Genomic DNA, 57,671 nt, shown 5'->3' with positions numbered 1-57,671 from the left:
GTATCTGGGAAACCTACTAATTTGTCCAATTCGCCCAGACTTTCTAGGGCCGGAATGTGAGTAGTAGAAGTTACTACCATTTTTTTAATCGGTGTAGTAATGACGGCATCATAGGCGTCTGCAGGATAGGTTGTTTTAGGTAAAAGCGAATCTGGAATTATAGCATAGGTAAATACTTGTTCCGCGCCTGGCCAAGGCTTGTTAACTTTTATAATGGGGTAATTGCCATTGGTGTCTATTGAAAACCCATCAGCATACTCAACTTTTAAAAATGAATTTTGCGCTATTGAGCTGGTTGGTAGCTGACCTTCTTTTTCTTCGCTTTTACAAGCATTAAAAATTAATAGTACCGCTAGTGCGTAAAGCAAAGAAAAATAGGTCTGTTTCATGCATCAAAAGTAAATGAATTTAATTTTTATGAAATAACCTTAAACAAAATATGTAGTTTTGCCCGGATTTTTTGGTTCAGTTGTTTAAGACAATTGATTAAAAGGGAATCTGGTGCAATTCCAGAACTGTTCCCGCAACTGTAAGTTACTACCAAACTAAAGTTTGGTTCCCATAAGGGATGCTGTTTTCTACAAAACCACTGTCTGGCTATAAGATGGGAAGGTGAAATAGCATAAAACAAGTCAGGAGACCTGCCAAAGAACAACAACTAATGTTAAACTTTCGGGATAAAAGTTTACATAGGGGTTTCCTATGGCTGTTCCGAGCAACTTAAAGTAAATGAACAAAAAATGTTATGGGCTTTTGTCCTTATTGTTGAGCACGGGCGTATTTGCACAACAAAAAGATTCACTACAACTACAACAATTAGAAGAAGTGGTGGTTTCTGATTCAAAGTTTGAATTGAAACGAGAAAATTCTGGTAAAACTGTAATCAAAATTAGTGCAGAAGAGTTAGAAAAAAATCAAGGCCGGTCTGTTGCCGAAATTATCAACACCAAAAGTGGAATAGAAATAAACGGAACTAGAAGTTATGCGGGCCAGAACATTTCCGTTTTTAGTAGAGGAGGTAATAACAGACAAGTTTTAGTGTTAATAGACGGCATACAGGTGTCTGACCCTTCTAATGTTAGTGCAGAATACGATTTACGCTTGCTAAATACTAACCAAATTGAAAGTATTGAAATTTTAAAAGGTGCGGCAAGTACGTTATATGGAAATTCGGCAGCTACTACGGTAATTAATATTACTACTAAGAATGCTGTTAATGATGGTGTCACTTTCACTGTAAATAGTAGTATGGGAACTAACCAATCTCAAGAAGAACAAGATTATGATTTTTCAGATTTTTCTAATACGGTTACCATATCTGCCAAGCATAACAAACTTAAAGTTTTGGCCTCTGGCGGACATCAAAATACCGATGGACTTTCTGCGGCCATTGGTACGGAAAAAGACGCATATTCCCGTTTGGATGGAAATTTCAAGCTAGGTTATCAATTTAGTAAACGTTTTAATCTTACAGCATCGGCTTTCTATACTAAAATGAAAGGTGATTTTGATAACGGTTCTCCTATAGAAGACGCGGACTTTACCTTTACCAGTGAGCAATCGCGTTTTGGTTTGGCTTCAACGTATGATTACAATCAAGGAAGCATTCATTTTAATTTTGCATTTAATCAAATAGATAGGGCAATAGCGTCTAATTTTCCGACTACATACGATTCTGAGTCAATTGTTTTAGATGTGTACAACAAATACAATTTTAATGATACCTTTTATACCATAGTTGGTTTAAATGCAATTGATAATGCTACATTTTTTACTGAAGATGAATCCACTTCTACCATAGATCCTTATGTAAATGCAGTTTGTGTTAGCGACTTTGGATTGAATTTAAATGTAGGCGCAAGGCTTAATAACCATAGTAAATATGGTTCCAATTTTATTTATAATCTAAACCCTTCTTATGTTATTAGTACCCAAAATGGATACATTAAGTTTCTTGGGTCTTACTCTACTTCTTTTATAGCACCAAACCTTTTCCAGTTGTTTGGTCCTTTTGGGGCAAATCCAGATTTAGATCCAGAAGAGGATACAACTATAGAAGGTGGCTTTGAATATAAAGTATCTAATGTTTTTAGGCTTAGCGCACTGTATTTTAATAGAACAGAAGCAAAATTTATTGATTATGTGACCATAAATCCAGATACTTTTGAAAGTCAATATAGAAACTTAGAAGGTGATACCAATTTTAATGGGCTTGAGGTAGAAGTTGCAGCTACTCTTTTGCCAGCTTTAGATTTAACTGCTAACTATACCTACACTAACAGTGAAAGTGGATTAGGATCGCGTATTCCAAAAAGTAAGGTAAATGGAACTTTAGGGTATGCTTTAAAAGAAGACACATTTATTAGTCTCTCTTATCAATATGTATCTGACAGAACAGATACTGATTATTCTGCCTCTATGCCGGTAAATCTTGAAGCATTTAGTGTATTGAATTTTTATGCCAAGCATAACTTAAACAAAAAAGTAAGTTTCTTTGCTTCTTTAGATAATCTATTCAATACAGATTATACGGAGTTGTTTGGTTATGCCACTAGAGGTAGAAATTTAAAAATAGGGATGAACTTAAGGTTCTAATAGTACTCCTATAAGATAAAAAAGCAGCCAAGTGGCTGCTTTTTTTATTTTAATTGTGGAGGATTATCTAACCACATATTGTTTTTAACAGCGGTAAACATTTCCGAACCAATGAGTTCTTTTTTGTCATAAACCATAGGAGTAAATCCTTTAGCTGTAGCTCCTGTTATTTCTTCCAAACAGCGTGCTAAAAGTGGTTCTGTTTCTTCGCCCAATACACCAAGATTGCCATAGTCTTCCCTCTGGTAAATATTGGGTGCTATACCAGCAGTATAATCTGAAAAGCCTACCGAATTCTCATTACGGCCCACCAAAGGTTGTATGGCCCAACTATTATTCGGATTAATGTTATTTTCTCTAGAAGACCTATACACATAGCTATTATCCGGATCGTCTACCATAGTAATAGAAAATTCGTTTTTGCCGGTGGTAGTATCACCAACCTTTATCATATTTACATAAGGGTCTAATCCATTTATTAATAGTTCGCTTGCAGAAGCAGTTCTGGCAGAGGTTATTACGTATGCTTTTGAAAGGTTCAAGGTGTTCAAGGGTTTACCGTCTACTGTGTTGGTAAAATAATCTTCTAAATCAGATGGATCAAATTGTTCTTGTATTTTATTGTTCCAGCGCTGCTTTATATAAAGGTCATTTGTATTGGTACCATAAACCATACTTGCTAAAAGCCTAGAGGAATTTACATTGCCACCCGGGTTATATCTAAAATCTAAAACCAATTCCGTAGCGCCATTGGCTTTAAATTCTCCAAAAGCATTATTCAATTCTTCATCGTACTCATTGGTGAAACCATTGTACATTAAATAGGCAATTTTTGTTCCTTGTACATCAAATGTTTTGGCTAATAGGATAGGATTTTCTGTTAGGCCTTCAAATTTGGTAAGGGTTACTTCCTCTTCAAGTTCCGTAATTTCACCTTCATTAAATGTGGCCAAACCTAAAGTGTAGGTGTCATTACTGCCAAAAAGTAATTCCGTATAATTAGAATCTGTGAGCTGTTGCCCATCTACACGATTAAAAATATTACCACGAACAATATTTTTATTAGAAGCATCTGAGTTTGGTATTATATACCGTACATAACCAAAAATATTTGAACCTTCGGGGTAGCGTACCAAACCAAATTCTAACCCATTACTTTTTGAAATACCACTAAGGTTGTTAACCAAAGTTTTATAATCAGGATTAGAAAAACTAAAACGATCTTCTGAGAATTGCAGACTGTTATAGAATTTTTCTGGGTCTGGCGTGGCCGCCAAAAAATCTTCATATTCCTTATTGGTTTCAAACTTGTTATCCGCAAGATTGGGTACATCTTGTTGCCAAAAGTACCATAGGTTCATAGCGCGCCACATAAAATTTTGAACTTCAATGTCTTCCTTTACGGTAAAATCATCATCGTTATTACATCCGTATAAAAAAAGAAAAGCTACACCAATAATGATGTAGCTTGTTTTAAATTTTATGTTATGCATCTTATTATTGTAAGTGAATTTCCTCATTTGGACCTATATACATTTCATTAGCAAATTTTGGTCTTTGCAACTCAGCTTTCAATTTAAAGTTTTCTGGTAATTTTTCAAAAACCATACCTTTTGCAGAAGAACCAACAATTAAATCTAATGCGGCACTTAACATAACCTCATTAGGATCCCCAAAAGGTAGTAAATTTGAAGCATATTGGCTCTCATCCACAGTAACATCAGGTTCAAATCCATCAGCATAGTCACTTGAGTTATTACTGTTGTAAACTTGTAAAACAATAGGCTGCATACCTATGGTATGATTAGGGTTTTTGTTGTTTAAATCAGAATAAGGAGAATCACCTGTACCCGGAGAATCAACAACCGTAATAGACCCCTCGTTTTTTCCAACTGTTTTTTCGCCAATAACCACAACATTCATGTAGGGGAGCAAACCATTAATAATCATTTCACTTGCCGAAGCCGTTCTTCCACTGGCCAATACATATAAAGTTGTTATACCATTTAATCTATTCATTGGTTCAGAACCCAGATAGGCACTAGTGCTTTTATCATAAAGAAAAACATCTTCAAAGAAAGGATAACTAACCCCATTTTCTGCGTTTCTTTTATTGTTGTACCGTAGGGTAGCAAATATGTCTTGTTCTGCACCGGCTTCACCATAAATCATGCTGGCAAGTAATGCGGAGCTTAAGATAGATCCACCACCGTTGTAACGTAAATCTAAAACCAATTCCGTAACTCCTTGATTTTTAAAATCACCAAAAACAGTATTTAATTCACTATGAAAAGTGGCTTTAAACCCGGTATACATTAAGTAGCCAATTTTTGTTCCGCTTATTTCCAATACTTCGGAATGATGAATAGGGTTGGTAGTCAATTCTACCGCAGAAAGGGCTATGTCATCTCCTTGCGGTACTACAGTACCATTTTCTACAGTTGCTAAACCAATAGAAACACTTTCGTTCCTAAAAATGTTGTTAACCACATCGTAGTTGTTAATAGTCATAGCTACACCATCTACTTTATAGATAAAATCGCCTCTTCTTATACCAGCTTGGTCCGCAGGAGAATCTGGTGTAACATAGGTAACGTAGATAATAACATCGTCAGAAGTGTCAGATACTCGTAATAAATAGCCCAAGTTTAAGCCATAGGATTTGGTAATGCCCCTAAAACTATTTAACTGTTCATCAACGTCTTCTATATACCAAGAAAAATCATCTGCTTGCGTATAAATTAAATCGTCAAACAATTCTTTAGAAGAATTGTAATTATTTAAATAGGTATAATAAGCATCCGTGTCATCATCTTTAGAATCGGCCAAATCTGTCACGTCGTTTTGCCAAAAATACCAGTAATTGAGTCCTTTCCAAATAAAGTCGTTAACCTCACTATTCAGCTCAACAGGTTCTTCAACTACAGGTTCTTCCGTATTGGGTTCTTCTGCAAGTGTGGGTGCATCATCATTGTTACTACAAGCTATAAATAGCAATCCCAAAAGAAAAACGGGGAACATTTTAATCTCTTTCATAGTTTTATTTTAAAAATGAAAAATAGTGATAAATCTTAAAAAAAGTATCACAATTAAATAGGTAATAGCTAAAAACGTGCCAATGATTTATAATTAATTTTAAATCCTTTGTAACAAATATTATTTTAACTCGTCTCCCTTTTGTAACACACTTTAATGTGGGGTACACCAACTTAACAACCAAATGAAACAAAACGAATTTTTAGCAACCGTAATGCCTTTTAAGGATAAGCTTTACAGAATGGCTAAAAGGTTGTTGGTATCTAAAGAAGAAGCTGAAGACGCGACCCAAGAAGTACTTTTAAAATTATGGAACAAAAGTGACAAGATGGGTACTTATAAAAGTGTAGAAGCTTTTGCCATGACCATGACGAAGAACTTTTGCCTAGACCGTTTAAAATCTAAGCAAGCAGGTAACTTAAAATTGGTACATAGTAATTATGAGGATGGCCAACATAATTTACAGCGTAAAGTAGAGCAAGCAGATAGCGTTAACTGGGTAGAGAAAATTATGGAAGAATTGCCCGAGCAACAAAAAATGGTATTGCAACTAAGAGATGTAGAAGACTATGACTTTGAGGAGATAGAAGAAATGTTAGGAATGAAGGCTACCGCCGTACGGGTAACCCTCTCTAGGGCAAGAAAGGCGGTGCGCGAAAAATTAATACAAAAACATAGCTATGGAATTGGATAATAAAATAGAAACATTACTAGAAAAATACTTTGAAGCCAATACTACATTGGCAGAAGAAAAAATATTACGAGACTATTTTGCACAAGATACAATAGCCGAACATTTAGAACCTTATAGAAGTATGTTTGGGTATTTTAACAAGGCTAAAGTAGATGTATTTACCAAGCAGGTGCCATTAAAACCCAGAAGAAAAGTAAACTTTAGATGGTTATCCGTTGCAGCATCAGTAATAGTAGTCATAGGCCTTTATTTTGGTCAACTTGGTTATCGTAATTATCAAGAACAGAAACAATTAGAGCAAGAGCAGGCTAGGTACGCCTACCAACAAACCAAAAAAGCATTAAACCTGTTGGCAGAGAATTTTGGTAAGGGCACCGAAAAAATGGCTTATCTAAAAACATTTGAAGTTTCTAAGGACAAAATTTATAACGAAAATTAAATTCAATTTAAAATGAGAAAGAATATAGTAATTGCTTTAGTAGCATTGTTGCCTTTATTTGGTATTTCGCAATCTTTATTTGATAAATACGAAGAAGAAGATGCGGTTACTTCCGTAGTGGTAAACCAGAGCATGTTTAACTTATTGGCAAAGTTAGATGTTGAAGTAAACGATCCAGAGGCCAAAGACTTTGTAGATATTGCTACCAGCCTTAAAAGTTTAAAAGTATTTACCACTGAGGATAAGGCTATAGGAGCCGATATGAAAAACAATGTGGATAAATATCTTAAAACTGCTTCTTTAACAGAACTAATGCGTATTAAGGATCAAGATGCGAATGTAAAGTTTTACATAAAAGAAGGTAAGGATAGTGATCATGTTAGCGAGTTGCTTATGTTTATTACAGGTATTAAAGACGTAGAGGCTAATGGCAGAAAGTTTGAAACGGTATTATTATCCTTAACCGGAGACATAGACCTAAACAAGATTAGTTCTTTAACTAAGAAAATGAACTTGCCCGAAGAATTGAATAAGGCAGGGAACAAATAATTAAAAACCCGGGCCAATTGGCCCGGTAATTTTATCAATCAAAAATCAATCAAAAATCAAAACAATCATGAAAAAATTAGTTTTAGCACTTAGTTTAATGGCCTTGCCATTTCTTACCAACGCACAATCCGTATTTGACAAATTTGAAAATTCTAATGACGTAGGTTCCGTTACAGTGAGCAAGGGCTTAATTAACCTTGCGGCCCATATAGACATTGAAACAGACGATAAAGATTTGAACGATTTTTTGGATTTAGCAAAGAACATTGAGGGTATTCAGGTATTTATGACAGATAAACCTGCCGCAGCAAACGATTTAAGAAGAACAGCTCAGGTTCATCTAAAAAAGCGACGTTTACAAGAATTAATGAAAGTAAAAGATAAAGATGCTACCGTTAATATTTATGTAAAGAGCACCAATAATGATGAAGTGGTTAAAGAGCTATTTTTATTAGTAGACAGTAAGGACTTTAATAGGGAAACCGTTGTTGTTAGTATTACGGGGAAAATAGAATTAAGTAAGGTAGGAGCGCTGGTAAATAAATTTAACTTACCAGAAGAAGTTAGGCATGCGCAAAAGGGTAGAAGGTAAATTTTAAGATTAAAAATCACTAATCATGAAAAATAATATGAAATATAATTTTAGCATACTGCTACTAATAGGCTTACTTTTTACAGCGTGCTCTAGCGAGCCAAGTCTGCAGGAGTATTATGTGGCAAATCAAGAGGATCCTAATTTTATAGTGGTAGACATTCCTGCTAGTATTCTTAAAATGGACGAGGTAGATTTAACACCTACACAGAGGGAAGCCGTTTCGTCCTTACGAAAATTTAACCTGCTAGCTTTTAAATTGAATGATGAAAATTCAGAAAAATTTACTCAAGAACAGGCTCAGGTTTCACGGATTCTAGATAATGACGATTTTACGGAATTGATGAAAATCAACACGCAATACGGTAAGGGTGTGGTAAAATATTTAGGAGATGAAGATGCCATTGATGAGGTAATCGTATTTGGCCATAGCAAGGATAAAGGTTTTGCTTTGGTACGGGTGTTAGGAGATAACATGAATCCGGCACATTTGATACAACTAATACAAGCCATTCAAAAATCGGATTACAAAGGAAACGAGCTGGGAGAAATTGGTAAATTTCTAAAAGGATAAAGTAAAATTTTTCTAAAATAAATCTCGGAGTACCAACACTTCGGGATTTTTTTTGCATAAAATTCATAAAAAAATAAAGTTCTATGTGACTTTCTTATTGTTTTGGTTTCTAACTTTCTAAACACTAAAAAACCTAACATTATGGAAAATCTTTCAATGGAAACAATAATAGGTTATGTAGAAACCTATGGTGTTCCCGTACTTAAGGCTATTTTAATTTACATCATTGGTTCTTGGGTAATTAAAAAATTAACTGGAATGATTAAAAAAGTCATGGCCAAAGGGAGCTATGACATTTCACTTCAAAAGTTTTTATTAAACTTAGTTACTTGGGGACTTAAAATATTCTTGATTATTACCGTTATTTCCACCCTAGGGGTAGAAACTACAAGTTTAGCGGCGGTAATTGCTGCAGCAGGTTTAGCGGTTGGTTTAGCGTTACAGGGGTCTTTAAGTAATTTTGCCGGAGGTGTTTTAATCATGATTTTTAAACCCTATAAAATTGGCGATTTAATAGAGGCGCAGGGTGTTTTAGGCGTTGTAAAAGAGATTGAAATTTTTACTACCAAAATGGTATCTCCGGAAAACAAACTAATTATTGTACCAAACGGAGCCATGGCTAATGGCAATATTGTTAATTATACTGCAGAGGGTAAAATACGCGTAGATACGGTTATTGGTGTTGGTTATGATGAGGATATTAAAAAGACCAAAGAGGTGTTGTTAGAGGTGCTTACTTCTAATCCAAAGGTTCTACAAGACCCAGAACCATCTGTAAATGTAGTGGAATTGGCAGACAGCTCTGTAAATTTTGCTGTTAGACCATTCTGTAAACCAGAAGATTATTGGGATGTGTATTTTGCAACCTATGAAAATTGCAAATTAGCGTTGGATAAAGCAGGCATTGAAATTCCTTACCCACATAGTGTGGAAATTCATAAAGAAGGATAATAAACACGATACTTAATTGTATTAAAAAAGCCGCTCTAGAAGGAGCGGCTTTTTTTTATGAATTTTATCTTTTAAACTAGATACCGGTATAATTGGCCGGGGTAACCTGTTTTAATTCCATTTTTATAGTTTCAGATACATCAAGGGTATCTATAAAATTTGCAATAGATTGTTGGGTTATTTTTTCGTTTGTTCTAGTCAATGCCTTTAAAGCCTCATAAGGATTTGGGTAGCTTTCTCTACGTAATATAGTTTGTATAGCTTCTGCAACAACTGCCCAGTTAGCTTCTAAATCAGCATCGAATTTTGCTTGGTTTAAAACCAGTTTGTTCAACCCTTTTAACGTAGCTTGGAACGCAATAATGGTATGCCCAAAAGGAACACCTACATTACGTAGAACGGTACTGTCCGTTAGGTCTCGTTGTAATCTAGACACCGGTAATTTACCGGCCAAGTGTTCAAAAATTGCGTTAGCAATGCCTAAATTACCTTCAGAATTTTCAAAATCTATGGGGTTTACTTTATGTGGCATGGCAGAAGAACCAACTTCACCTGCTTTTATTTTCTGTTTAAAATAATCCATAGAAATATAGGTCCAGATATCTCGGTCCAAATCAATTAATATGGTATTGATACGCTTTAAACCATCAAACAAAGCCGCCATATGGTCGTAATGTTCTATTTGCGTAGTAGGGAAGGAGTGGTGCAAACCTAATTTTTCCTGAACAAACTTTTGTCCAAATGCTTTCCAATCAATAGTAGGATAAGCAACTTTATGTGCATTGTAATTGCCCGTTGCCCCACCAAATTTTGCTGCAGAAGGAATATCGTTCAATAAATCGAACTGTTGTTTTAAGCGTTCTGTAAAAACTGCTATTTCTTTGCCCAATCTAGTGGGAGAAGCCGGTTGTCCGTGTGTTCTTGCCAACATGGGTACGTTTTCCCATTCTTCAGCCAGCAAGTTCAATTTTTTAAATACCTCAAAATACTGTGGAACGTAAACATCGTTCATGGCTTCTTTAATAGAAAGTGGAACGGCCGTATTGTTAATATCTTGAGAGGTTAATCCAAAATGAATAAATTCTTTGGCCTTTTCTAACCCTAAAGCATCAAATTTAGATTTAATAAAGTATTCTACCGCTTTAACATCATGATTGGTTGTCTTTTCTATTTCCTTTATGGCCAAAGCATCTTCAGCAGTAAAATCGGTATAAATAGCTCGTAAAGCGTCAAATTTTGTGGAATCAAAATCGGCTAGTTGCGGTAAAGGTATTTCGCACAATGCTATAAAATATTCAATCTCTACTTGAACACGATACTTTATTAACGCTTCTTCAGAAAAATAGTTACCTAAACTTTCAGTTTTACTTCTATATCTACCATCTATGGGAGAAATGGCATTTAACGGACTCAAAGACATTGTAATTTGATTTTAAAAATCCAAATATAGCCAAACTTAATGGCCTAAAGTCTTTATTTGTATAGTAGATTCAATGTTTTTTCTGCCCTGTTTTTAAAACCAGTAGAACCTTTATCTATTTTATTTTCTAGAATTCCAATCAACTCTGGGTGTACCCAATTAAACGTGGTGCCTAAATGGTATAATGAGGTTGTGCAAAAAACCTGGGTAGCAATTTTATGGTTCCCAATTAGCCAATCAAAACAAACTGTGGTCAATTGTTCTAGCTGTACATTTTTTAGGACGGTAATAAGGTTTTGGTCTTTTTTTATATAATATTGAAGCACCAACATTTCTATTACATGGGCAACAGGTCTTAAGTTAGATTCATTTTTTAAGCTTGGTATGCTTTTACAAAAGAGCTTGACATAAGGATAGATTAATTGTAGCTCTTTTCTAAGCACATGATCCAAAACCCAACTGGCATTAAAGTTATTCCCTTTTGCATCTGCTAGGAATATTTCTTCTAATAAAGTTTTTACTAAAATAGGATTAGCGGTTATTACCGTTACCAAGCGTTCTATTTCTGGTTTGCGAACTCTTTTTTCGTTTAATATGCTTTTGAGTTCTTTAACAGTCATTTGCTTGGTTCAAAAGTTGATTTACCAACACCGGTAATCCGTTGGCTGCCGTTTTGTTTAAAATTTTCAGATTACTGTAATCGTGACTAGAAATATTTGGTTTTGGGTCAATAAAATATTTTGGAATTCCGGATGGGGCGTAATTTAGTAAACCGGCCGCAGGGTATACTTGCATAGAAGTCCCTACTATAATCACTTTACTAGCCTTTCTTATTAGGTTAACCGCTTTATCCATGAGTGGTACCATTTCTCCAAACCAAACAATATGAGGTCTTAACTGATTGCCTTCTTGGTCAAGGTTTCCTAATACCAAATCATCGGTCCAGTCCAGTACATAATTTTCGTTTACCGTACTTCTTACCTTAAACAATTCACCATGTAGGTGCAAAACACTACTGCTCCCGGCTGCCTCGTGTAGGTTATCTACGTTTTGGGTTATTATCTCCACATTATACTGATGTTCTAATTTAGCCAAGGCCACATGGCCCGCATTGGGGCTTACTTCTTTTAATTGCCTTCTACGTTGATTGTAAAATTCTAACACTAGACCTGGGTTTTTGGCAAAACCTTCTGGTGAAGCTACTTGCATTACATCATGCCCTTCCCAAAGCCCATTGGCATCCCTAAACGTTTTTAGTCCGCTTTCAGCGCTCATTCCAGCCCCGGTAAGTACTACTACATTTTCTTTTTGCATAGCATAAAAATAGCATTTTCCTTATCTTTCCCCGTATGTTTAATTTTGATTTATTAGCCTATCTAGAGAGTTACCTTACAGCGGATAGAAAGAAGCGGTTTCTTGAGATATTGGGTAACCGAACCAATTATTTAACCGTTGCAATTGAAGACGTTTATCAATTACATAACACCAGTGCTGTAATAAGAAGTTGTGATGCTTTTGGTGTGCAAACGGTACACGTAATAGAAGACCGTTTTGGTAAAAGACTAGATAAAAATATAGCTATGGGCGCACAGCAATGGGTAGATGTAGAACGTTATGCCAATACAACAGAATGTATAACCAGATTAAAACAAAAGGGCTATCAAATATGGGCCACTACACCCCACGGAACTTGTGTTGATTTACCGGATTTTAATTTTACTCATAAGACGGCGCTTTTTTTTGGTACGGAAAGAACTGGATTAAGCCAAGAGGTTTTGGATCAAGCAGATGGTTTTATGAAAGTACCAATGGTTGGTTTTTCAGAGAGCTTAAATGTATCTGTATGTGCGGCAATACTAGTACAGGTTTTAGCAGATAAATTGCGAAAAAGCGATTTGCCATGGCAATTGAGTGCTCAAGAAATTTTAGAAAAACGTTTGGATTGGTCCAAAAAGTCCATTAAAAGTGTTGATTTAATAATAGATAGGTATTTAACGGATAAATAAAAATCTTAACTTTAGTTACAACCAAATAGTTAAATCATGATTACAATTCTTTACATTCTTTTGGCATTAATAGGTGTTCTGTTGTTTCTTTCTTTTATTGCTCCTAAGAATTATGACGTATCTAGGTCCGTTATAATAAATAGGCCAAAAGGCGAAGTTTTTGAGACCTTAAAATCTTTAAAAGCACAAGATACATGGTCTCCATGGGCCAAAAAAGACCCAAACATGAAGAAAGAATTTCGAGGTGTAGATGGTGAAGTAGGTTCGGTCAGTTATTGGTTGGGTAATAAAGACGTAGGAGAGGGTGAACAGGAAATTACCAAAATAATACCGGGGGAAAGAATAGAGGGCGAACTACGCTTTCTAAAACCATTTAAATCAACCTCTAACTGTTATTTTATAACTACGGATGAAGCTGAAAAAACCAAAGTTGTATGGGGTTTTAAAGGCGAAAACAAATTTCCCATGAATATTATGATGTTGTTTATGAGTATGGATAAAATGGTGGGCAAAGATTTTGAGGAAGGTTTGGCCACACTAAAAATGAACCTTGAAAACAACAAATAAGGAATTTTGGTTTGTTGGTTTGAAATACCGGTTATTGACATAAAAAGAGCCATGTCTTTTTATGAATTGGTCTTTGGTTTTCAATTAAAACATCACAATTTTGGGACCACGGAAATGGCACTAATTTCCAAAAAGGATAAAAACCCAAAGAACATAGGGGCTTTAATTTTAAACAAAGAACATTACTTTCCTAGTAGTTCTGAAGGAGTTCTTGTTTTTTTCCAAACCCATGATTTGCAAAAAGAATTGAATTTAATTGAGCAAAACGGTGGCACTATTTTAAGGCCAAAAACCTTAATCACGGAAGAACTTGGTTTTATGGGATTGTTTTTAGACTCGGAAGGCAATAGAATTGGCTTACGTTCCAGAAATTAAATTTTATTGCCAAAATTATCATACCCGGGCGTTCCGCATTTGCATTCTCCTTTTTTACAGGTGCATTCTCCTTCTTTGCACTGGCATAGTTTATGGTCTTTTTCTTCATGGTCATCGGTTTGTGCAACCAAATCCATCTTACAAACGGGGCATTTACCCTCATTGGTATACGTTTTACCTTCCTCACAATCCATTGGACAGGCATATGCCTTACTATTCTTTTCAACGGAATCTTTTACTACAATAGAAACATTTTTTTCTACGGTCTCCTGTATTGCTTCTGTGTTGCTTTCTGCTTGTTTTTGTTTACAACTAAATACCAACAGAGCAATTACGGCTAAATAGATGATTTTTGTTTTCATAATATTTTATTCTTTTAGTTCTAACAAGGCGGTTGTGTACGGGTTATCTAAAGTTACTTTGCCTTTCTTTACCAAAACCTCAGTTTTAGAATAGGCATCCCATAAGGTTGTACCATCTCCAAAAAAGCCTTTTACATTTAAATCTTTTTTGCCTTCTGGTAAATCTAAACCAATAACTACTTTATCTCTTATATCATCTTGCACGTAACTTCTAGAAAATACATATGGGTATTTGGATAACCTACTGTGTTTGCCAGCACCTACCGCCATATGGTTTCTTCTAAACTGCCCTAATTTTTGCCAATGCTCATGTATTTTCTTGACGGTGTCTACACTATCTAAATCTGACCAATTCATGGTAGAACGTAAATTGGCATCGCCAATAGCTCCTTCTACTTTTAATGGTCTCATGGTTTCATCTCCATAATATATTTGAGATGCACCAGGGGTTAGCAAAAGCATATTTGCCGTTTTGTAAGGTTTTTTTCGGTCAGGGTCAAATGGTTGTCCATCATCATGACTACTTAAGTAATTTAGTATACTCTTACCTGTAAATTTGGTGTTTAATAAGTAACTGTATTTTCTAAAAACAGATTCATAATCCCTTTCGGCATCATACTTTAATTCAAAGTTTATTAATGCTTTGAAACCATGATTAAAATAGTCTACTTGTTTATCGCCAAAATCATACTTTCTACCAGAAGATATACCATAATTGTACACCTCTCCAACCATATAGAAAGGCAATTGGTCTATTACTTCCTCTGGATGTTTCTTTTTCCAAAGCTCAAAAGCGTGTTGTGCTTCTTTTTCTAATTCTGCCCAAGCATTTTCATTAACGTGTTTTACGGTATCTACCCTAAAACCATCTACCCCAAATTCATGGATATAATCCGTTAACCATTTTATAATATAAAATCTTGGGGCCCTAGGGTAACCAGTACGCTCAAAAAAACGATTTAGCTCGTCTAATTCTTGGCTTAATCTACCTTCTTGTTTCCATTTGGACAATAGGGCGTCCGGTAGTTCTACCGCTTCATTAGATTCGGTTAAAATGTCTGGTAAGTTAGCTACTAGGGTACAGGCGGTTGTGCCTTCATAGGTATTAAAATCACATTGGGGACTTGTTCTAACCCACTCATCTGGCCAAACTGGGTCCAAATCGGTTACTGGGCCTGTATGGTTCATTACAACATCTAAAACAACTCGTATCCCCTTTTTATGCGCACTTTTTACCAATCTATGTAAGTCTTGCTTGGTGCCAAAATTTGGATCAATAGCTGTCCAATCCTTGGTCCAATAACCGTGATAAGCATAGGTTGGTCCCGTACCTTCGTCCGTACTACCATGTATTTGTTCTACAATTGGGGTAAACCATATTGCGTTTACTCCTAAATCATTAAAATAGCCCTCTTCAATTTTTTGTACAATTCCGCTAAGATCACCTCCTTTAAACCCTCTTAAAACTGCTGTACTATCTTTACGATTAAATATTACGTCATTCTCTGGGTTACCATTTTTAAAGCGATCGGTAAGTAAAAAATAAATATTGGCACCTTCCCAAGCAAACGGCGGATGTTTTATCTCTTCTTCCACAATAGTTTCAGTTTTGGGCTGGCTGGCCTGTTTGGTATCAACTTTTTTACAACTGAAAAAGCAAATTGTAACCGTTGTTATAGCCAAAAGCAGTTTTCTCATAGTTGAGGATTTTGGCTAAGCTATAAAATGCCTTTCAGATTTAAAAAAAAATTAACGGAGTAGGAGTATCAAGTTATAAGTTGAAAACTTATCGCCTATTTAAAACTTTATACTCTTCATAGCAACCACTGATTGCGTCAAGTATCTGCAAGTCATTTGCGGTTTGGATAAAAGAAGAAGAATAGTTGCAGTTGCTTAGGATGTCCTCAATATCCATTTTGGTCAATTGTAACAATTGGGTAAGGGTTTCACGATCAAATTTAGAAGCCAATAAATCACGGATATTGTCGTCTTCTTTCATTTGACGCAATTTGCGCATCTGTTTTGGTTTTTTACCAAATAAATTACGGAGCAAGTCGGCAGGATTCATTATAGCTCCTAAAACCTTGGTAACGGCTCCAGGGTTTTTATTACCAGCCTCATAGCTTTTATTTAAACCGGAAATGCTATACTGGTAAGCAGAATTTACAGGTAGGTTCTTAACATCAATTTCTAGGTAACCGGTTAGTTCGTAAGGTCTAACTACAACTTCTTCTAAAGCGTAGGCCAATTCTGTAAGTGCAATTTTGGTGCCTCCAAATTTGAACATATCATTGGTTACCCTAATTTTTTGCGGTTTAAAACCAAGAAAAGTAAAGTATAACGTATCATTAACGGATGCATTGATGTTAAATTCACCTTCTGCATCCGTAATGGTACCAATAACTTTATTTAGGTTGATGACGTGTACGCTTTCTAGTGGCATGTCTGATTGTGCATTTACCACTTTTGCATTAAAGTTTTCTACGGGTAAATTCTCTTCTGCATCTTGTGCCAAAATACTACCACCTAATAAGAAAAGCGTAACCCAAAGAAAATTTTTCATCAATAATAAATTCTATACTAAAAGTACAAAACAACAAAAATAATTGAGGTAATTCCTAACTTTAGGAAGTACTTAACTAAAAGAAGCCTTTGTTTTTTTTGCCTTTTTTATTTTTAGAGCCACCTCTAGAGCCTCTAAAACCATCTTTGGAATTTCCACCCTTGCGACGGCCACCACCGCCGCGGTTACGGTCTCTTTTTCTTTTGCCACCACCGCCTCGGCCAGGGTTTTTAGAAATTTCTACATTAACAAATCTACCTTCTAGTTTAAAATCTTTAAACGTTTCTAATACTAAAGGAGCAACCTTTGCATCTGTATTAAAGAAAGAGAAGGTGTCTTTGGTGTCTACCTTAAATAAATCGTCCCTATCTAAGCTAAGATTATCTCTTAAGAAATCTTTTAAGGACATCCAATCATAACCATCACGTTCTCCTATATTAATGAAGAATCGTACAGACCCATCACTTGGAATTTCTCCAGGCTCTGTATTTGATGACCTTTCTGATCCGCCACCAGCGTTAATGTCTTTAGTTTTGTTGTAATAGTTGAAGAAACGCGTAAATTCTACGGAAACTATCTTCTTAATAAGCTCCTCACGGTCTATACCATCTAAAACATCATTAATAGCCGGTAAATAAGATTCAATTTCAGAATTTATTTTTGTCTCTTTTATGCTATTTGCCAAATGGTACAATTGAATTTCACAAATTTCCATTCCGGAAGGGATATTCTTTTCCAAGAATTTTGTTTGGATTTTCTTTTCTATGGCACGTATCTTTCTAATCTCACTACGTGTTATGATAACCATAGAAATACCGCTTTTACCAGCTCTACCAGTACGTCCACTTCTATGTGTATAGGTTTCAATTTCGTCTGGTAATTGGTAGTTTATTACGTGGGTTACATCATCTACATCTATACCACGGGCAGCAACATCTGTTGCAACCAACATTTGAATTTGTTTCTTTCGAAACGCGTTCATGGCCAAATCTCGTTGGTTTTGACTCAAATCGCCGTGTAGCGCACCTGCGTTATAGCCATCTTCAATAAGTTTTTCAGCAATTTTCTGGGTATCTCTCTTTGTTCTACAAAAGATTACCGAAAAGATACCTGGATTGGCATCTGCCAATCGCTTTAACGCAGCATAACGGTCTCTACCACCAACAACATAATATTCGTGCTGTACGGTATTGGCACCACTATTTTTAGAACCAACCGTAATTTCTTTGGGTTGGTGCATAAATTTTTTGGCAATGGTTGCTACTTCTTTTGGCATGGTTGCAGAAAACAACCAAGTAGATTTCTCTTTTGGTGTGTTAGATAAGATGTCTTTTATATCTTCATAGAAACCCATGTTCAACATCTCATCGGCTTCATCCAGAACACAATAGTCTATTTTGGTAATGTCTACCATACCACGACCAATCATATCCTTCATTCTACCTGGGGTGGCCACAACAATCTGTGCGCCCCTCTTTATTTGTCTTGCTTGATCGCTAATGCTGGCACCACCATAAATAGCAACTATGTTTAGACCTTTTTCATATTTGGAATAGGCCTCCATTTCTTTTGCTATTTGTAAACAAAGTTCCCTTGTAGGCGATAATATAAGGGCCTGGGTAGTTCTACTGGCAACATCAATTTTTTGAATAAGCGGAAAACCAAAAGCAGCGGTTTTACCGGTCCCTGTTTGCGCAAGGGCAACCAAGTCGGTCTCGTCTTCCAATAAAATTGGGATGGCTTTTTCTTGAACTTCAGAAGGGGTTTCAAAACCCATGTCTGTAATAGCAGACAATAAGGACTCATTAAGTCCTAAATTTTCAAATTTAGACATAAATATGTTATAAGTAATCGCAAATACGTGTGTTGCTTGAGCGTTTTACCTATAACCAAATAAGCCCTTTGCAACACCCTTGCCCTATATTTTTTGAAGGGCCATCGGCGTAAATTAAGCGGCAAAGGTACGCTTAAATTTTAACATGCAAACATTTAATACGAAAAGCTATAGTTGTTGCAAAAAAGTTATGAGGCTTTGTATGGCCTTGCCTCGGTGTCCAATTTCATTTTTTATGCTGAGCGGCAACTCTGCAAAGGTTTTTAAATAGCCATCTGGCCTAAAAATTGGGTCGTAACCAAAACCTTTATCTCCACTTTTTTCCTTGGTGATTACACCAGCTACGCTCCCCTCAAAAAAATGATGCTTTATAGGTAGTTGTAAGGAAATTATGGTTTTAAAATATGCAGAACGATTTTCTTTACCATCAAGATTTTTAAGCAATTTGGCCATATTGTCCTCTGCATTTTTTTGTGGGCCGGCATAGCGAGCGGAATATACTCCCGGCTCATTATTTAATGCAGGTACCAAAAGTCCGGTGTCATCAGCAAAACAGGGAAACTTATACTTTTTAAAAATATAATCTGATTTTAGCTTAGCGTTTTCTTCAAGTGTGTTCCCGGTTTCTTTTATATCCTCAGAACACCCTATCATATCTAAAGACAACAAATCAATAGAATTGGGCATTAGGGCCTCTACTTCCTTAAATTTATTTTTATTGTGTGTGGCAAAAACCAATTGCATAGTTGTAATTTAGAACCGTAAAAATAACTATTCCAACCAATGAAATTCAAAGTTGTACCTGTTTTAGTATTTAGTTTTTTTGCCATGGCCATGTACTTGTTGGCAAGGTATTTACCTTTTGGACAATTTGAATTTACCGGCAGGGCAATTCTAATGTATTTTTTATCTGGCTTGGCCGTTGTAATAACCTTATGGTCCCTTATCCTGTTTAAAATTAACAAAACCACGGTTGACCCGTTAAAACCGAGTAATACCACATATTTGGTAACCAATGGTATTTATGGTTTTTCTAGAAACCCCATGTATTTGGCCATGTTACTTTTGCTATTGGCACTAGGTTTATTTTTAGGTAATGCTTTTAATACCTTATTGGCTGCTGCTTTTGTTATGGTAATGAACAAAATACAAATAGTGCCGGAAGAAGCTATTTTGGTTGAAAAATTTGGACAAGAATATAAGCTTTATCTAAAAGCGGTTAGAAGGTGGTTTTAATTATAGATTTAATCGAGAGAAAACGCTTTCGTGCTAATTTATACGTAACGCAAAGCACATTTTACAATCAAATTGTTAATAAGTAGATAAGAAACTTCGATTTATCGGGATTTAGATAGATTGGCCATTTAAAATCTATAATTTTACAGTTCTATTTTGACAATCTATCATGATAGCAACAGGAAGAAAATACGTATTTGATTTTGATAGTACCCTTACTAGGGTAGAGGCATTGGATGTCTTGGCAGAAATGACCCTTAAAGACCGTTCTGATAAAGAAGCGGTTTTGGAAGAAATTCAGAAGATTACCAATTTAGGTATTGATGGAGATATTTCGTTTACCGAGTCACTGGAGCGCCGTATAAAATTGTTAAAGGCCAATAAGGCAGATTTGGAGCCTTTGATAGCAGAACTTAGAAAAAAGTTATCTAAATCTATTGAAGAGAATATCTCGTTTTTTCATGACCATTCAGATGACATTTATGTTATTTCTTGCGGATTTAAGGAGTTTATAGACCCTATAGTGGCCGATTTGAATATTCCTTCTGAACGTGTGTATGCCAATACCTTTAAGTTTGATGCGGATGGTAATATAGTTGGCTTTGATGAAGACAATGTTTTGTCTTCCCACAACGGAAAGATACAATGCCTTAAAGACTTAAATCTAGAGGGCGAAGTACAGGTAATAGGAGATGGATATAGCGACTATGTAATGCGAGAAGCTGGCATAGCCGATAAATTTTTTGCCTATACGGAAAATGTACATAGAGAAAAAGCGGCTAGTAATGCCGATTATGTAACACCTAACCTAAACGAATTTTTATTTGTGAACGATTTACCAAGAAAAGTTTCTTACCCAAAGAACAGGATTAAAATATTATTATTAGAGAACGTACATTCAGATGCGCTAGAACGTTTATCTGAAGAAGGATTCTCTGTAGAATTAATCAAAAATGCTTTACCAGAAGAAGAATTAATAGAACGCATCAAAGGCGTACATGTTTTGGGAATACGTTCTAAAACCCAGGTTACCCAGAAAGTTTTGGATGCGGCAGACCGTTTAATGGTGGTGGGCGCTTTTTGTATTGGAACTACACAAATAGATTTGGACGCAGCTAAGAAAAAGGGTGTGGTAGTGTTTAATGCACCTTATAGCAACACACGTTCTGTGGTAGAATTGGCTATAGGACAAATAATAATGCTTAAACGAAGTATTTTTGCTAGAAGTACAGAAATACACCAGGGTAAATGGTTTAAAACCGCCCTGAACTCTCAAGAAGTTAGGGGTAAAAACTTGGGTATAGTGGGTTACGGTAATATTGGCAAACAACTTTCCGTACTAGCAGAGGCTATAGGCATGCATGTGTATTACTATGATGTTTCTGATCAATTAGCCTTGGGTAATGCCGTAAAATGCAATTCTCTTGAAGAACTTTTGGGGCTATCTGACGTGGTTACCTTGCATATAGATGACAATAAGGACAATGAAAATTTTATTGGAGAAAAAGAAATTAGTCTAATGCGAGATGGCGCTATGCTAATTAACCTTTCTAGAGGTTTTGTGGTAGATATTTCTGCCTTGGCAACAGCGCTTAAAAGCGGTAAAATTGGTGGTGCAGCAGTAGATGTTTATCCAGAAGAGCCTAGAAGTAACGGCGAGTTCTATACAGAATTGGCCGGATTGGAAAACGTTATTTTAACCCCACACATTGGCGGAAGTACAGAAGAAGCCCAGAAAGATATTGCTGAGTTTGTGCCCAACAAGATTATGGAATACATTAATTCTGGTACTACCGTAGATGCGGTTAATTTTCCAAATATAAGATTACCAAAACAGCAAAATTCACATCGTTTTTTACATACCCATAAAAATGTTCCTGGTGTTATGGCAAAAATCAATGAAATTTTAGCCAAATATGAGATGAATATTTCTGGTCAATACTTATCAACCGATCCAGAAGTTGGTTATGTAATTACCGATTTGGATAAAGACTATAACAAAGAAGTAATCCAAGAACTAAAGGCAATTAACCATACACTAAAGTTTAGGGTGCTGTATTAAAAAAATGGGCTACCACAGGTAATTTAAAATTGGTGGCTACTTTTTAAAGGTTCGCAACAATTATTCTTTTTAAACAAGATTCAAAGCTTAATTTGTAAGAAATATCTCATGATTAAGCTTTTTTTATGAAAAAACCTTGGAACCAAAGTTTTAGAGCATATTACCTATTGGTTATAACTATACTACTTATTACCGTGGTAAATCAATCCATTACCCAGTACGCTTTTAAAAAAGAACAAGGTAGGGCCAAGGTGGTAAACCTTTCTGGTAAACAAAGAATGTTAGGGCAAAAATTATTGGCAGAATACTATACCTGTCGTTTAAATAAGTGTAACTATGGTGAAATTACGTATTTGCTCAATAAGATAGAATCTTCTATTAAGTTACTACAAGGTGGAAGTCCTAATTTGAATATACCTCAACTTGATAATTCAGATATTGAGGCAAGTTTTGAGCGTTTACATCCAAACTTTATATGGCTAAAATCGAAGTTTTTTAATAGGGAAGGTATTTCAATATTAACAGAAACAGACGTTAAGTTTCGGGTTAATCGTTTTGTTCAAATCATGGATGAAATTACCTTGCAATTTCAAATTCAATCGGAACAAGAATTTCAATCCTTAAAAATATTGGAGTTAGAACTTGCCATCTTTTCCATTTTAATCTTGCTTTTTGAAATATTTTTTGTGGTGAATCCAATTATTTCAAAGCTTACGGACCACAAACAAAAATTAACCAAACTTGCTTGGCATCATACACATGCTTTTAGCTCGCACATGCGCAATATTAACGATTTAAAGTTTGTATTAAAGGTAGAAAAGAACGTAGAACGTAGACAAGAAATCATGCATTTTATTGGTGAGGAGCTAGAAGAATTAAATAAGGTCTCTGAGAATATGGCCGTGGCCTTTGCTACAAAAAATCCGAAAAATACCGACACTTCTATTGGATCTAAAATTATGGCACTTTTAAACAGTTCTAACAAGGTTAATGATGATGATAGGGCTCGTTCCGTAGAATCGTAAATGCGCGGTAAATTTGTTCAGTAATAAAAAGGCGTACCATTTGGTGAGAAAAGGTCATTTTTGATAAACTAACCTTACTATTGGCACGTTCATAGAGTGGTTGGCTAAAACCGTAAGGTCCTCCAATAACAAAAATTAGGTTTTTAATTCCGCTATTCATTCGTTTTTGCAGTACCTCTGAAAACCCAACCGAAGAAAACTGTTTTCCATTTTCATCTAATAAACAAAGGTGGTCTGCAGGTTGTAGTTTGGCCAAAATCAATTCTCCTTCTTTCTTTTTTTGTTCAGATTCAGAAAGGTTTTTTACATTTTTTATGTCGGGTATTACAATTAATTCAAAAGGCACATAATGCTTTAATCTATTGGTATAGTGTTCTATAAGGCTGTTTAATTCCTTCTTGTCGGTTTTTCCAATTGCTAGTAATTGTATTTTCATCTTTACAATATAATTATTTCCAAAAGTACCATTTGTAGCTGAGCACTTTTTTTGGTTGCCAATTTTCTTAAATTAGCCAAAAGCCTTTACATGATCTCAGAAGAACAATTTAAAAAAGAGTTAGAGTATATAATAAGTAATGCCATAAGAGAAGATGTAGGAGATGGAGACCATAGTTCATTGGCTTGTATACCAGATACGGCAACCGGTAAGGCTAAGTTATTGGTAAAGGACAATGGTGTTTTAGCGGGCGTATCATTTGCTAAAATGGTGTTTAATTATGTAGATCCAAACTTAGAAGTAGAGACCCTAATAGAAGATGGTACACAAGTAAAGTTTGGAGATGTTGCTTTCTATGTAAGTGGTAGTTCTCAAAATATTTTAAAAGCAGAGCGTTTGGTCTTAAACGCCATGCAGCGTATGAGTGCCATTGCCACTAAGACAGCATTTTTCGTAGACCTTTTAAAAGGTACTGAAACCAAAATATTGGATACTAGAAAAACCACCCCGGGTATAAGGGCTTTAGAAAAATGGGCCGTTAAAATTGGTGGGGGTGAAAATCATAGATTTGCTTTGTATGATATGATTATGTTAAAAGACAATCATATAGATTTTGCTGGTGGCATTACCCAGGCCATTGAAAAAACACTGTCTTATTTAGAGCAAACAAATAGAAACCTTAAAATTATAGTAGAGGCCAGAGATTTAGAAGAAGTGCAAACTATTTTGAAAACACCTGGCGTCTACAGAATTCTGTTAGATAATTTTAATTATGCAGATACCAGAAAGGCCGTAGCACTTATTGGAGATAAATGCCTTACAGAGTCTTCTGGGGGTATAAATGAAGATACCATAAGAAAATATGCAGAATGTGGTGTTAATTATATTTCTTCTGGCGCCTTAACGCATTCTGTTTACAATATGGATTTGAGCTTAAAGGCTGTTTAAATGTCTAAAGAAATAGAAGAAGAGTTAGAAAAAATCCCAATTGTAAATTGGGGTGTCAAAGCCTTAAAGCAAATTAGATTGCCTGGTTTTGAAGGACTTTCTATCTATGACTTAGCAGAAATTTATATTGTAGGGGTGGCAAAAGGCGCATTAAGTAGTAGGGCCGGTTCCATTGCCTTTAGCTTGTTTATGGCATTATTTCCGTTACTTATCTTTTTGGTAACCTTGGTCCCTTTTTTAATTCCGTACGTAAGTGTAGGAAATGAGAATTTTGACACGCAATTTTTATTATTCCTAGAATCTTTTTTACCGACCGCTACGGGCGATTATTTTAGTGAGATTTACCAACAAATAAAAGACCAGAAACGAGGAGGGTTACTTTCCTCCGCATTTCTTTTAAGCATCTTTTTAGTTGCCAACGGGGTAAATAGTATTTTTAGTGGTTTTGAAAATTCGTATCATGTAGAGTTAACCCGAAACTTTTTTAGGCAATATGCATATGCTTTAATGGTTGGGATAATATTATCCATATTATTGATTATCGGGGCTGTAGCTTTTGTATATTTTGAATTTTATATCATAGAATATACAAGTGAATATTTTGGAAGGCGCTTTGGTTACAATGTAGAAGCTGGAGACGCCTTTGGTGTGCAATTAGGAAAAGTATTTTTCTTTTTGGTTCTCACTTATCTATTTACAGCTATTTTATACTATTTTGGAACGGTAGAGGGCAGACATGCCCGTTTTTTTTCCGTTGGAGCCTTGGTAACCACTATTTTGTTTATCTTAACCTCCTACCTTTTTGGGTTTTATGTAGAGAAATTTGCTCGCTATAATGAATTGTATGGAGCATTAGGGGGACTTTTGATTTTAATGGTCTTTATTTGGTTAAACGCTAATATTTTATTGTTGGGTTTTGAACTTAATGCTACGCTAAACTCACTAAGAAAAAATGTAAACAGAGCTAAAGAAAATGTTTAAAAATATAGGACTATTAATAGTTGTGGTGTTGCCACTACTTACACATGGGCAGATTGTTGGTAAATGGAAAACAATAGATGACCGCAATGGCAACTCTAAAGCAATTATAGAATTGTATAAGAAGGGCGATGCGCTTTACGGTAAAATTGTAAAGGTTTTACAGAAAGATAAACAAGGTGCTGTTTGCGAAAAGTGTGATGGCGATTTAAAAGATAAACCTATTTTGGGTATGGAAATTATAACCCATTTTGAGGCAGATGATGAAGGGGTTTATAAAGGCAAACGATTATTTGATCCAGAGCAGGGAATGACTTTTAGAGGCAAGATTTGGTTAGACCCTGACGATAAATCTAAGTTAAAAGTTAGGGGTTACTTAGCGTTTTTGCATAGAACGCAGACCTGGGAGCGTGTAGAAGATTAAAAAATTACGATGCGATTTTTCTTGGATGTGATTCTGCCAATTCCGGTAGAACGCCTATTTACCTACTGCATTACGGAAGCTGAGGCCGAATTTCTAAAAAAGGGAATGCGTGTTGCGGTTCCGTTTGGTAAAACTAAAATATACACTGCCTTGGCTTATGCGGTACATAATAACAAGCCAACTGCTTATGAAGCAAAAGATATTGAAGCTATTCTGGATGAAGCTCCTGTTGTAACACCACAACAATTGCAACATTGGGAGTGGATTTCGTCCTATTACATGTGTACCTTAGGAGAGGTGGTACGTAGTGGTTTGCCCAGTGGGTTGTTGTTGGAAAGCGAAACACTTATTCTTCCAAAACAAATAGAAAACTTGGAAGAGGCCCTTTTAGATGACGATGAATTTTTGGTGGTAGAAGCATTATCCAATCAATCTTCTTTACAGATTAAGGATTTAGTTGCACTCCTAGGTAAGAAAACAGTGTTGCCGGTAATACAGCGCTTGGTCGCCAAAAATATAATTTCCTTAAAGGAAGAAATCAAAGAAAAATACACACCTAAAACCAGTAAATACGTAAAACTTAATGCGGCCTACGAGGCAGAAGAAAAATTAGAAGCCGTACTGGCTCAATTATCCCGTGCGCCAAAACAGAGCCAGGCAATTCTTAGCTATTTTCAGTTGTCTAGTAATACAAAGAAGCCTATCAAAGAAAATCAGCTAGAAAAAGAGGGTAATGTTTCTAAAGCAGTCATACGCGCACTTGTAGATAAAGGTATATTCGATTTCTATCATCTAGAGGAGGATCGGGTTTCTTTTGGTGATAAGGAGAAAGATATTGCCACCGTTGCCTTGAACGATTTACAGCAAAATGCCCTAAATACTATAGTTGACATCTTTAGTAAACAAAAGATATGTTTGCTGTACGGGGTAACCGCTTCAGGAAAAACAGAGGTTTACTTAAAATTAATAGCTAAGGCTATAGCAAATGGGCAGCAGGTACTGTATTTATTGCCAGAAATAGCACTTACAACACAATTGATCAATAGGTTAAAAAAATATTTTGGCAACAAAGTTGCTGTTTACCATTCAAAATATAACAGTAATGAAAGGGTAGAGGTATGGAATAACGTTCTAAACCAAAAAGATGCCGCGCAAGTTGTTATAGGTGCACGTTCCGCGCTGTATCTTCCTTTTTCCAACCTTGGTCTATTGGTTATAGATGAGGAGCACGAAACCTCATTTAAACAATTTGATCCTGCTCCACGGTACCATGCAAGAGACGCAGGTATTGTTTTGGCCCAATTGCATAAAGCAGATTGCTTATTGGGTAGTGCAACACCAAGTTTAGAAAGTTATTTTAATGCTATTAAGGGAAAGTATGGTCTTGCTAAAATTGAACGCAGGTATGGTAATGTTTTAATGCCATCCATAGAATTAGTAGATATAAAAGAGGCTACTCGTAAAAAAAGGATGAACGGTCATTTTTCTGAGCGCTTAATAAAAGAAATGACAGCTGCCTTGGAAGAAAAAGAACAAATTATTCTTTTTCAAAACAGAAGAGGTTTTGCACCAATTGTAGAATGTACAACCTGTGGGCATTCCATGCAATGCCCAAATTGCGACGTAAGCCTTACGTACCATCAACGTAGGGGCCAAATGCGTTGTCATTACTGTGGTTACTATGTTTTACAGCCCAAAACATGTGAGGCATGTGGAAATACTACGTTGGATACCAAAGGTTTTGGAACCGAACAAATAGAACAAGAGCTAAAAGCGATTTTCCCGAGCCATAATATTGCTAGGATGGACTTGGACACCACTAGGGGTAAGCACGGATACGCTAAATTGATTGCCGCGTTTGAAAACAAGGAAATTGATATTCTGGTGGGTACGCAAATGATTACCAAAGGCCTAGATTTTAGGAATGTAGGCTTGGTAGGAATTATGAACGCGGACACCCTTTTAAATTTCCCAGATTATAGGGCGCATGAAAAAAGTTTTCAATTAATGGTACAAGTAGCGGGTAGGGCAGGGCGTACCCATAAGAGAGGTAACGTGCTCATACAAACCTACAATCCATACCATCAAATATTGCAGCAAGTATCTACGTATGATTATGAAAAAATGTTTGCGGAACAGGTATATGAGAGAGAACAGTTTAAATACCCGCCTGCAATACGTATTTTAAAAATTACACTAAAAGACAGGGATTATAATAAGTTAAACGAAGCTGCAGAATGGTTTGCCGGTTCCTTAAGAAACAGCATAGCAGGTCAGGTTTTGGGACCAGAATATCCTGCAGTTGCTAGGATACGCAATGAATATTTAAAGAATATTATCGTAAAATTCCCAAAGAAAGGAGCTGTACAGGTCACAAAAAAAAGCATCAAAAGAATACAACAATCTTTTGATGCTATTAGTAGGTATAGAAGCGTTAAAGTGGTTTACAATGTAGACCACATTTAAGGCTTACACATTAGCTAACGCTTCTGCTAGTTCGGTTTTTTTGTTTCTACTTAATGGAATTTGTCTTCCCCCCACTTCAACATTTTTACTGTTGAACTTTTCAATCTTCTCCAAATTCACGATGTAGGATTTATGAATTCTTAAGAATTTATCAGCAGGTAATTGCTTTTCAAAAGATTTCATCGTAGATAAAATTACAATATTGGCTTCATCGGTAACTAATTTAATATAGTCGCCCAAAGCTTCAATCCATTTTATATCATTTAATATAACCTTACGTTTTTTAAGATTACTTTTCACAAAGATGTGCTCCTCATCTTCTTCTGTACGGTTAAGTTGCTCGTATTTGGTAACAGCTCTTTTAACAGAAGCTTCAAAACGTGCTAACGTAATAGGTTTGTGCAAATAATCGGTTACATCATAATCAAACGCTTTTAGCGCATAATCTGGTTTACCGGTTATTAAAATTACCTGAGGTGGGTTTTCCAAAGCTTCCAATAGGTCAAATCCGCTGATAATAGGCATTTCTACATCAAGGAAAATAAGGTCTACCTCATGATTTTTTAAGCCGTTCTTGGCTTCGATTGCGTTGCTGTACTCTGCTACCAATGCTAGGTGGGGATGGTTGTTAACCAACTTGGCCACGGCCATCCGCTGCATGGAGGAGTCATCTACGATTATACATCTAAGTTTCATAAATGGAGTGATTTGTGGGGTTTAAATCATCGGCAAATTACAATATCCACTCGATAAAGTGCAACAAAAGATGTAAACATGGCATATTCTGTTGTGTAATTCGTATTAAGCACGATGTAGGTTTAATATTGGTTTTTTATTGTTGATAACTTATTTAATGGTAAAACGATGTTTTTCTTTTTTTCTTGTGTAAAGGATTAAGAATGATTACTTTTGCGCTCCTTAAAAACATATTTATGAATCATTACGAAACTGTTTTCATTTTGAATCCCGTTCTGTCTGAAACACAGATAGAGGAAACAGTTAAGAAATTCGAAGATTTCTTAATCAAAAATGGGGCCAAAATGGTCGCTAAAGAAAATTGGGGCCTTAAAAAATTGGCTTACCCAATTCAACACAAGAAAAGTGGTTTTTACCATTTGTTTGAGTTTACTGCTCCAGGAGAAGCTATTGAGCCTTTTGAGTTGGAGTTTAGAAGAGATGAGCGCGTTATGCGTTTCTTAACCGTAAGGTTAGACAAGCATGCAATTGCTTGGGCAGAGAAAAGAAGAACAAAACTAAAAACAAGCGCTTAAGACCATGTCATCAATAGAACAACAAGCAAAATCAAAGAAAGACGGAGAAATCAGGTATTTGACTCCGTTGAATATTGAGACCAGTAAGCAAAAAAAATACTGTCGTTTCAAAAAATCAGGTATCAAGTATATAGATTATAAAGATGCTGATTTTTTAATGAAGTTGGTAAATGAGCAAGGTAAATTATTGCCTAGAAGACTTACCGGTACTTCCTTAAAATACCAAAGAAAAGTGGCTCAGGCTGTAAAGAGAGCACGTCATTTGGCATTGATGCCATATGTAGGCGATATGTTAAAATAAAAATTTGAAGCATGGAATTGATATTAAAACAAGACGTACAAGATTTAGGCTTCAAGGATGATGTGGTAACTGTTAAGCCAGGTTACGGTAGAAACTTTTTGATCCCACAAGGAATGGCAACTTTAGCTACTCCTTCTGCTATTAAAGTTTTAGAAGAAAATCTAAGACAAAGAGCACATAAAGAGAAAAAAGTTATAGACGAAGCACAAAAAGTAGCAGATAGCCTTAAAGAGCTAGAAGTGAAGATAGCTGCTAAAGTAGGAGCAGGAGACAAATTATTTGGATCCGTTACCAATATAGACTTAGCAGACGCATTGTCTAAACAAGGACATAGTATTGATAAAAAATTCATCAATATCCAAGGTGGTGCCGTTAAAAGAACCGGTCCTTACAATGCGGTAATAAGATTACACAGAGAAGTGGTGGTTGATTTTCCTTTTGAAGTTGTAGCAGAGGCAAAATAAATCAACATCTTAAGTTAATAAGTTAAAAGAGCTATGCGTGCATAGCTCTTTTTTTTTGCACTATATTCGCAAAAAATTAAACTTTACTTAACAAAAACAAGATGAAAAAAGCCTTACTCACGGGAGTATTATTTTTGCTAACCTTTGTGTCTGCAATTTCCCAAGTAACCACATCTAACATCAGGGGTACTGTTACTGATGATTTAGACGCACCTTTGCTAGGTGCTAATGTAATTGCAGTACATACGCCAACGGGTACCACTTATGGTGCCATTACCAATGAAGAGGGTAGATTCAATTTATTGAATTTACGTGTAGGTGGCCCTTACGAGGTTACTTTTTCTTACATTGGCTTTAAATCTCAATCTAGAAATGATGTATTCCTTTCTTTAGGTAAAACATTTAATCTAGATGTACAATTAGCAGAGGATAGCCAGCAATTAGAAGAGGTAGTTGTTGTGTCCGATCAATCAGGTACATTTGGTAGCGACCGTACAGGTTCGGAAACCAATGTAGGTAGACGAGAACTCCAGCGCTTACCAACTATTTCTAGGTCAACTAACGATTTTACAAGATTAGAGCCAACCGCTAGTAATGGTTCATTTGGTGGTCGTAACGATCAGTTCAATAACTTCTCTTTGGATGGTGCAATTTTTAATAACCCCTTTGGGTTAGATGCTGCCCAGCCAGGTGGCCAAACCGGATCAAACCCTATTTCTATAGATGCTATTGATCAAATACAGGTAACAACCGCTCCTTATGATGTTACCCAATCTGGTTTTACAGGTGCTTCTGTAAACGCGGTAACCAAAAGTGGTACCAATGAATTATATGCCTCTGTATATGGTTTCTATAGAAATGAAGACATGACCGGTGGTAAGATAAAAGGGGACGATGTATTTAAAGCAGATTTGAGCCAAACCCAGTATGGTGTAAGTATTGGAGGACCTATTGTAAAAAATAAATTGTTCTTCTTTGTAAATATTGAGAAAGACGATAGAACGGATTTAGGTTCAGGATTTGTGCCTAACACCGGTACGGGAGCCATAAACGAATCAAGGGTACTAGCTTCTGATTTTGCTTTGGTAGATAACATTCTGCGCCAAGTTTCTATTGGAGACGGGCAATTTTACAATCCAGGTAGGTACCAAGGTTTTAATTATGATCAAGAATCTACCAAGGGTATTTTTAAATTAGATTGGAATATAAATGAGAACAACCGCTTAGCGGTAATCTATAACTTTTTAAACGCATCCAAGGAAAAACCGGCACACCCAACGGCATTAGGCTTTAGAGGTCCAAGTTTAGCTACACTTCAGTTTGAAAATGCGGGTTATGAAATAAACAATGAAATTCGTTCGGTACAAGTAGAATTAAACTCTACCTTGTCTAATGAGGCCATTAACAAGTTACAGGTAGGTTATACGCATTTTGACGATTATAGAAATCCACTTTCTACTCCTGCTCCGGCTATAACGTTGTTAGACGAAAGTGGCAGTTCAAATTATATAATTGCTGGTCATGAGCCTTTTTCAATAAACAATAGGTTGGATCAAAAGGTATTTCAACTAACTAATAATCTAAACTTTTTTAAGGGAGACCATACTTTTACCGTTGGTTTTTCTTTTGAGAAATTTCAGTTTGATAACTCTTTTAACCTAGGTGCATATGGTGCCCAAGGTACCTTTTTCCCTACAGGTTCTATAGCAGATTTTAGAGACCCAGCCAATGAAGCAAGTTTGGTTTCATTTTACCAAGAAGCTTTTGACGCTGCAATTGCAAGAAACAATTCTAGTAATGCCCTAGGTGAAGGTGTACCTGGTGGTTGGGGATTGGCAGAGACCAATGTAGGTCAAATGGCATTTTATTTACAAGACGAGTGGAATGCTACGGAGAACTTTAAGCTAACATATGGTATTCGTTTTGATAAGCCATTGTTTTTTGATTCTGCAGAGAAAGCACAAGATGTTATAGACAGAGGTTTTGTAGTGCCAGATTATCCATGGTTTAATCCAAATACCCAAGAGACGGTAACTATAGATAACACCTTAATGCCAACCAATAAATGGTTATTGTCTCCAAGATTAGGGTTTAATTATGATGTTAACGGTGACCAGTCTTTACAATTAAGAGGTGGTTCTGGTATTTTTACGGGTCGTTTTCCTTTTGTTTGGTTAGGTAACCAAATTGCTAACCCAGACTTATTCTTCTTACAAGCGGTAGACCCAGATTACCAATTTCCACAAGTATGGAGAACAAATATTGGTGTAGATAAGGCGTTTGATAATGGTTTAACCTTAACTGCAGATGTGTCTTACACTAAAGATATTAATGGTCCACATGTACAGCATTGGGGTCTTACTAATCCTACCGCTACCTTAAATGGAGTAGATAACAGGCCTATTTACACTTCGGAAAACCAACTTAATAATCAAGGTTTGGGTGCAGGTCCTTTTGTATTCTCTAATTCTGATAAAGGTCGTATCTGGAATGCTTCTTTAAAGGCTCAGAAAAACTTCACCAACGGTTTGTATACTATGGTTTCTTATAGTTATTTAAATAGCAAAGATGTAAATTCCATTGAAGCAGAAATAACTAGTGACGCTTTTGTAGCCAATGCAATTTCTGGCAATGTTAACGATGATGTATTGTCCTATTCTAGGTATGGGGATACCCACCGTTTTATTGGTGTTATTTCTAAGGTGTTTAAAACGGGAACAACTATCTCCACATTCTTTGAATATGCTAAAGGCGGTAGATATAATTACATATATGGAGGCGACATTAATGGAGACGGATCAGGAATAAACGATTTATTGTACATACCAACTGCTTCAGAAGTAAACCAGATGAACTTTAGCGGTCCGGGGCAAGCGGAAGCTTTTGAGGCATTTATACAACAAGATGATTATTTAAGTGATAATCGTGGTACGTATGCAGAGCGTTACGGAGCTATGGCCCCGTGGCGAGGAAAGTGGGATTTAAAAATTCTACAAGACATAAAAATAGCAGAAAAAAATACTATCCAATTGAGTTTAGATGTGTTGAACATAGGAAATTTAATTAGTTCAGATTGGGGTGTGGTTCAGATACCAAACAACCAACAGGTATTGGGTGTTTCTGTAGACGATAACAACAATCCAACTTATACTTTTGATCAAAACCTTACGGAAACGTTTAATTTTGATAGTAGCTTAATTTCCAGATGGCAAGCACAGTTTGGAGTTAGATATATATTTAACTAAACCAACTAGTTTTATATTATATAAAAACCCCTAACCGAAAGGTTAGGGGTTTTTGTTTGTAATACTTTTAATTACGTAGCACTTTCAAAAAGAAATAAATTTAAATAGATGAAGTTGGGTTTCTATAATAATTGTTCGCTATCCAATCTTGTGGGGCCACCAGTTGCAAACTAGAGCAAGCGAAGCGTTCTAAAACAAAAAATAGATTATATTCACGGTAACCCAGTAGAAGCTGGCTTTGTATTACATCCAGAAGATTGGAAATATAGTAGTGCTAGAAACTTTGCTAATGACCATACCGTGTTAGAAATAGATGATGTTGGATTTTTGGAATAATTATTCTCTTATCACTCCTGTGGGCACTAGTTACAAACTAGCGCCAGCGGGGGTTACGAAGTAACTAAGCTGTTTTGTTTTATATTACCTCTGATTACTTACTTTTATGTTTTCTGCCGCAGCAGCACAGCTACTGCGGAGCGGATGCCGGGCAGACTACTGTTAAGTCAGTGGTAACAATTAAAAATTAAAATTTTGGATAAAAAGCTAAGTCAAGAGATAAATGAAAAGGTCTTAGGCGCTATTTCAAGTTTCTATATCAATAGAGGATTTAAGCTCAAAAAAGGTCTTTCAAAGTTTTTAAAAAATGACTTTTCGATTTTCTGGGGAGAAACGAGTAAGGGTGTAGGCTCACTTGTCTTTAGACCGAGTATCACCCTTGAAAACAAAGAAATATCAAACGTGTTATCAATCATTTTCCCAAAGTCTTTGAAAAACAATACCATAATTAGGGTGTTAGATTTGGACTTTGCAAATGAGTTTGGATTTAAAGATTTTGAATCTCCTTTTGTAAACGATCACGGAGCAGACGGGAAATCCTATTACTATCGAGTAGAAATTAATACAGATATTGAACCTATTGCATCTGATCATATTCAATTCATGGAATTAATTGGCCTACCTTTTATTGAAAAACTAAGTTCTTTGGAAGGAATACACGAGTACATCAATGATAGGGTATTAAAAGTAGACGATGCATCAATAAAGATAGATGAAAAGCAGAAAGAGCTTAAAAAAGGCTATGGTAAAAGGGAGGTTTTGAGCGGTGTTGTGGTATCATACCTTTTGAAAAGAGAAGATACCAATTTGCTATTGAAAAGAATAAAGCTGTTTTTTGAAGGAAATGACTATGTCCTTAATGATGTGAGGAAAATTGAAGAGTATTTTAAAAGTCAATCCTCTTCTACCCCCGCTCCGCAGTAGCTGTGCTGCTGCGGTAAATAATCTCAAATGGTCTTTATTATTTGTGGCACTACTATAACTTCTGGTAAAATGGATTAGAAAGTACTAAGTAGAAAGTACAAAGTGCCGTCTATATTGGTCATACTGAACTTGTTTCAGCATCTTGTATTAAACAAATATATGGCGTCATTTCGATAGGAATAACGTAGCTATTTCTGAGAAATCTACTAAGAAGTAGAAAGTATAAAGTAGAAATAATTGTCTTTATTCGTCATGCTGAACTTATTCGAGCATCTTGTTTTAAAGAAATGTATGACGTCATTTCAATACAAATAGCAGCGTTTTTGGTTTGTAATACTTTTAATTACGTAGCACTTTCAAAAAGAAATAAATTTAAATAGATGAAGTTGGGTTTCTATAATAATTGTTCGCTATCCAATCTTGTGGGGCCACTAGTTGCAAACTAGCGCCGTACAGATTAATTTCAATCCAATTCTAGGTAAAGAAACACTTATGTTGTATTCAAAAAGAACCCCTGTGGAAAATACCTAAGAAAATTGATTAAAATATAAGTCAGAAATTAAGTGGCTTTCTGTATACTATATCTTTAATACTTATGCAAAAAGGTTATTGCCGATATCAATTCATCGAAAACTTTCTATAAATGTTAAGGAAACGTTTATATTTATAGCATCAACTGTAAAAGTTCCCGAATTTTTTTCAAATTTTTCGGTTTTTATTTTCTGTTTCAGGCTAAACAACTAAATATATGACCAACCAACTACGCCAAGTATTATTGTTCGTCTTTGCATTTATTTTCTATGCCCTTGCTAATGCAACAGTTTACCCTGTTAACCCAGGAAAAGACTCAACAAAATTATCAAATAAAAATAGCGAACCACCTCTTTTGATAGAGGAAAATGTTACTAGGGATTTTCCAGAATTAGATGAACATTTAAAAGACCAGTTAACCAATTTTTCCCTAGACTATTCCACTAAAGAACCTGAATTTAATGAGGAATATCTAGAAGAGCATTTTAATAGAAATCCAAAAACCGATACGCTAATGGCAAAAGCATATCGTTTATTTCAAACAGTTGAGGGTCTGGGTAGTTTTGTAGATAAAATAACGGGTAAAGAACTTCTAAAATTACCAATCGGTATGCGTAAAAGAGACTCAACCGGAAATACCGTAACATTGGCAATTTCAGAAGTTGAGTTTACACCCCAACACGCTATTATAAAAGCATTTGCTAAGTTGGAAATTCCTGAAAAAGGAAGCAATAATCAAAAAAAGGAGTTGATATTTGGCGCGGAAAATATCATTTTAACACACGATGGTGGGTTGGCAGGTGACATGCGTCTGGTTTTGTTGGGAGACGTTGGTATACCTATAAATGGAGATCAATGGTTAATAACTTTAAAAGGTAGTATTGATCTTAAAAAAGACGGTGCCTTTTCAGAAGATAGTTACATAGAGTTCAATTGCGATGGGTTAAAACAAATAGGCTTAAAAGGAGAAGTAAGAGTATCAAGGGAGTTATTGAAACCATTGAATCAAGATGGTACGCAAAAATGTTCCAATATGGGCGAGGTTGGGTTACCAGAACCTAGTTCGTCTCAAATGGACTGTTATGTAGGTACAACTTTCAATATCCAAACCTCAGGATGGAACGATATTTTTTTAGAGGTAGACCTAGATCCCTTTGAAGTGGTTGGATTAGATGGATGGGGTTTTTATACACAGAATGTTGTACTTGATCTTAGTGATTTAAGGGGTTCTACTCAAATGCGCCTACCTAATGAGTATGATGCCATATACGGTGGGGCCGATTTAAAACTATGGAGAGGTTTTTATGCAGAGGAAATAAGTGTTATGCTACCTCAGGGTATAGAAGATAAAAACGCATCTAATGGCAGGGTTCGTTTTGGAGCTACCAATTTAATTCTGGATAGTCAAGGTATTTCGGGTACGTTTTTCGGAGAAAACGTATTGACCGCTGGTAATGGCTTAGCCGGAGAATGGGCTTTTACCATTGAAAACGTTTCTTTAACGCTTTTAGGAAATAATATTCAAGAAGGGTCGCTCGGAGGCGATATTTCTGTACCTATTTTAAAACAGCCTATGCAATATGATGGTTATATCGGCCAGAATGGATATGGTCTTCAGGTTGGATTTACAGAAAACTATAAAGCTCCGGTGTTTATGGGTGAAATTTCATTAGCTCCAAATAGTAGTGTAGGAATAGAAATAGAAGATGGCAGCGTTTATCCTTATGCAAATTTGACTGGAAGCATGACAGTAATTGGTAGTATAGATGACACAGAAGAATCTGTCGAATCAAGAATGTCTTTATCTAGTCAAGATAGTTCTGAAGGTAATATGGATGTACCCAACGAGAATGATGGGGCTATTTATTTTGCAGGAATAGCATTTGAAGAATTAGAACTACAAACAAAACCAGGTACACAACCTATACAGGCTAAGAAGTTTGGATATGAAGGGAATATGAATTTAATGAATTTTCCGGCTACGGTCAATAATCTAAAGCTAATATCTCCAAATAATAAAGTAGGTCTAGAGTTTGATTTATCTATTAATATTGACGAATCTGGGTCTGCTGCGACCACTAAGCTAGCAATTTTAGGTAATCAGGAGGAAAACGGTAATTCATGGAAATTTGATAAGGTAGAAATTTCTGCTATCGATTTGAGGTACAGTAAGAGCGGTATTGTAGTTGAAGGGAAATTAGAAATCATGAAAGATGATCCGGTGTATGGAAATGGGTTTAAAGGTGAATTAAATACTGAGATTAAAGAAGCCAATTTTAAAGCACTAGGAAAAGGGATTTTCGGAGCTACGGATTTTAGGTATTGGAGTGTTGATATTTGGACAGACAATAATAATGACAAATCTCAAAGTAAGTTTTTGATTAAGTCTTTTGTAGGTGGTGTTTCCAATAAAATGAGAAAGGTGAATGGGGCTAGCGATGCTTTTAATGTTCAGAAGAACATATATGAACCAGATATAGATACAGGGTTAGGAATTAGAGCAGGTGTTTTTTTAAGTTCGGGTAATGAAGGCACTTTTGCTGCAAAAGCATATTTAGATATGGAATTTAATGTGCATGGCGGAATAAATAGACTTGGATTTATAGGAGAAGGCGCCTTTATGGCAGATGAAACCTATGTTTCTGAAACAAATACTTTTGGAAAGTTGAACCAAACTTTAGACGAGATTGATAGTTTTATAACAGATATTGAGAGTGATGTGATGGAGGCTATGGGTAAAGACGGTGATGGTGGTCAAGCAAGTCTTACTAAAGCTAAAGAAGCTATTCCTTTAAGGGAAGTGGCAACATCAGGAAAGGTTGGTGTTTATGTTGGTATTGAAAAGGATTTTGTCAATAAGACCTTTGAAGGTGAATTTGAATTATATATAGAGACGGTGGGCCTAAGAGGAGGGGGGACCGATAACATGGCAGGGTATGCAAAAATGTATTCTAGCCCTACTGATTGGTATTTTTATTTAGGAACTCCTCAACAACCTATTTCTTTGGTATTTGATATGAAAACTACAGAATTAGAGGTACGAGGTTATTTTATGACTGGAACACAATTACCAAGTCAATTAGACCCTCACCCACAGGTAGTAAAAATTCTTGGTAGAGATATGATTAATGGTAACAGACAAGAAAGTCAATTACAAGCAGGTAGAGGATTTGCTTTCGGTCTGAGTTTTGTTTATAGAAAAAAATTCGAGTATTTGATTTTCTATGCCTCAATTGAAGCTGGAGCAGGTTTTGATGTTATGCATGCTTATTACCCAGATGCTCAATGTGTGGGTCGTTCTGGCCCTGTTGGTAACAACGGTTGGTATTCTATGGGTCAAGTGTATGCGTATATTTATGGAGAATTCGGTATCGACGTTAATTTATTCTTCATAAAAGGAAAATTTCAAATAGCAGAGGCTGGGATTGCGGCAATGTTGAGGGGACAATTTCCAAATCCAGTCTACATTCAAGGGTATGTAGGAATGTATTACAATATTCTAGGTGGGTTGGTGAAAGGAAGAATGCGATTGAAAGTAGAAATGGGAGAAGAGTGTGAGCTAACAAATCTTTCAGAAGGGGTTGGAGTCCCAATTATTTCAGATGTTTCGCCAAGAGAAGGTGAAGATAATGTACCTGTTTTTGCAGCTCCCCAGGCTGTATTTAATTATGTTATTGATCAAGAGGTAACGGTAGAATTGGAAAGTGGTATTAAAACGTATAAAATAAAATTAAACAGTTTTAAGGTTACTTCTGATGGAAATGAAATTGAGGGTGACTTAGAGTGGAATGAAAGTAATGATGTTGTAACATTTAAACCTAATGTGACCTTACCTGGTAATAAGGAAATTCGTTTAGCGGTAGAAGTTACATTTGAAGAATTGATAAATGGATCATTTCAAACTTTAAAGGAAAATGGGAATCCAGTTAAAGAAAGAAAAGAAGTTACTTTTCAAACAGACTTAGCTCCAGATCATATCGTTTTGGAGAATGTTGAGTATATGTATCCAATTAAAAATCAACAACAATTTTATCCAGAAGAATTTAAAACAGGTTATCTTAAAATGATAACTCCACAAGATTATTTGTTTGATAGTGGATATGAAATGAGAGCTGAATTCAAGTTAGATGGTGAAGGTATAAGAACAAATTTGAATTACGACCCGTCTACAGAATTAATAACATTTGATATTCCTGATATGGTGTTAGAATCGGAATATGAGCTAGACTATATTGTTTTTCCTCCAGGCGCTGATATACCAACACATATTGTTATTGCAGAAGAAGAGGTAAATTACAATCCTGAAGAAGCTGGAGATACTACCTGGTATAATCCAAATGATGGTTCGCAAGAGACGAAAAATACTTCTGCCACGGTTGTGGTTGGTAATAAAAAAGTTTCGTCATTAGCAATTACTGCGAGTGCACCAAAATCGATTTTCAATTATCAGTTTAGGACCAGCCGTTATGAAACCTTTAAGCAAAAGGTTGAAGATTTAGTTGTCACCGATGAATTAACCAATCTATCTAATCTAAATTTAAGTAGCGTTCATAGTTTGAGTTTAGCCGTTGAGGATTATGAATATTTGGATAAAATGGAAATACTTGGAGATCGGTTGACCAACAATAAACCGCTCATCTTTGCACAAGCGATATTGGATGATTCTTATTTTAAGAATCAGATAAAACCTTTAATATATGAGGAATATCCTCTAAACGGAACAATTTATTTTAATAGAGAAGAAGACTCAAGTATCAAAGGGGTACCACCAATTAGGTCGTTTAGGTTAAGTAATAATTATCTTATGATAATGGAATACAACCCAAACTCTTATTGGGTAAAAAACAGGATTCCTTTTATTTATAGTTTGCCTGCACAATATAGAGCGGATTTAGATGATTTAAGAAATCAAATTGCAACTAAATATCAAGATAATCCAGAGTTAAGATTTCAATATAGGTACTTAAATGTTAATTTTCCTCCTATGCCATTAGGCAAGTACAAAGCGGAATTGATTTATAGAACACCCGGTAACATATACAGTAACGGTTACCGCATCAATTATAAAAATAATTAAGATGTCTGTCTCAATCAATAAAATTATACTTTCCTTATTTCTCTCAATCTTTTTTATTTCTTGCTTTAATGCACAAGAATTAAAGATAGAAGATAAACCCGCCGTAAAATTGGTCGCAAGATCGTTAAAAGACAAAGTATTGTTAAGATGGGCAGTTAACACTCCCATGGCATGGAAAAAAGCAAATGCATATGGTTTTGTTATAGAGAGGATAACTATTGAACGTGATGGGATTGCTTTAAAAGATGAGCCTAATGTTCTATTAACATCTGAGCCTTTAAAGCCAGCCCCATTAGAAGCTTGGGAAAGTTTGGCTACTAAAAATCAGAATGCAGCTATTTTGGCACAAGCATTATACGGTGAAAGTTTTAATGCCACGCCTCCAGGAAATAGTACCATGGCAATGATATACGCAGTGAACGATGAGTTGGAACAAAGGCATACTTTTGCCTTATTAGCAGCAGAGCAGAGTTGGGATGCTGCAAAATTGGCTGGATGGGCATTTGAAGATTCTAGTATCAAATCCAATGAAAAGTATTTATATGCCGTGAAGGTATTTCCTTTTGATGATTATGCAATTAATATAGATAAGTCTGCTGTAATTGCCGGAGTACCTTTTTTTGAGCCTTTACCAGAGCCTGTTGGGCTTGCTGCTGTATTTAAAGATAATAGTGTAGATTTAAGTTGGGATTTTGAAGTATTAAAAAGAATATATACTAGCTATTCTATTGAGCGATCAGAGAACGGAGGAAAGTTTAAACAATTAAATACAAGTCCTATTTTTAGTGCACAGCAAGCGGTAAATTCCCGAAATACCTCATTGTTTTATCAAGATTCAATCTCTAACGGAATAAAATATAGTTATAGAATTAAAGGTTATACCCCTTTTGGAGAAATAGGGCCTAGTTCTGGAACCATAGAAGGGATTGGAAAAGAACAATTAGATTATTATCCTAGAATTAATAAAAAACGAATTTTAGATGAAAGCGCTGTAGAGATTTCGTGGAGTTATGACGTTAAAGGGAATGACCAATTAAAAGGATTTTATTTAAGTAGAAGTGATAGCAATGATGGTAAATATGAAAAAGTAATTGAAGATATTTCTCCATTCGAGAGAAAAATTAATTATTCAGGAATAAGACCAATAAATTATTTTAAGGTTGTAGCAGTTGGTAAAAATGGAGTAGAAAGTGAATCACTATCAACAATGGTGCAACCCATTGATAGTACGCCTCCCTCACCTCCTGTAAATATTAATGCTTTTGTTGATTCTACTGGTCTGGTGACGTTAAATTGGGAGAAAAACTCAGAAATTGATGTGGCGGGTTATCGAGTATATAGAAATACAGATAAAAACGATGAGTTCACTATGGTTGGTAATGATTTAATTAAAAACAATTTCTATGTGGACACTATAGAGGTTAGTAGTTTAAATAAAAATATATACTATAAACTCATAGCTGAGGATTTTAGATACAACACTTCAAAATTTTCAAAAATTTACAAGGTAGAGCTACCAGATTTTGTACCACCTTCTGCACCTATTATACAAAATTTTAAGAATACGAAGGAAGGATTGGCTTTGTCTTGGGTACCAAGTAGTAGTCCAGATGTAAAAGAGCATATGGTTTTTAGAAAAGCGATAAACAACAAGAAATGGAAAGGAATTTATACGACAAGTACTGCAACAAACTTTACAGATGAAGAAAATTTACAGGGTACTTATGCCTATACGGTAGTTTCTATAGACAGTGTCGGATTAGAAAGTGTGCCAGCAAAACCAATCTTAGTAAAGCGAGTAAATAATTCAGTGCAAAATCAAATTTCTAAATTAACGGCTATCCCAAATCGCGAGTTAAGATTTATAGTAATACAATGGAAGGTTAAAACCAATAAAATTTTTGCGGAATTTAGATTATATAAGGGAATCAATGACCAACCGTTAAATCTTTATAGAACTTTAAATCCTGAAATCAAAGTAATAAACGATACAGATGTAAAAGTCAATACAAGGTATAGGTATGCTATTCAAGGTGTAGGTTTAAACGGAGAGCTAACACCATTTTATAACGTTAAAATAATCTACTAGTATGATGAAGAAAACCTTTTTTGTAATAATCGTAATACTTGGATTTGGATTAAGTTGTAAATTAATTGCTCAGGACTATAAATATAAAATAGAATACAGGGTTAGGGTGTATGAGTCAGATGATTCGCACGCTCCATCAGTTAGTTTAAATTTTGGAAGTTTAAATTTTGGAGCCAGCGGTCCTAATCCTAATAATGATTTTATTATTTATGAACGGGATTATGTGATGAGCTTGTCGAATCCGGTAACATCATACTCCTCAGGATCAAGTGGTTTAAATGGTTTTGTTTCGCAAACATATCAATATAATAATAGTTGTGGTTTAACAAGATATTGGTCAGAAGCACCTAGTATTAGAGCCACATATTTCAATGCTGTATATTTAGATTCGATTCAATCATTAAATTCTTCTTTAATTGGTAATGATTTAAAAACATGTGAGCCCGTTAGAATTACAGTTTCTAATTGTGTTTTAAGTTATTCTGTACAATATACTTATACACCAAGCGATGCTAGCAGTTGGCGTACGTATATGGGTTATGAAAGAAGATCTGGGGTATTTGAACTGGATTATACTTCTTTAGCTGAACAACAAATTAATAATACCCTATTCTTGCGTATAAAATATGATCGAAAATCTGATGCTACCGCAACTTTTTCTGATGAATTACAATTAAATTTTGTTCCATGTTCTATAAATTATAGTGGTTTAGAAAAAGAAGATGTTAGTTGTCACTCAGCAAACGATGGCGATGTTACGTTGCTATTTGCAGAGGATGTTACTCCTGGCTATGAGATGCGTTACTACGTTATTCAAGGAGACGCTTCAAATTTTGCGGATGAAAAATTATATGATTCTGATTTGGAATTAAATGATTCTGATTTGGAATCTTATGGAGAATACCGATTTAGTGAACCAAGTGCTGACAATCCCAATGGATTAGGACCTTTGGTTTCCAATGAGGATGGAACGGAATATAGAGGTTCTGTTTTAAATGTTTTAGATGGCGCGAATATATTAGAGAATCCACCAGCAAATTTAGCAAATGAGCAGTCTTATTTCATCGTTTATCAAGAAGTAAATTATAATGTTTCTCCAGTAGAGGTAAAGAGTGCTAATAAGACAGAAACCTTTATCATAAAGCAACCTTCAGCAATTGTAATAGATCAAGTAACAGTGACTGATTTGCAATGTAGTAATGATTTGTCGACCGTAACAATATCCGCAAGTGGCGGAGGATATTATCCTCAAGTAAATTCAAGCACTTATTATTATAGAATTCAAGGGTTTAACCCAACTTGGAGTAATCGCAATATATTTACAGATGTACCTCCAGGGGAATACACAGTTCAAGTGGCTACAGATAATACTGGTCAATGTTATATAGAAGAAACGCTAAATATTGTTGCTCCACAGGAATTATTAGTTAATTTAACAACAACCGCAGAGAGTTCTCCAAATCAGGCTGATGGGTCAGTTATAATCAACTTATCAGGAGGAGAGACACCTTATGCTATTGGTCTAGATGGTGCTTCTCCTGCTCGTATACCTTCCAATACACTAACTATTAATAATTTGGCAGAGGGATTACATGTATTGGAAGTAGTGGATAATTTAGGTTGTCGTAGAACAGTTGATTTTACAATATCAAGTACAGCTTTACCTGAAATTAGATTAGAAACAGATGATATTATTTCTGCCGTATGTGAACCAGCGGATAGTGGTAGCGTACTTTTTGCTTTAGGCGGTGGGGTAGCTCCTTATAATTATAGGGTGTTAGACGCTAACGCCGATATTGTTAATAATGGTTCCTCTATAAATTCAGAAGAAATCTACGTGGGTAATCTTGTAGCGGGTACCTACACCATACAAGCGGTAAACCAAGGCAATGATTTTAGTAATCCCAACCTAATCTCCTCAGCGGAATTTACCATAGACTCTGGAGCAAACATAGCGATAAGCAACGTAGCTACCACGGCGATAAACTGTTTTGGTGATACCAGTACCCTGACCTTTGATACCAACCTGGGGGCCACTGCGGAATACTATTTAGGCACTCAAGTAAATCCCGATCTAACAACGGTTACTTGGACGGGCTATGATGCAGCAGGCCAATCAGGATTAACGGCAGGTACGTATTACCTATGGGTACGTAGTACTACGGATACGAGCTGTGTGGAGCGTTATGATGAGGGTGTTATCCAAATCGTATCGCCTACGGCACTGGCCTACACGCCTACGGTGATAGACAATACGGAAGAAGGCGGTATGGTGGGGCAGATAGACCTAGGCCCAATAACAGGAGGCACGGCACCCTATACCATAACATGGGTATCCGGTCCTGCAGGTTTTGACCCTGTCACGGCCGGCAATAGTCCAGTAATAGCAGGACTTTCCTCGGGCATATACACTGTAATGGTAAGTGATGTTAATGGGTGCGAGATGGCCATGGACATAGAAGTACAGGACCCAATTCTACGGATCGTGGGCACGGCAGTTCTGGACGAGCGTTGTTTTGGTGCAGGGGATGGAAGCATCCAAGTAAATTATACGGGTCTTGGTATGGTAACATTGGCCTATACGGGCCCTGAGTCCGGTAGTTTTGACGGTACGGGACAAAACAGCTTAGTATTGCAAGATTTGGCCCCCGGTGAATATACCTTAACGTTGAGCAACGACCGTGGGGAGGCGGACCAAACCGCAACGGTAACGGTAGGGGGTTCCCCTTCGTTGTTTCAGTTGGCAGGGAACTATACGGTCAGCCCCGTTAGCTGTGTTGGCGCAGCAGATGGCGTGCTTACCCTGACCCTCACCGGAGGTTGGGGAGACTACCAATATAGTTTGGACGGCGCAGCCAATGCTAGTAGTAAAGGCGGTACTTTGACCTTTACCAACCTTAGCGTAGGGATACACAGTTTATTTGTTACCGATAGGGCAACAAACGGATGTAGTTATGCGATAGACTTTGAAGTGGACGAACCGGAACAAATAGCAGCTACGGCTTCCGTAGTAGGGTTATCATCTTTTGGTGCAAATGATGGTACCATTCGTATCACGGAGATTACCGGCGGTACCTTGAACGGCGCGGACACCTATCAATTGGCTTGGTCAGGGGTAGGAGCGGTTACCACCACGGACAATGGATGGACGGCAATAGATTTGGCCCAAGGGAATTATAGTGTGCGTATAACGGACAGCAATGGCTGTTTTGAGACCTTTGACTATGTGGTTATCGAACCGGGAGAACTGGCGGCAACCCTTACAGCGGACGGGGAAGTGTCCTGTTATGGCGAACAAACAGTATCCCTGATTAGTACTATTGTTGGCGGTACCCCCGGATACGCTTATCAATGGTATCAAGAAGAGGGCGGTAGTTACACGGAGATAGCCGAAGCTACGGAAGCCGACTTATTTGATATCGGCGCGGGCAACTACCGTTTAGAAGTAACGGATAGGGACGGTGCAGGGGTAAGCGCGACAGCGGAGCTGACCATCGCCCAACCAGAAGCACTGACCATTGCTTTGGAAGGCATCACGGATATAGAGTGTAACGGAGCCTCCAGCGGCGGGGCAACGGTAAGCGTAAACGGAGGCACGGGCAACTATGAATATGCTTGGTACGATGCAGGCTTTAATGTGGTAGCTACTACGCCCAACCTAGTTAATGCGCCCTCTGGAACGTATAGCCTGGAGGTAGTGGACGGCAACTCCTGTTTTACCACCTTAACGGATATTACCTTGGTAGACCTGTTTGCTCCACTGGAAATTAGTGAAGCCACGGTAACGGACGTCAGCGCGTACCAAGGCACGGACGGCGGTATCGGCATCACGGTGGTAGGGGGCAGACCGGACTATGGCATTAGTTGGGAAGACCAAACGGGGGCCATAGTAGGGAATAGTACTAACATAACCAATATAATGGCAGGGAGCTATACGGTGACCATTACCGATAGCAATGGCTGTGAGGTAAGGGAAGTTTACGAAGTAACCCAGCCCGATATCATAGAAGCAACCATAAACCATCCTCGCTGTTTTGGCAATACAGACGGTAGCATCAGCTTAGAAGTAAACAAGGGCAACGGCAGTTTTACCTATCAATGGAACACTGGGGCCACCACGGCGAATCTAACGGGATTGTCCGCAGGTTTTTACACGGTAACGATAAGTGGTTTTGCGAGCGGAACGGAAACCCGGACCTATGAGTTGGTAAACCCACCCTTACTCACGGTAGACCTAGGGCAGGATGTGGTATTGTGCAGGGACCAAGGTGTGAGTTACGATATTAGCACAACAACAGAAGGCGCCACCTACCAATGGACGTCGGATACGGGCTTTAGCAGCAGCTCGCCCATAGTGGATTTGGACCAAGCCGGTACCTATACCGCCACGGTGAGCACGCCACTAGGCTGTACGGCCAGTGGCACGGTTACCGTTACCACGGTGGCACAGGACATAAGTGCAGAACTAGCATTATCCACCCAAGCCTTTACGGATGAGAGCATCATGGCGGTAGACATCAGTTATCCACTGCCGGACCGTATAGAATGGATATTACCGGAAGGGGCGGAGTTATTGGAACAGGACCAGGACCAAGTGGCCTTTTTGTTCCAAGAACCTGGGGAGTACGAGATAGGTATGGTTACCTACCGGGGTTCGTGTACGGCATCGCAATACAAGACCATATTGGTATTGGAAAAAGACCAGACGGTTAGCGGCGCCGGTACGGACGGTTATCAAAAGCGGGTGGACGAGTTCTTGGCCTATCCCAATCCCACCACGGGCCAGTTTACGGTAGAGGTAGGGCTAACGGAAGTGGCCAACGTATCGGTAAAGGTATTCAACCTGTCCAATAACCGTATCATAGCGGCAGGTAAGGAAGGGGGCCAGGAACATTACCGGATGGCCATGGATATAAGCCGGGAACCAGCAGGTATATACGCCGTACTCATAGAGACCCCGTATGGAAAATACCTTAGAAAGGTAATTAAAACGTAATCAATACAAAATAGAACCATTTATTCGTAACAAAACGGAAGATACAAGCATTTAAACCAACCAACTTGAGTAAAACACTAATACTATTTTTTATGATGTGCTCATCAATCGTTTTAGCGCAAAGCATCAATTTTGACCAGCTAGGTAAAGAAAAGTGGTTGCGTTATAATGGGGGTATATCCGCTAATGGTATTTACTATGATGGTACGGCCAATAGACAACCTTTTACCTATTATTTAAATGGAAACCTAAACTTTAATGTAGGAGGGGTATACAATATTCCTTTGTCTTTTAGTTATTCCAATCAGGAATTTGACTTTCCCAATCCGTTTAAATTTAATCGCTTTAGTTTTCATCCGTCTTATAAATGGGTTACGGGTCATTTTGGCGATGTAGCCATGACATTTTCACCCTATACTTTGGCAGGGCATCAATTTACAGGTGCTGGATTAGAGTTAAACCCAGAAGGGAAATTTAAGATTAGCGCCATGTATGGCCGTTTATTAAGACCTACTGAATACAATCCAGAAGAACCCCAAGCGCAAACAGCATATGAGCGAATAGGATACGGCGTTAAAACGGCTTACGAATTTGAGTTTGCGCAATTTGGAGCCATACTCTTTAGGGCAAAAGATGATATTAACTCTTTGAACAACCCTATTCCAATAGAAGCAGGTGTACAACCCAAAGAGAATACGGTAGTATCCTTGGAGTCTGACTTTAAATTATTTGACAAAGCAAGGTTGCACATAGAATATGCTATCTCTGGTATAACAGAAGATACTAGACAAAATACAGCTAGACCTGTGGCAGGCATGTTATCCTTTCTGTTAGATGAAAACATCACTACAAATTATTACAATGCATTAAATGCCAATTTAACGTATCCGGCAGGAAAAGGTACCCTTGGATTGGGCTATGAGCGCATAGACCCTGAATACAAAACCTTGGGAGCCTATTTTTTTAATAATGATTTGGAAAACATCACCATAAATGCCACACAAACCTTATTTAATGGCAAAGTAAATGTAGCCGCAAATGTGGGTTTGCAACAAGATAATTTGGACAAAAGCAAGAATACGCAATTGCAACGCATTGTAAGTGCCTTTAACGTTGGTTTAAATGCTTCGGAAAAGGTGAGTATGAATGCTTCTTACAGTAATTTTCAATCGTATACCAATATAAGAGACCAGTTTGATTACATTAACCAGGTAGGGCAATTAGATAATGTAGACACTTTAAATTACCGTCAAATTTCTCAAAATGCCAATTTCGGATTAAACCTTGCCACAAAAAAATCAGAAACCAAACAACACAACGCAAGCATAAACTTGGTGTACCAAACATCTGACAATCAACAGGAGGGAGAGACCATAGAAGGTGGTAAATCATCATTTTACAATGCAGCAATAGCCCATACCTGGGGTTTTATGCCGCATCAACTTAAAATAGCTTTAGCTGGTAATGTGTCTTACAATACCACGGGTGGCATAGACGATAACATGATATTGGGCCCAACGCTATCCATAGGTAAACAGTTTTTTGATAAACGGTTAAGAACCAACTTGTCCTCTAGTTACAATACCTCTTTTACTAGTGGCAACCAAGATAACTCGGTTTTCAATATCCGTTTTAACAGTGGCTATACTTGGTTTAAAAAGCACAATTTTAATTTTTCAGCCTTATACCTCACTAGAAATAGCAGTACAAGCACCGGGAACGATGTTACCCTTTCATTAGGGTATACCTATACCTTTGATAATTTTAGGTTAGACCTTAAATGGAATAAAAACGAGCGCATTAAAGAAGAACGTAATTATGTTAGTTTTAGATACAGAAATGTAACCTATAGCGGAAGTATAGCGGAAGTAAATACGCAACTATCAGATGTATTCAATAGCCAGCAGTTTCGTTTTATCCCCGAAAAAGAAAAAGAGGCTTTGATTTTAGATTTAACTATTGTTAAAAAAGAGACCAAGAGCGGTAAATATAAAGATAAGGCACTCGATTTCTTGGCTAAACTATATGATTTTAAGGATTTTGAAGAATTGTTTAACCGCAGTTTATTCAATGCTATACGCAAAACAAAGGCTGAGTTTAACCAACGCGATTTAAACTTGGAAGAAGACATGGTATTAGCAAAATCAGACTTGGTTAGCCATCCTTTGCATGGCAAGGATAGTGTAGGTCTGCAGATAGAAGAATTAAAGTTATTGCCAGCATACCGTAAGCTTAAATTACACCATAAAGACCGCTTAGAAAAATTAGTGGGTTACCGTTGGATGCAGCAAGATTTAGAAAAATATACCAATGTCTATGCCGTAAAAGGTATGGAAGGGCATTTAAAGCGTTTTAAAGACAAGTTTTTTATCAAAGCCAAGGAGACCTTAGAACAGTCTGGGGATGAAAGTATACTAACAGCTTGGATAGAAAGAGAAATGAATATCTATTACTATAAAAAGTCGTTACAACTGGTAGACCCAGAGGCTTTTATATTAAAATATACCTATAAGAACTAGCCTTATGGAAAAGTACTATAACAACCCAAACAGCGTATTAAAATCTAGCTTGCGCTACTTTGCCAAAGCCCATTTAAAAAGGCTTGTTTTGCTTTGCACAATGCTACTTGGTTGTTGGGCTGCCAGCGCACAGGGCTTTCCTGTACAATTGATTCCGCAGATAACGCCTCCACCCCCCATATACTTATCGGAATATGCAGATGCATCTGTTACCAATGGGCCGTTACGGGTACAGCTGTTGTTGAACGATTTTTCTATTTCTAGTAGAGAAGTACGGTTACGCATGTATTTTGAAGGTAACGGACTTTCTTTTCAAAGTAACCCCATAGTAAATGGTGCTGCACCCTTATTTTTAGAAGGAGGGGTTCCTCTAGTTTTGACCCAAACAGACTTGGCACCCTATTTTCAGTTCGAGAATATCAGTGGTGTATCTGGTAATGCCTATGGTAAAGTATTGGCAGAAGGCTCTTATAGTGTTTGTTATGAAGTTATAGACGTCCTTACGGGCAATAGGTTATCTGCCCGTACCTGTGCCGCAGCAATCGTTTTCCAGAACGAACCACCACTCTTGGTAATGCCGTACAATCGTGGCCATGTAGAAGAAAAAAATCCACAAAATATAGTATTCCAATGGACACCAAGACACCTAAACGTGACCAATGTGGAATACCAGTTAGACATTGTAGAAGTGTGGGACAATCAAGTAGACCCACAGCAAGCATTCTTGTCTTCGCCACCGGTTTTTAGTATTACAACCAATAATACCAATTACGTTTATGGACCTGCAGACCCACTTCTTTTATCCGGTAAGCGCTATGCATGGCGGGTTACCGCAAAAGCCCTACAGGGCACAGAAGAAATAGGCTTGTTTAAAAACCAAGGCCATTCAGAGATCTATAGTTTTAGTTATGCAGGGGAGTGTGGTTTACCAGAAGGCGTAACCTATGAGGTTAAAGGTAAGTCTAATGTTAACTTGTATTGGACAGACCTTTCTACAGAGGTACCAGAGTATACCATACGCTACCGTAAAAAAGAAGGAGAAAACAACGAGTGGTTTTATAGTAAAACAACCAGCAATACCACTACGCTGTGGGATTTAACCGCGGGCACCACCTACGAGTACCAAATTGCAAAAAGTTGTGGTATTGTAGTGAGTGATTTTACCCCTGTAGACGAATTTACCTCCGCAACAGAAAATGAAGAAGATAGTTTATACGAGTGTGGTATAGATCCTAATTTTTCTGTAGAAAACACCAACCCATTAGCAAGTTTAAGTCCGGGAGATAGTTTTGTAGCTGGGGATTTCCCAGTCACCGTAGAAACCGCCAGTGGTAGCAATGGCCGTTTTACAGGTACAGGCTTTGTGCGTATTCCTTATTTGCGCAACTTAAAAGTAGCGGTAGAGTTTACCAATGTCTTGGTAAATACAGATAGCCAATTGGCAGAGGGCAGCGTACGTACGGTGTATGATTATGAAAACAGCAGCATTTTAGATATTGATGAAGTTATAGATACCGTAGACACTTTAGCGGAGCAAGTGGGCGAGTTTTTTGAAGGAGATAACGATTTAGATGAAATAACGGTGAACTTTCCTATTCCGGATACCACCGCTATTAAGGTGCAAGATGGTAATGTAGTCATTACCAACCCTGCCAATGGTGCCACCGTTACCGAACCGCTTGGGGATGACATGGTAGTAACAGACTCTGAAGGAAACGTATACCACGTAGATGCAGCAGGTAAGGTTACCAAGGGTGGTATTAAAGACCCGGGCGGTATAGTAAATGCGGATAATGTTTCTGGGGTCAACAGCAGAGGTGAGATAGAATCTTTAACAGCACCAGGCATAAAAGTAACTTTTAACACCAAAGGTACTTTTGGTATGGATCTTATGCCAAGTGGTGCCAATGCTGCCTTACAAGAAGAATACACCATAATACAAGATTACGAAGGCCAAGACTATGTACTAACCCACCATGCGGTAAAAAAAGGTGCGGACACTCAAATTTTAGCAAGCATAGCTGTAACAGGTAATGACTACACGGCAGAAGACCTTATTTTTAAGACCAAACAAGGGGAAACGGTAACAAAAGATGTTGTAGATGGAGAAACCTATTTAAAATTAAACGGACATTACACCTTAGAGAGCGAGACCATTTATGCCGTAGTTACCTCTAAACAAGATTCTACCAAGCAGCTTACCGCTGGGGCATTTACGCTTTGGCATTTAACGGAGCGTAGCGTAGACGTTGCACTAGTAGCAGTAAACAATGCCCCATTAGATAATTACCAAGAGACCATTGACCAAATTTTTGACCAAGGTGTAGCACAGGTAAACTTTGCTTCGCCTTTACAAATAAGCATAACCGCAGAAGAATTAGGCGGTAGTTTAGATGTAGGGGACAGCCCCTTTGCAGCGGCATATAACGCCGAGCAAAAAATGCTGATTAATAAAGTTAAAAATCTTCCAGATTACAGTAGGGATACCTATTATATTTTGGTGTTTAATGATATACCTGCCTCCACGGGTATTGCTGGTTTTATGCCATTACAACGCCAATTCGGATTTGTGTTCTCTGGCTCTGGAGAAGAAGAAGGTAAAGGTGGTGATAAAGGCAAAGTATTGGCGCACGAAATGGGCCACGGAATTTTTGCCTTACAACACCCATTTGCGGCATACGGTAGCGATATGGAAAATGCTACCGATTGGTTAATGGATTACAATAGCGGCACAGGCTTGCCCCACATGCATTGGGCACAAATACACAACCCAGACCTTAGGTTTTACACCTTCCAAGATGAGGAGGATGGGGAATTAGCAGGAAAGATTTGGTTTACACCGGATTGGGATCCAATAAAAATTGAAGGGACTAATTCTATATATACAGGGCATTTAGGTGCAGACCCTTCTAGCTATAATAATTTACCAAATGGAACTCTTCCAGGTTTTAGAAAAGGTGGAAAATCTTATGAAGCAGTTTTTAATGAAGGTAAATTTATAGGATACTTTAATGGTGGAATTAATGGTTCTATGTATCCAATGGAAGAGATAGTCCAAACCGGGGTTAGTTCTGATCAGACCGTTTATCTGTATCAATATGGTGGATGTGGAGGTAGTAAATACTATTCTGAAAAGTTTTGGTACGTAAATCTCAATAAAAATTCTATAGACTATAGTCAATTAACATTTGAAGCAAATATAGCTTGTAGTCAAATTAATTCAAGTCCAGAAGAGAATCCATTTAATTTCAGCCCCAGCTTTTGCGATGTTTTAGAAGTCAAAGAAACTGTAGAACAATCTTGGATAGATAGTGCGATAAAAAAATTAAATGCTAGCTATAATAAACGAAATCAACTTTATAGTAACATACGTGATAAAGAAAGGTTTTATCATCTTGTAAATCACGGAAATACTTTTGATGATAGAGCTAATATTTTAGAAGATAAATTGTTTTTACTTAAGGATAAAACAGACATAAATTTCTATGTAGTTTTTCAAGCGGTTACTCATAAACTAACCACTAATAATCTTGATGAGATGGCTAGGCAAATTTTATCGTTAAGTGAATTACCAAAAGATGAGAATAACGTTGTAATAGTGGTACCTTTTATTACAGCAACTAGTGGATTACTAGAAGTAACGAAATGTATGCAAGCAGGCTTTGCTCAATCTAACCAAAATATAGTTTCAACAAGCTATCAAAATTTTAAAATAGAAGAGGATTTGTTTTCCTATGTCTTAGGAGCTTATACAGGTATAGAAAAGCCAGCAACCATAACTTACTCATATTTGCTTGCTAACAGAGAAGTATCAATTATAGAAAAGTCTGCGAATAGAAATGTTAGAGGACTTCCATTTATTAATTCTTTGGGAGTATATAGAAGTTTAAAATATAATGTTTTAAGAAATAAGGAATCAGAAGGTCGACAAATTAAGAATACTAAACCTGACAGGGATGATTATGAAGAGGTTTCTTCATTCATTACAGATAAATATGAATATGAAGAAAAGATTGCAAGGTGGGCTGTTGAGTATAATGTATTAGTTGAAGAAAGTATTGTTCATGACAAAATGGCTTTAGAAGATGCTAATTCAGGGGATAAATCGCCACCGTTAGAATATTTTGAAGTGGTTAGCGAAAATAAGGGAGTTAATTTGAGAGAACTGTATTTAGATCCTAATGAGTATATGGATTTAATGGTTAATTATACCACCCTTCATCAGGCGCAAGATGAACATTTTGGAATAGTAGTAAACTTTGTTTATACTTTTGGAGATACTTTTGAAGAGGTAGAAAATAAACATCTGTATACTGAAATTGATACGCATCAGTTTGTCTATAACATTCTTGATGTTACCTCTCTAGTTCTCTCACCAATAGGCGCGGATGTCATTCCAGATGCTATAGGTTTAGTTTACTCCATTTCAAATGGACACAAAACAGAAGCTGGTCTCTATGCCGTTTCTATATCCGCCGTTGGTATAACTCAATGGGGTGTGGCATGGGTAAAAAACAGTAAAAACTATACTCTTGTTGCAAAATATCTAGATAATGGAAAATTAGCAGGATATGAAATAAAGCATGCAGATGAAGTTATTAATAGTATAAACGAAAAACCTATGTTTTCCTCTTTATCAGACAATTTGAACGAGGCAAGAAATGATTTTGAAGATGCTTTAGACATTGATTTTAAAAACAATAATTCCGTTACTTTAGATGAAATAATTGATACTGAAATAAATGTTAGCTCCGATTTAGCTAATACCATTGAAGAGTTGACCACCAGCTTTAAAAGCATCACTGGTATTACAGATGCCACGGCAAATAGCTTGGCAGCAAAGAACAAAGCAGCAGATATCTTAAATTTACTAGAAGCTAAGGCCAGTGTAAACGGATTTCCAGTACAGAAACTTGCAGACGATTTAGCCAATGGTACAGATGATTTTATAGATGCTATGTTAGATGCAGACGATACCTTTTTTAGGGTATGGAAACAAGTAGTAGACAAAAATGTATCTAGTAACATAAGTACTAATAAGGCCTTTATAGACAAGCTTAAAAGCCTGTGTAATTAAATAAAGTAAAAGATGAAGTTTTTAGTTAACATAGTAACCGCCTTTGTTTTTGGTATAGGCTTGGCATTTGGGCAAACCAATTGTGACATGGCGGCGAATTTTTTAGACGATTTTGCTGATGATGCCGATAAACTGACCATCATAGCTGGAAAGCCAGAGTTGGTTAAAGCGTGGGATGTACTATTCAAAGAAGGAGATGCAATTTCTCAAGCCTTAAGAACTGATCCTGCTAATCTTGAAAAATCATCTCGATATATTGAAGTTGAAGGTGTTGATATAGCTAAGCTTAAGAGCAGTTTTGCAAATACAAAAGATGCTCAAAAGTGGATTGACCTTAAGCTACCCAAAAGTGATTTGGACAATATTTATGCAGGATTCAAAAATGACCCACCATTCAATCATACTCCTTGGACACCAGAGCATAAAGCACAGCGATGGAAGAACTATGAAGAAGGTTGTGCTAATGGACAAAATGCTTGTTTAGATTTTGAATCATGGAGTAACGGATACGATGGAAAAATAGATCTTGTTACAAATGCGAATAAAGGTGTTGATGACTATTTTAATAGCTTAGGATGGAATTGTCCAGCAAGTACATGCCGAGAAAGAACTTTAAGTACAACAGTTGATGGTCAAACAGTGAATCGAAGATTAGATATTTATGATGAAGTAAATTTAAGAGGGAAAGAGTTTAAGGAGTACTCCTCAGGAAAAGTTTACAGGTCTGCGGATATTAGGTCAGAGGTTGCAAGAGATAAGCAACTTTTAGAAGATGGTCAATTGTTAGAAATGGAATGGGTGTTTAAAGGGTGTGAACCAAGTGGCCCATTAAAGACGTTATTAGAGTCGTCACCTAACCCAATAACTATAGTATTAATACCATAGATGAATGAATAAATTTAATAAGGCAGAAAAAAGAGAAAATTTTGAGGCATGGATTGCTACAATAGATGAAAGAATATCAGATTGGTTCCAAAGTTTGAGCAAAGAAGAAGTAGCTCTTTTTGATTACTCTGTTAATTCGTTAGATGAAATAGAAAAGTACCTTATAAATAATTATAGTCTTGACGATTTAAGAGATGTAAAGAATAAAATCCCAATAGATGCAGCTGCAAGCTATATAATAAAAGTGTTTTCAATTCAATGGAAATCTCATGAATTTAAAATTGAACTTGACGATGAAAAAAATATTTTATATAATCGACCTTCGATTAGTACCGTTCCAGAAATAGGCATGGCATTTAGTCCATATCAAATTTTGCCAAGTACTTTAAACTTAAAAAGAGTTGGGGGATTTAGGAAAATACTTGAATCTAAAAAGAGACAGTATGATGAAAAATATGGTGATAAGAAGTCTCACCCAGCATAAGCCTTACTGGCTTTAAAATCACGAACAGTAACATCGATAATGAAGTAGATTTTTTCTTTGAGGTCTGAAGGAAGTTTTTCGACTTCCTTCAGTCTTTTTAGAGAGACTGTGTCGAGCTGTTCATATTCCCCCGCTCCGCAGTAGCTATGCTGCTGCGGTAAATAATCCGCGGCTGGCGCTAGTTTGTAACTAGTGCCGTGAAGAGTAAATAAAAAATATCTAGCAAAAAAAGTTAAATGTTTTATTTTTCGAAACATGAGTAGAAAATACAAATTTCATAATGGCAGTAGTATTTATTTTGTGAGTTTTGCCACTGTAAATAGGATAGATATTTTTACAAGACCCCTGCTCCGCAGTAGCTGTGCTGCTGCGGTAAATAATCTCAAATGGTCTTTATCATTTGCGGCAATACTACAACTTCTGGTAAAATGGATTCCCACGCTAGCTCTAGTTTATAACTAGTGCCGTACGGAGTAGGAAGGGGAAAGTACCGAGTAGAAAGTACTAAGTATAAAGTACAAAGTGCCGTCTATATTCGTCATGCAAAACTTGTTTCAGCACCTTGTTGCTGTAGTAAAGAGAATTTCTATTTCATAAATTGCTATTGCTGTCCGTTCGAGCGCAGTCGAGACCTCTTGGAAAGTAATATGCGCAAATCGCCATATGTTATTAAATCTCTTGGTAAATTCATTTTTTCACTTTACTTCTATCCACCAAAAACGAAAGACTAAAAACGAAAAACGAGCAACCAAAAACAAACAACAAACACAACACAACTTTCCGTATTTTTGCAGCCAATTTAGTACAGCAGCAATACAACCATGAAATACAGAAGACTCACTAAAGAGCAGTTAGAAGAGCTACACCAAGAGTTTATCAACTTTTTAGCAACCCAAAGCATTACCGCAACGGAGTGGGAGCAATTAAAAAAAGACAAGCCAGAAGTAGCAGAAGAGGAGATAGATGTGTTTAGCGATTTAATCTGGGAAGGGGTTTTAAACAAGGTAAACTACTTAGAAAACATCTCGGAACGTCACATGCATCTGTTTCATTTAGAAGAGAAAGAGATGAAACTGATTTCCGTAAAGGTGATGAATCCAGAAATAGACCTACGCACCAAAGAAGGTTTTGGTTGGTTTAAAAAGAATTGGCAATCAGACTTTGTAGAATACCTCACCGCGTCTAAAGCATATAGCAACGATAAAAATGCAGATAAGTTTGAGCTTATTAAACAAGGGGCGGTCATAACCAAAGGGGAATTGTGCCAATGGTTCAATGCTATTATAGACAACTAAATACCTAATTACAAAGGCGGCCTGGCCCAACTTTGGCAGGGCGGC

General features: G+C 36.7%; 43 protein-coding genes, 1 pseudogene and 1 riboswitch (1 of these 45 only partly in view). Of the genes and pseudogenes, 31 read left to right on the top strand and 13 right to left on the bottom strand.

Features of this window, described 5'->3' with window-relative positions; genetic code table 11:
• Positions 1-389, bottom strand: the 5' portion of a protein-coding gene (locus tag ACXAGS_RS07085) for an ABC transporter substrate-binding protein (protein ID WP_474905753.1). Its footprint begins 778 nt before the window's first position; the window shows 389 of its 1,167 coding nt (coding positions 1-389); it begins with the start codon at positions 387-389; the stop codon falls past the left edge of the window.
• Positions 390-444: 55 nt separating this feature from the next.
• Positions 445-663: riboswitch (cobalamin riboswitch) on the top strand.
• A 66-nt stretch (positions 664-729) separates the two neighbouring features.
• Between ACXAGS_RS07085 and ACXAGS_RS07080 the strand changes: the two genes are divergently transcribed.
• Positions 730-2,595: a TonB-dependent receptor plug domain-containing protein gene (locus ACXAGS_RS07080; RefSeq protein ID WP_474905751.1), complete on the top strand. Its 1,866-nt coding sequence runs from the start codon at positions 730-732 to the stop codon at positions 2,593-2,595.
• A 44-nt stretch (positions 2,596-2,639) separates the two neighbouring features.
• Here ACXAGS_RS07080 and ACXAGS_RS07075 read toward each other — a convergent pair whose 3' ends face one another.
• Together ACXAGS_RS07075 and ACXAGS_RS07070 are read right to left on the bottom strand one after the other, a co-directional pair.
• Positions 2,640-4,088 (bottom strand): S41 family peptidase, encoded by a 1,449-nt coding sequence (locus ACXAGS_RS07075; protein ID WP_474905749.1) that lies wholly within the window; start codon positions 4,086-4,088, stop codon positions 2,640-2,642.
• Positions 4,089-4,092: 4 nt separating this feature from the next.
• A complete protein-coding gene (locus ACXAGS_RS07070; RefSeq protein ID WP_474905747.1) occupies positions 4,093-5,631 on the bottom strand; it encodes a S41 family peptidase in 1,539 nt (512 codons plus the stop codon).
• A 184-nt stretch (positions 5,632-5,815) separates the two neighbouring features.
• On the opposite strand from ACXAGS_RS07070, the gene ACXAGS_RS07065 reads away from it, so the two are divergent.
• From ACXAGS_RS07065 to ACXAGS_RS07040, 6 genes are all read left to right on the top strand, one after another.
• Entirely contained in the window at positions 5,816-6,325 is a 510-nt protein-coding gene (locus ACXAGS_RS07065; RefSeq protein WP_474905746.1) for an RNA polymerase sigma factor, read from the top strand.
• Complete coding sequence (locus ACXAGS_RS07060; RefSeq protein ID WP_474905744.1) at positions 6,312-6,764, top strand: hypothetical protein; 453 nt, start codon at positions 6,312-6,314, stop codon at positions 6,762-6,764. Before ACXAGS_RS07065 ends, ACXAGS_RS07060 begins: the two co-directional genes overlap by 14 nt.
• Positions 6,765-6,776: 12 nt before the next feature.
• The gene (locus ACXAGS_RS07055) at positions 6,777-7,313 is read left to right on the top strand and encodes a DUF4252 domain-containing protein (protein ID WP_474905742.1); all 537 of its coding nucleotides are present in this window, start codon (positions 6,777-6,779) and stop codon (positions 7,311-7,313) included.
• 67 nt (positions 7,314-7,380) lie between these two features.
• On the top strand, positions 7,381-7,905 hold the full coding sequence (locus tag ACXAGS_RS07050) for a DUF4252 domain-containing protein (protein WP_474905741.1): 525 nt from the start codon (positions 7,381-7,383) through the stop codon (positions 7,903-7,905).
• 25 nt (positions 7,906-7,930) lie between these two features.
• Positions 7,931-8,479 (top strand): DUF4252 domain-containing protein, encoded by a 549-nt coding sequence (locus ACXAGS_RS07045; RefSeq protein WP_474905740.1) that lies wholly within the window; start codon positions 7,931-7,933, stop codon positions 8,477-8,479.
• A 156-nt stretch (positions 8,480-8,635) separates the two neighbouring features.
• Complete coding sequence (locus ACXAGS_RS07040; protein ID WP_474906127.1) at positions 8,636-9,430, top strand: mechanosensitive ion channel family protein; 795 nt, start codon at positions 8,636-8,638, stop codon at positions 9,428-9,430.
• Positions 9,431-9,506: 76 nt separating this feature from the next.
• Here the strand turns inward: ACXAGS_RS07040 and purB are convergent, their stop codons facing one another.
• The 3 genes from purB to ACXAGS_RS07025 are packed head-to-tail and all read right to left on the bottom strand — an operon-like array spanning position 9,507 to position 12,164.
• Positions 9,507-10,850: an adenylosuccinate lyase gene (gene purB / locus ACXAGS_RS07035; protein WP_474905738.1), complete on the bottom strand. Its 1,344-nt coding sequence runs from the start codon at positions 10,848-10,850 to the stop codon at positions 9,507-9,509.
• Positions 10,851-10,903: 53 nt separating this feature from the next.
• Positions 10,904-11,470: an adenylosuccinate lyase gene (locus ACXAGS_RS07030; protein ID WP_474905736.1), complete on the bottom strand. Its 567-nt coding sequence runs from the start codon at positions 11,468-11,470 to the stop codon at positions 10,904-10,906.
• Positions 11,460-12,164, bottom strand: coding sequence for an SIR2 family NAD-dependent protein deacylase (locus ACXAGS_RS07025; RefSeq protein WP_474905734.1), 705 nt, complete (start codon positions 12,162-12,164; stop codon positions 11,460-11,462). Before ACXAGS_RS07025 ends, ACXAGS_RS07030 begins: the two co-directional genes overlap by 11 nt.
• A 35-nt stretch (positions 12,165-12,199) precedes the next feature.
• On the opposite strand from ACXAGS_RS07025, the gene ACXAGS_RS07020 reads away from it, so the two are divergent.
• The 3 genes from ACXAGS_RS07020 to ACXAGS_RS07010 are packed head-to-tail and all read left to right on the top strand — an operon-like array spanning position 12,200 to position 13,798.
• Complete coding sequence (locus tag ACXAGS_RS07020; RefSeq protein ID WP_474905732.1) at positions 12,200-12,856, top strand: TrmH family RNA methyltransferase; 657 nt, start codon at positions 12,200-12,202, stop codon at positions 12,854-12,856.
• 36 nt (positions 12,857-12,892) lie between these two features.
• Positions 12,893-13,423, top strand: a complete 531-nt coding sequence (locus ACXAGS_RS07015) for an SRPBCC family protein (RefSeq protein WP_474905730.1) — start codon at positions 12,893-12,895, stop codon at positions 13,421-13,423.
• A gap of 6 nt (positions 13,424-13,429) precedes the next feature.
• Positions 13,430-13,798 (top strand): VOC family protein, encoded by a 369-nt coding sequence (locus ACXAGS_RS07010; protein ID WP_474905728.1) that lies wholly within the window; start codon positions 13,430-13,432, stop codon positions 13,796-13,798.
• Here ACXAGS_RS07010 and ACXAGS_RS07005 read toward each other — a convergent pair.
• The 5 genes from ACXAGS_RS07005 to ACXAGS_RS06985 all read right to left on the bottom strand — a co-directional run bounded on the left by ACXAGS_RS07005 (position 13,795) and on the right by ACXAGS_RS06985 (position 19,301).
• A complete protein-coding gene (locus ACXAGS_RS07005; protein WP_474905726.1) occupies positions 13,795-14,160 on the bottom strand; it encodes a heavy metal-binding domain-containing protein in 366 nt (121 codons plus the stop codon). The two genes, ACXAGS_RS07010 and ACXAGS_RS07005, sit on opposite strands and share 4 nt — an antisense overlap.
• 6 nt (positions 14,161-14,166) lie before the next feature.
• A complete protein-coding gene (locus ACXAGS_RS07000; protein WP_474905725.1) occupies positions 14,167-15,858 on the bottom strand; it encodes an alpha-amylase family glycosyl hydrolase in 1,692 nt (563 codons plus the stop codon).
• An 88-nt stretch (positions 15,859-15,946) separates the two neighbouring features.
• Positions 15,947-16,723 (bottom strand): carboxypeptidase-like regulatory domain-containing protein, encoded by a 777-nt coding sequence (locus ACXAGS_RS06995; RefSeq protein ID WP_474905724.1) that lies wholly within the window; start codon positions 16,721-16,723, stop codon positions 15,947-15,949.
• 76 nt (positions 16,724-16,799) lie between these two features.
• Positions 16,800-18,557: a DEAD/DEAH box helicase gene (locus ACXAGS_RS06990; protein ID WP_474905722.1), complete on the bottom strand. Its 1,758-nt coding sequence runs from the start codon at positions 18,555-18,557 to the stop codon at positions 16,800-16,802.
• Positions 18,558-18,725: 168 nt separating this feature from the next.
• Positions 18,726-19,301 (bottom strand): non-canonical purine NTP diphosphatase, encoded by a 576-nt coding sequence (locus tag ACXAGS_RS06985; RefSeq protein ID WP_474905720.1) that lies wholly within the window; start codon positions 19,299-19,301, stop codon positions 18,726-18,728.
• Between the two features lie 39 nt (positions 19,302-19,340).
• On the opposite strand from ACXAGS_RS06985, the gene ACXAGS_RS06980 reads away from it, so the two are divergent.
• The 3 genes from ACXAGS_RS06980 to ACXAGS_RS06970 all read left to right on the top strand — a co-directional run bounded on the left by ACXAGS_RS06980 (position 19,341) and on the right by ACXAGS_RS06970 (position 22,880).
• On the top strand, positions 19,341-19,793 hold the full coding sequence (locus tag ACXAGS_RS06980; protein ID WP_474905719.1) for a methyltransferase family protein: 453 nt from the start codon (positions 19,341-19,343) through the stop codon (positions 19,791-19,793).
• Between the two features lie 169 nt (positions 19,794-19,962).
• Positions 19,963-21,855 carry a phosphoglycerate dehydrogenase gene (gene serA, locus ACXAGS_RS06975; RefSeq protein ID WP_474905717.1) on the top strand — a complete coding sequence of 631 codons (1,893 nt, stop codon included), beginning with the start codon at positions 19,963-19,965 and terminating at the stop codon, positions 21,853-21,855.
• Positions 21,856-21,980: 125 nt separating this feature from the next.
• Positions 21,981-22,880 carry a hypothetical protein gene (locus ACXAGS_RS06970; protein WP_474905716.1) on the top strand — a complete coding sequence of 300 codons (900 nt, stop codon included), beginning with the start codon at positions 21,981-21,983 and terminating at the stop codon, positions 22,878-22,880.
• On the opposite strand, the gene rlmH is transcribed toward ACXAGS_RS06970, so the two are convergent.
• A complete protein-coding gene (gene rlmH, locus ACXAGS_RS06965; RefSeq protein WP_474905714.1) occupies positions 22,843-23,316 on the bottom strand; it encodes a 23S rRNA (pseudouridine(1915)-N(3))-methyltransferase RlmH in 474 nt (157 codons plus the stop codon). The two genes, ACXAGS_RS06970 and rlmH, sit on opposite strands and share 38 nt — an antisense overlap.
• Positions 23,317-23,406: 90 nt before the next feature.
• Between rlmH and nadC the strand changes: the two genes are divergently transcribed.
• From nadC to priA, 4 genes are read left to right on the top strand one after another with little or no spacing between them, the layout of a single operon-like run.
• Complete coding sequence (gene nadC, locus ACXAGS_RS06960) at positions 23,407-24,264, top strand: carboxylating nicotinate-nucleotide diphosphorylase (protein WP_474905712.1); 858 nt, start codon at positions 23,407-23,409, stop codon at positions 24,262-24,264.
• Positions 24,265-25,245, top strand: a complete 981-nt coding sequence (locus tag ACXAGS_RS06955) for a YihY/virulence factor BrkB family protein (protein ID WP_474905710.1) — start codon at positions 24,265-24,267, stop codon at positions 25,243-25,245.
• Positions 25,238-25,666 (top strand): DUF2147 domain-containing protein, encoded by a 429-nt coding sequence (locus tag ACXAGS_RS06950; protein ID WP_474905709.1) that lies wholly within the window; start codon positions 25,238-25,240, stop codon positions 25,664-25,666. The genes ACXAGS_RS06955 and ACXAGS_RS06950 overlap by 8 nt, the downstream gene beginning before the upstream one ends.
• Before the next feature lie 9 nt (positions 25,667-25,675).
• Positions 25,676-28,132 (top strand): replication restart helicase PriA, encoded by a 2,457-nt coding sequence (priA, locus tag ACXAGS_RS06945; protein WP_474905707.1) that lies wholly within the window; start codon positions 25,676-25,678, stop codon positions 28,130-28,132.
• A gap of 3 nt (positions 28,133-28,135) precedes the next feature.
• On the opposite strand, the gene ACXAGS_RS06940 is transcribed toward priA, so the two are convergent.
• The gene (locus ACXAGS_RS06940; RefSeq protein WP_010517956.1) at positions 28,136-28,828 is read right to left on the bottom strand and encodes a LytR/AlgR family response regulator transcription factor; all 693 of its coding nucleotides are present in this window, start codon (positions 28,826-28,828) and stop codon (positions 28,136-28,138) included.
• Positions 28,829-29,064: 236 nt separating this feature from the next.
• Here ACXAGS_RS06940 and rpsF point away from each other — a divergent pair, with 236 nt between their 5' ends.
• The 14 genes and pseudogenes from rpsF (at position 29,065) to ACXAGS_RS06870 (ending at position 57,626) form a co-directional block, all read left to right on the top strand.
• Complete coding sequence (rpsF, locus tag ACXAGS_RS06935) at positions 29,065-29,403, top strand: 30S ribosomal protein S6 (protein WP_010517957.1); 339 nt, start codon at positions 29,065-29,067, stop codon at positions 29,401-29,403.
• Between the two features lie 4 nt (positions 29,404-29,407).
• Positions 29,408-29,704 carry a 30S ribosomal protein S18 gene (gene rpsR, locus ACXAGS_RS06930; protein WP_010517958.1) on the top strand — a complete coding sequence of 99 codons (297 nt, stop codon included), beginning with the start codon at positions 29,408-29,410 and terminating at the stop codon, positions 29,702-29,704.
• Between the two features lie 11 nt (positions 29,705-29,715).
• A complete protein-coding gene (rplI, locus tag ACXAGS_RS06925) occupies positions 29,716-30,168 on the top strand; it encodes a 50S ribosomal protein L9 (protein ID WP_474905704.1) in 453 nt (150 codons plus the stop codon).
• 101 nt (positions 30,169-30,269) lie between these two features.
• Positions 30,270-33,413, top strand: coding sequence for a TonB-dependent receptor (locus ACXAGS_RS06920; protein ID WP_474905702.1), 3,144 nt, complete (start codon positions 30,270-30,272; stop codon positions 33,411-33,413).
• Positions 33,414-33,944: 531 nt separating this feature from the next.
• Complete coding sequence (locus ACXAGS_RS06915; protein WP_474905701.1) at positions 33,945-34,673, top strand: hypothetical protein; 729 nt, start codon at positions 33,945-33,947, stop codon at positions 34,671-34,673.
• 748 nt (positions 34,674-35,421) lie between these two features.
• Positions 35,422-40,281 (top strand): hypothetical protein, encoded by a 4,860-nt coding sequence (locus ACXAGS_RS06910; protein ID WP_474905699.1) that lies wholly within the window; start codon positions 35,422-35,424, stop codon positions 40,279-40,281.
• 1 nt (position 40,282) lies between these two features.
• Positions 40,283-42,370, top strand: a complete 2,088-nt coding sequence (locus tag ACXAGS_RS06905; RefSeq protein WP_474905698.1) for a hypothetical protein — start codon at positions 40,283-40,285, stop codon at positions 42,368-42,370.
• A gap of 1 nt (position 42,371) precedes the next feature.
• Positions 42,372-47,366 (top strand): T9SS type A sorting domain-containing protein, encoded by a 4,995-nt coding sequence (locus ACXAGS_RS06900; protein WP_474905696.1) that lies wholly within the window; start codon positions 42,372-42,374, stop codon positions 47,364-47,366.
• Positions 47,367-47,458: 92 nt separating this feature from the next.
• Positions 47,459-49,885: a porin family protein gene (locus ACXAGS_RS06895; protein ID WP_474905694.1), complete on the top strand. Its 2,427-nt coding sequence runs from the start codon at positions 47,459-47,461 to the stop codon at positions 49,883-49,885.
• 4 nt (positions 49,886-49,889) lie between these two features.
• Positions 49,890-54,962: a fibronectin type III domain-containing protein gene (locus ACXAGS_RS06890; RefSeq protein WP_474905692.1), complete on the top strand. Its 5,073-nt coding sequence runs from the start codon at positions 49,890-49,892 to the stop codon at positions 54,960-54,962.
• Between the two features lie 12 nt (positions 54,963-54,974).
• On the top strand, positions 54,975-55,847 hold the full coding sequence (locus tag ACXAGS_RS06885; protein ID WP_474905690.1) for a hypothetical protein: 873 nt from the start codon (positions 54,975-54,977) through the stop codon (positions 55,845-55,847).
• Positions 55,848-55,851: 4 nt separating this feature from the next.
• Positions 55,852-56,331, top strand: a complete 480-nt coding sequence (locus ACXAGS_RS06880) for a hypothetical protein (RefSeq protein WP_474905689.1) — start codon at positions 55,852-55,854, stop codon at positions 56,329-56,331.
• A gap of 255 nt (positions 56,332-56,586) precedes the next feature.
• Positions 56,587-56,673, top strand: a pseudogene (locus ACXAGS_RS06875) (transposase); the annotation flags it as partial.
• Positions 56,674-57,152: 479 nt separating this feature from the next.
• Positions 57,153-57,626 (top strand): DUF6495 family protein, encoded by a 474-nt coding sequence (locus ACXAGS_RS06870; protein WP_474905687.1) that lies wholly within the window; start codon positions 57,153-57,155, stop codon positions 57,624-57,626.
• Positions 57,627-57,671 lie beyond the last annotated feature (45 nt).

It is taken from the genome of Croceivirga sp. ABH4_376, from assembly GCF_056160685.1.
Note: the sequence above shows the minus strand (reverse complement) of the source record. Positions and strands in the feature narration are given on the sequence as shown.

Bases quoted from the DNA above. Each gene is read 5' to 3' on its own strand.
- ACXAGS_RS07080 (WP_474905751.1), top strand. From the start codon at position 730: ATGAACAAAAAATGTTATGGGCTTTTGTCCTTATTGTTGAGCACGGGC.
- ACXAGS_RS07075 (WP_474905749.1), bottom strand. From the start codon at position 4,088: ATGCATAACATAAAATTTAAAACAAGCTACATCATTATTGGTGTAGCT.
- ACXAGS_RS07070 (WP_474905747.1), bottom strand. From the start codon at position 5,631: ATGAAAGAGATTAAAATGTTCCCCGTTTTTCTTTTGGGATTGCTATTT.
- ACXAGS_RS07065 (WP_474905746.1), top strand. From the start codon at position 5,816: ATGAAACAAAACGAATTTTTAGCAACCGTAATGCCTTTTAAGGATAAG.
- ACXAGS_RS07060 (WP_474905744.1), top strand. From the start codon at position 6,312: ATGGAATTGGATAATAAAATAGAAACATTACTAGAAAAATACTTTGAA.
- ACXAGS_RS07055 (WP_474905742.1), top strand. From the start codon at position 6,777: ATGAGAAAGAATATAGTAATTGCTTTAGTAGCATTGTTGCCTTTATTT.
- ACXAGS_RS07050 (WP_474905741.1), top strand. From the start codon at position 7,381: ATGAAAAAATTAGTTTTAGCACTTAGTTTAATGGCCTTGCCATTTCTT.
- ACXAGS_RS07045 (WP_474905740.1), top strand. From the start codon at position 7,931: ATGAAAAATAATATGAAATATAATTTTAGCATACTGCTACTAATAGGC.
- ACXAGS_RS07040 (WP_474906127.1), top strand. From the start codon at position 8,636: ATGGAAACAATAATAGGTTATGTAGAAACCTATGGTGTTCCCGTACTT.
- purB (WP_474905738.1), bottom strand. From the start codon at position 10,850: ATGTCTTTGAGTCCGTTAAATGCCATTTCTCCCATAGATGGTAGATAT.
- ACXAGS_RS07030 (WP_474905736.1), bottom strand. From the start codon at position 11,470: ATGACTGTTAAAGAACTCAAAAGCATATTAAACGAAAAAAGAGTTCGC.
- ACXAGS_RS07025 (WP_474905734.1), bottom strand. From the start codon at position 12,164: ATGCAAAAAGAAAATGTAGTAGTACTTACCGGGGCTGGAATGAGCGCT.
- ACXAGS_RS07020 (WP_474905732.1), top strand. From the start codon at position 12,200: ATGTTTAATTTTGATTTATTAGCCTATCTAGAGAGTTACCTTACAGCG.
- ACXAGS_RS07015 (WP_474905730.1), top strand. From the start codon at position 12,893: ATGATTACAATTCTTTACATTCTTTTGGCATTAATAGGTGTTCTGTTG.
- ACXAGS_RS07005 (WP_474905726.1), bottom strand. From the start codon at position 14,160: ATGAAAACAAAAATCATCTATTTAGCCGTAATTGCTCTGTTGGTATTT.
- ACXAGS_RS07000 (WP_474905725.1), bottom strand. From the start codon at position 15,858: ATGAGAAAACTGCTTTTGGCTATAACAACGGTTACAATTTGCTTTTTC.
- ACXAGS_RS06995 (WP_474905724.1), bottom strand. From the start codon at position 16,723: ATGAAAAATTTTCTTTGGGTTACGCTTTTCTTATTAGGTGGTAGTATT.
- ACXAGS_RS06990 (WP_474905722.1), bottom strand. From the start codon at position 18,557: ATGTCTAAATTTGAAAATTTAGGACTTAATGAGTCCTTATTGTCTGCT.
- ACXAGS_RS06985 (WP_474905720.1), bottom strand. From the start codon at position 19,301: ATGCAATTGGTTTTTGCCACACACAATAAAAATAAATTTAAGGAAGTA.
- ACXAGS_RS06980 (WP_474905719.1), top strand. From the start codon at position 19,341: ATGAAATTCAAAGTTGTACCTGTTTTAGTATTTAGTTTTTTTGCCATG.
- serA (WP_474905717.1), top strand. From the start codon at position 19,963: ATGATAGCAACAGGAAGAAAATACGTATTTGATTTTGATAGTACCCTT.
- ACXAGS_RS06970 (WP_474905716.1), top strand. From the start codon at position 21,981: ATGAAAAAACCTTGGAACCAAAGTTTTAGAGCATATTACCTATTGGTT.
- rlmH (WP_474905714.1), bottom strand. From the start codon at position 23,316: ATGAAAATACAATTACTAGCAATTGGAAAAACCGACAAGAAGGAATTA.
- nadC (WP_474905712.1), top strand. From the start codon at position 23,407: ATGATCTCAGAAGAACAATTTAAAAAAGAGTTAGAGTATATAATAAGT.
- ACXAGS_RS06955 (WP_474905710.1), top strand. From the start codon at position 24,265: ATGTCTAAAGAAATAGAAGAAGAGTTAGAAAAAATCCCAATTGTAAAT.
- ACXAGS_RS06950 (WP_474905709.1), top strand. From the start codon at position 25,238: ATGTTTAAAAATATAGGACTATTAATAGTTGTGGTGTTGCCACTACTT.
- priA (WP_474905707.1), top strand. From the start codon at position 25,676: ATGCGATTTTTCTTGGATGTGATTCTGCCAATTCCGGTAGAACGCCTA.
- ACXAGS_RS06940 (WP_010517956.1), bottom strand. From the start codon at position 28,828: ATGAAACTTAGATGTATAATCGTAGATGACTCCTCCATGCAGCGGATG.
- rpsF (WP_010517957.1), top strand. From the start codon at position 29,065: ATGAATCATTACGAAACTGTTTTCATTTTGAATCCCGTTCTGTCTGAA.
- rpsR (WP_010517958.1), top strand. From the start codon at position 29,408: ATGTCATCAATAGAACAACAAGCAAAATCAAAGAAAGACGGAGAAATC.
- rplI (WP_474905704.1), top strand. From the start codon at position 29,716: ATGGAATTGATATTAAAACAAGACGTACAAGATTTAGGCTTCAAGGAT.
- ACXAGS_RS06920 (WP_474905702.1), top strand. From the start codon at position 30,270: ATGAAAAAAGCCTTACTCACGGGAGTATTATTTTTGCTAACCTTTGTG.
- ACXAGS_RS06910 (WP_474905699.1), top strand. From the start codon at position 35,422: ATGACCAACCAACTACGCCAAGTATTATTGTTCGTCTTTGCATTTATT.
- ACXAGS_RS06905 (WP_474905698.1), top strand. From the start codon at position 40,283: ATGTCTGTCTCAATCAATAAAATTATACTTTCCTTATTTCTCTCAATC.
- ACXAGS_RS06900 (WP_474905696.1), top strand. From the start codon at position 42,372: ATGATGAAGAAAACCTTTTTTGTAATAATCGTAATACTTGGATTTGGA.
- ACXAGS_RS06895 (WP_474905694.1), top strand. From the start codon at position 47,459: ATGATGTGCTCATCAATCGTTTTAGCGCAAAGCATCAATTTTGACCAG.
- ACXAGS_RS06890 (WP_474905692.1), top strand. From the start codon at position 49,890: ATGGAAAAGTACTATAACAACCCAAACAGCGTATTAAAATCTAGCTTG.
- ACXAGS_RS06885 (WP_474905690.1), top strand. From the start codon at position 54,975: ATGAAGTTTTTAGTTAACATAGTAACCGCCTTTGTTTTTGGTATAGGC.
- ACXAGS_RS06880 (WP_474905689.1), top strand. From the start codon at position 55,852: ATGAATAAATTTAATAAGGCAGAAAAAAGAGAAAATTTTGAGGCATGG.
- ACXAGS_RS06870 (WP_474905687.1), top strand. From the start codon at position 57,153: ATGAAATACAGAAGACTCACTAAAGAGCAGTTAGAAGAGCTACACCAA.